Annotated in this window: 51 protein-coding genes and 3 pseudogenes (2 of these 54 only partly in view); 36 read left to right on the top strand and 18 right to left on the bottom strand. The window is 64.5% G+C overall.

Annotated elements, in window-relative coordinates:
• The 4 genes from ampC to P5W98_RS16600 form a co-directional block, all read left to right on the top strand.
• On the top strand, positions 1–452 hold the 3' end of the coding sequence (gene ampC, locus P5W98_RS16585) for a class C beta-lactamase (RefSeq protein ID WP_421026918.1). It extends 712 nt beyond the left edge of the window; the window shows 452 of its 1,164 coding nt (coding positions 713–1,164); its start codon lies off the left edge, out of view; the stop codon is at positions 450–452.
• 73 nt (positions 453–525) lie between these two features.
• Positions 526–855 carry a DUF2322 family protein gene (locus P5W98_RS16590; protein ID WP_421026917.1) on the top strand — a complete coding sequence of 110 codons (330 nt, stop codon included), beginning with the start codon at positions 526–528 and terminating at the stop codon, positions 853–855.
• 144 nt (positions 856–999) lie between these two features.
• On the top strand, positions 1,000–2,112 hold the full coding sequence (gene alr, locus P5W98_RS16595; protein ID WP_421026916.1) for an alanine racemase: 1,113 nt from the start codon (positions 1,000–1,002) through the stop codon (positions 2,110–2,112).
• A 206-nt stretch (positions 2,113–2,318) separates the two neighbouring features.
• Positions 2,319–4,286, top strand: coding sequence for a PhoX family protein (locus P5W98_RS16600; RefSeq protein ID WP_421026915.1), 1,968 nt, complete (start codon positions 2,319–2,321; stop codon positions 4,284–4,286).
• A 56-nt stretch (positions 4,287–4,342) separates the two neighbouring features.
• On the opposite strand, the pseudogene P5W98_RS16605 reads toward P5W98_RS16600, so the two are convergent.
• The 3 genes and pseudogenes from P5W98_RS16605 to hutH form a co-directional block, all read right to left on the bottom strand.
• A pseudogene (locus tag P5W98_RS16605) lies at positions 4,343–4,474 on the bottom strand (sulfate ABC transporter substrate-binding protein); the annotation flags it as partial.
• Between the two features lie 129 nt (positions 4,475–4,603).
• Positions 4,604–6,292: a urocanate hydratase gene (gene hutU, locus P5W98_RS16610; protein WP_421026914.1), complete on the bottom strand. Its 1,689-nt coding sequence runs from the start codon at positions 6,290–6,292 to the stop codon at positions 4,604–4,606.
• Between the two features lie 25 nt (positions 6,293–6,317).
• Positions 6,318–7,871: a histidine ammonia-lyase gene (gene hutH, locus P5W98_RS16615; RefSeq protein WP_421026913.1), complete on the bottom strand. Its 1,554-nt coding sequence runs from the start codon at positions 7,869–7,871 to the stop codon at positions 6,318–6,320.
• Positions 7,872–8,118: 247 nt separating this feature from the next.
• On the opposite strand from hutH, the gene P5W98_RS16620 reads away from it, so the two are divergent.
• From P5W98_RS16620 to P5W98_RS16635, 4 genes are all read left to right on the top strand, one after another.
• Positions 8,119–8,877, top strand: coding sequence for an ABC transporter substrate-binding protein (locus tag P5W98_RS16620; protein WP_421026912.1), 759 nt, complete (start codon positions 8,119–8,121; stop codon positions 8,875–8,877).
• Between the two features lie 95 nt (positions 8,878–8,972).
• On the top strand, positions 8,973–9,662 hold the full coding sequence (locus P5W98_RS16625) for an ABC transporter permease (protein WP_035534494.1): 690 nt from the start codon (positions 8,973–8,975) through the stop codon (positions 9,660–9,662).
• Positions 9,659–10,372: an ABC transporter permease gene (locus tag P5W98_RS16630; RefSeq protein ID WP_213303636.1), complete on the top strand. Its 714-nt coding sequence runs from the start codon at positions 9,659–9,661 to the stop codon at positions 10,370–10,372. Before P5W98_RS16625 ends, P5W98_RS16630 begins: the two co-directional genes overlap by 4 nt.
• Before the next feature lie 31 nt (positions 10,373–10,403).
• Positions 10,404–11,171, top strand: coding sequence for an ABC transporter ATP-binding protein (locus P5W98_RS16635; protein ID WP_421026911.1), 768 nt, complete (start codon positions 10,404–10,406; stop codon positions 11,169–11,171).
• 75 nt (positions 11,172–11,246) lie between these two features.
• Here P5W98_RS16635 and P5W98_RS16640 read toward each other — a convergent pair whose 3' ends face one another.
• Entirely contained in the window at positions 11,247–11,687 is a 441-nt protein-coding gene (locus tag P5W98_RS16640; protein WP_421026910.1) for a hypothetical protein, read from the bottom strand.
• Positions 11,688–12,050: 363 nt separating this feature from the next.
• Between P5W98_RS16640 and P5W98_RS16645 the strand changes: the two genes are divergently transcribed.
• From P5W98_RS16645 to pyk, 21 genes and pseudogenes are all read left to right on the top strand, one after another.
• Positions 12,051–12,347, top strand: coding sequence for a DUF4148 domain-containing protein (locus P5W98_RS16645; protein ID WP_421026909.1), 297 nt, complete (start codon positions 12,051–12,053; stop codon positions 12,345–12,347).
• 24 nt (positions 12,348–12,371) lie between these two features.
• Positions 12,372–13,034: a response regulator gene (locus tag P5W98_RS16650; protein WP_421026908.1), complete on the top strand. Its 663-nt coding sequence runs from the start codon at positions 12,372–12,374 to the stop codon at positions 13,032–13,034.
• The gene (locus P5W98_RS16655; RefSeq protein ID WP_421026907.1) at positions 13,031–14,356 is read left to right on the top strand and encodes a sensor histidine kinase; all 1,326 of its coding nucleotides are present in this window, start codon (positions 13,031–13,033) and stop codon (positions 14,354–14,356) included. The genes P5W98_RS16650 and P5W98_RS16655 overlap by 4 nt, the downstream gene beginning before the upstream one ends.
• A 248-nt stretch (positions 14,357–14,604) precedes the next feature.
• The gene (locus tag P5W98_RS16660; protein ID WP_421026906.1) at positions 14,605–14,925 is read left to right on the top strand and encodes a DUF4148 domain-containing protein; all 321 of its coding nucleotides are present in this window, start codon (positions 14,605–14,607) and stop codon (positions 14,923–14,925) included.
• Positions 14,926–15,221: 296 nt separating this feature from the next.
• The gene (locus tag P5W98_RS16665) at positions 15,222–15,911 is read left to right on the top strand and encodes a response regulator transcription factor (protein ID WP_421026905.1); all 690 of its coding nucleotides are present in this window, start codon (positions 15,222–15,224) and stop codon (positions 15,909–15,911) included.
• The gene (locus P5W98_RS16670) at positions 15,901–17,181 is read left to right on the top strand and encodes a sensor histidine kinase (RefSeq protein ID WP_421027098.1); all 1,281 of its coding nucleotides are present in this window, start codon (positions 15,901–15,903) and stop codon (positions 17,179–17,181) included. Before P5W98_RS16665 ends, P5W98_RS16670 begins: the two co-directional genes overlap by 11 nt.
• Before the next feature lie 104 nt (positions 17,182–17,285).
• A complete protein-coding gene (locus P5W98_RS16675; RefSeq protein ID WP_421026904.1) occupies positions 17,286–18,692 on the top strand; it encodes a TolC family protein in 1,407 nt (468 codons plus the stop codon).
• Positions 18,689–19,756, top strand: coding sequence for a metal transporter (locus tag P5W98_RS16680; RefSeq protein WP_421026903.1), 1,068 nt, complete (start codon positions 18,689–18,691; stop codon positions 19,754–19,756). The genes P5W98_RS16675 and P5W98_RS16680 overlap by 4 nt, the downstream gene beginning before the upstream one ends.
• Before the next feature lie 78 nt (positions 19,757–19,834).
• On the top strand, positions 19,835–22,948 hold the full coding sequence (locus P5W98_RS16685) for an efflux RND transporter permease subunit (protein WP_421026902.1): 3,114 nt from the start codon (positions 19,835–19,837) through the stop codon (positions 22,946–22,948).
• Between the two features lie 341 nt (positions 22,949–23,289).
• Positions 23,290–24,528: an ROK family transcriptional regulator gene (locus P5W98_RS16690; RefSeq protein ID WP_421026901.1), complete on the top strand. Its 1,239-nt coding sequence runs from the start codon at positions 23,290–23,292 to the stop codon at positions 24,526–24,528.
• A gap of 31 nt (positions 24,529–24,559) precedes the next feature.
• Positions 24,560–26,200, top strand: a complete 1,641-nt coding sequence (pgi, locus tag P5W98_RS16695; RefSeq protein ID WP_421026900.1) for a glucose-6-phosphate isomerase — start codon at positions 24,560–24,562, stop codon at positions 26,198–26,200.
• Between the two features lie 23 nt (positions 26,201–26,223).
• The gene (locus P5W98_RS16700) at positions 26,224–27,162 is read left to right on the top strand and encodes a carbohydrate kinase family protein (protein WP_421026899.1); all 939 of its coding nucleotides are present in this window, start codon (positions 26,224–26,226) and stop codon (positions 27,160–27,162) included.
• A gap of 14 nt (positions 27,163–27,176) precedes the next feature.
• Entirely contained in the window at positions 27,177–28,661 is a 1,485-nt protein-coding gene (zwf, locus tag P5W98_RS16705; protein WP_421026898.1) for a glucose-6-phosphate dehydrogenase, read from the top strand.
• Positions 28,662–28,931: 270 nt separating this feature from the next.
• A complete protein-coding gene (locus P5W98_RS16710; protein WP_421026897.1) occupies positions 28,932–29,732 on the top strand; it encodes a hypothetical protein in 801 nt (266 codons plus the stop codon).
• Positions 29,733–29,764: 32 nt separating this feature from the next.
• The gene (locus tag P5W98_RS16715) at positions 29,765–30,205 is read left to right on the top strand and encodes a hypothetical protein (protein ID WP_421026896.1); all 441 of its coding nucleotides are present in this window, start codon (positions 29,765–29,767) and stop codon (positions 30,203–30,205) included.
• Between the two features lie 229 nt (positions 30,206–30,434).
• A complete protein-coding gene (locus tag P5W98_RS16720) occupies positions 30,435–31,697 on the top strand; it encodes an ROK family transcriptional regulator (protein WP_421026895.1) in 1,263 nt (420 codons plus the stop codon).
• Positions 31,684–33,237, top strand: coding sequence for a sugar ABC transporter ATP-binding protein (locus P5W98_RS16725; protein ID WP_421026894.1), 1,554 nt, complete (start codon positions 31,684–31,686; stop codon positions 33,235–33,237). Before P5W98_RS16720 ends, P5W98_RS16725 begins: the two co-directional genes overlap by 14 nt.
• Positions 33,238–33,386: 149 nt before the next feature.
• Positions 33,387–34,343 (top strand): annotated as a pseudogene (locus tag P5W98_RS16730) (ABC transporter permease subunit); the annotation flags it as partial.
• A 115-nt stretch (positions 34,344–34,458) separates the two neighbouring features.
• On the top strand, positions 34,459–35,412 hold the full coding sequence (locus P5W98_RS16735; RefSeq protein WP_421026893.1) for an ABC transporter substrate-binding protein: 954 nt from the start codon (positions 34,459–34,461) through the stop codon (positions 35,410–35,412).
• A gap of 108 nt (positions 35,413–35,520) precedes the next feature.
• Entirely contained in the window at positions 35,521–37,158 is a 1,638-nt protein-coding gene (locus P5W98_RS16740) for an NADP-dependent glyceraldehyde-3-phosphate dehydrogenase (RefSeq protein ID WP_421026892.1), read from the top strand.
• An 11-nt stretch (positions 37,159–37,169) separates the two neighbouring features.
• A complete protein-coding gene (gene pyk, locus P5W98_RS16745) occupies positions 37,170–38,588 on the top strand; it encodes a pyruvate kinase (protein ID WP_421026891.1) in 1,419 nt (472 codons plus the stop codon).
• A gap of 48 nt (positions 38,589–38,636) precedes the next feature.
• Here the strand turns inward: pyk and P5W98_RS16750 are convergent.
• From P5W98_RS16750 to P5W98_RS16810, 13 genes and pseudogenes are all read right to left on the bottom strand, one after another.
• Positions 38,637–38,726 (bottom strand): annotated as a pseudogene (locus P5W98_RS16750) (IS6 family transposase); the annotation flags it as partial.
• Positions 38,708–39,181, bottom strand: a complete 474-nt coding sequence (locus P5W98_RS16755) for a PaaI family thioesterase (RefSeq protein ID WP_434718528.1) — start codon at positions 39,179–39,181, stop codon at positions 38,708–38,710. The gene P5W98_RS16755 and the pseudogene P5W98_RS16750, both read right to left, overlap by 19 nt.
• A gap of 63 nt (positions 39,182–39,244) precedes the next feature.
• The gene (locus P5W98_RS16760; protein ID WP_421026889.1) at positions 39,245–40,024 is read right to left on the bottom strand and encodes an enoyl-CoA hydratase/isomerase family protein; all 780 of its coding nucleotides are present in this window, start codon (positions 40,022–40,024) and stop codon (positions 39,245–39,247) included.
• A gap of 7 nt (positions 40,025–40,031) precedes the next feature.
• The gene (locus tag P5W98_RS16765) at positions 40,032–40,700 is read right to left on the bottom strand and encodes a 4-carboxy-4-hydroxy-2-oxoadipate aldolase/oxaloacetate decarboxylase (protein ID WP_421026888.1); all 669 of its coding nucleotides are present in this window, start codon (positions 40,698–40,700) and stop codon (positions 40,032–40,034) included.
• Entirely contained in the window at positions 40,697–41,356 is a 660-nt protein-coding gene (locus P5W98_RS16770) for an RraA family protein (protein WP_421026887.1), read from the bottom strand. Before P5W98_RS16770 ends, P5W98_RS16765 begins: the two co-directional genes overlap by 4 nt.
• A 46-nt stretch (positions 41,357–41,402) precedes the next feature.
• A complete protein-coding gene (locus P5W98_RS16775; RefSeq protein WP_421026886.1) occupies positions 41,403–42,056 on the bottom strand; it encodes an RraA family protein in 654 nt (217 codons plus the stop codon).
• Positions 42,057–42,132: 76 nt separating this feature from the next.
• Positions 42,133–43,131 (bottom strand): protocatechuate 3,4-dioxygenase, encoded by a 999-nt coding sequence (locus tag P5W98_RS16780; protein ID WP_421026885.1) that lies wholly within the window; start codon positions 43,129–43,131, stop codon positions 42,133–42,135.
• Between the two features lie 34 nt (positions 43,132–43,165).
• Entirely contained in the window at positions 43,166–44,395 is a 1,230-nt protein-coding gene (locus P5W98_RS16785; protein WP_421026884.1) for a CaiB/BaiF CoA transferase family protein, read from the bottom strand.
• Positions 44,396–44,407: 12 nt separating this feature from the next.
• Positions 44,408–44,857: a Zn-ribbon domain-containing OB-fold protein gene (locus tag P5W98_RS16790; RefSeq protein ID WP_421026883.1), complete on the bottom strand. Its 450-nt coding sequence runs from the start codon at positions 44,855–44,857 to the stop codon at positions 44,408–44,410.
• Between the two features lie 2 nt (positions 44,858–44,859).
• On the bottom strand, positions 44,860–46,023 hold the full coding sequence (locus P5W98_RS16795; protein ID WP_421026882.1) for a thiolase domain-containing protein: 1,164 nt from the start codon (positions 46,021–46,023) through the stop codon (positions 44,860–44,862).
• Positions 46,020–47,168 (bottom strand): acyl-CoA dehydrogenase family protein, encoded by a 1,149-nt coding sequence (locus tag P5W98_RS16800; protein WP_421026881.1) that lies wholly within the window; start codon positions 47,166–47,168, stop codon positions 46,020–46,022. Before P5W98_RS16800 ends, P5W98_RS16795 begins: the two co-directional genes overlap by 4 nt.
• Before the next feature lie 15 nt (positions 47,169–47,183).
• Complete coding sequence (locus P5W98_RS16805; RefSeq protein WP_421026880.1) at positions 47,184–48,377, bottom strand: acyl-CoA dehydrogenase family protein; 1,194 nt, start codon at positions 48,375–48,377, stop codon at positions 47,184–47,186.
• Between the two features lie 26 nt (positions 48,378–48,403).
• Positions 48,404–50,554 (bottom strand): acetate--CoA ligase family protein, encoded by a 2,151-nt coding sequence (locus tag P5W98_RS16810; protein ID WP_421026879.1) that lies wholly within the window; start codon positions 50,552–50,554, stop codon positions 48,404–48,406.
• A 312-nt stretch (positions 50,555–50,866) separates the two neighbouring features.
• Between P5W98_RS16810 and P5W98_RS16815 the strand changes: the two genes are divergently transcribed.
• The 7 genes from P5W98_RS16815 (at position 50,867) to P5W98_RS16845 (ending at position 57,519) form a co-directional block, all read left to right on the top strand.
• Positions 50,867–51,589: a GntR family transcriptional regulator gene (locus P5W98_RS16815; RefSeq protein WP_421026878.1), complete on the top strand. Its 723-nt coding sequence runs from the start codon at positions 50,867–50,869 to the stop codon at positions 51,587–51,589.
• A 36-nt stretch (positions 51,590–51,625) separates the two neighbouring features.
• On the top strand, positions 51,626–52,003 hold the full coding sequence (locus P5W98_RS16820; RefSeq protein ID WP_421026877.1) for a RidA family protein: 378 nt from the start codon (positions 51,626–51,628) through the stop codon (positions 52,001–52,003).
• A gap of 63 nt (positions 52,004–52,066) precedes the next feature.
• Positions 52,067–53,068, top strand: a complete 1,002-nt coding sequence (locus tag P5W98_RS16825) for an amidohydrolase family protein (protein ID WP_421026876.1) — start codon at positions 52,067–52,069, stop codon at positions 53,066–53,068.
• A 26-nt stretch (positions 53,069–53,094) separates the two neighbouring features.
• Positions 53,095–54,333 carry a Rieske 2Fe-2S domain-containing protein gene (locus P5W98_RS16830; RefSeq protein ID WP_421026875.1) on the top strand — a complete coding sequence of 413 codons (1,239 nt, stop codon included), beginning with the start codon at positions 53,095–53,097 and terminating at the stop codon, positions 54,331–54,333.
• Between the two features lie 11 nt (positions 54,334–54,344).
• On the top strand, positions 54,345–55,337 hold the full coding sequence (locus P5W98_RS16835; protein WP_421026874.1) for a PDR/VanB family oxidoreductase: 993 nt from the start codon (positions 54,345–54,347) through the stop codon (positions 55,335–55,337).
• 66 nt (positions 55,338–55,403) lie between these two features.
• The gene (locus tag P5W98_RS16840; protein WP_421026873.1) at positions 55,404–56,186 is read left to right on the top strand and encodes a crotonase/enoyl-CoA hydratase family protein; all 783 of its coding nucleotides are present in this window, start codon (positions 55,404–55,406) and stop codon (positions 56,184–56,186) included.
• A 7-nt stretch (positions 56,187–56,193) separates the two neighbouring features.
• Positions 56,194–57,519, top strand: coding sequence for a 3-hydroxyacyl-CoA dehydrogenase (locus P5W98_RS16845; protein ID WP_421026872.1), 1,326 nt, complete (start codon positions 56,194–56,196; stop codon positions 57,517–57,519).
• A gap of 93 nt (positions 57,520–57,612) precedes the next feature.
• Here P5W98_RS16845 and P5W98_RS16850 read toward each other — a convergent pair whose 3' ends face one another.
• A protein-coding gene (locus P5W98_RS16850) for a GntR family transcriptional regulator (protein ID WP_421026871.1) crosses the window boundary here: on the bottom strand, positions 57,613–57,671 show its end. 658 nt of this gene lie beyond the right edge of the window; the window shows 59 of its 717 coding nt (coding positions 659–717); the start codon falls outside the window, past its right edge — the gene reads right to left on this strand; its stop codon occupies positions 57,613–57,615.

Genomic DNA, 57,671 nt, shown 5'->3' on the forward strand with positions numbered 1-57,671 from the left:
TATTCGCCGACGAAGCCTATGGCCTGCGCTCGACCACGGGCGACCTCGTGCGCTATCTCGACGCCAACATGGGTCTCGCGCCGCTCGACGCGCCGTGGCAACGCGCGATCGCCTGTACGCACACGGGCTATTACACGGCGAGCGTGTTCACGCAGGACCTCGTGTGGGAGCAGTATCCGTGGCCGGTCCCCCTGCCGACGCTCCAGCGCGGCAACAGCCCCGATGCGCTCTACAAGGGCTTGCCTGCGCAAGCGCTCACGCCGCCGATGCCGCCGCAATCCCAGGCGCTCCTGAATAAAACCGGGTCGACCAACGGCTTTTCGACCTACGTGGCGTTCATACCGGCGCAGCAAATCGGTGTCGTGATCCTCGCCAACAAGTCGTATCCGAACGAGGCGCGCGTGAAGGCGGCCTACGCGATCCTCGGAGCGATTGCGAATGCGAAGCGCTGAACATCGATCGGCTAACGCATCGGCTAAGATACGGACCCCACGCAATCCATCGAACTCAAACGGAGTGTTTCCAGTGATCCAACCCGGCACCACATTCAAGGACAATCTCGCGCAACTGCCCGCCATCGAGGGCATCGAGCGCATCGATCTCGTGAACGGCCAGGGCGCGGTGGTGGCCAGCATCGAGAACAAGCCGGGCAAGCAAGGCTCGCTCGCGGTCTACCACTATCTGCAGCAGGCCTTCGGCACGCTCGACGCCAAGGCGGCCGAGCATGGCCTCGCCGTGTTCGCCGAGCACACGGCCGACGCGCGCAACCGTCCCGGTGCGCACCCGAACGTCGACCGCCTGCTCGAAATCGTGGCGGGCGGCGAGCCGCTGCGCATCGACGTGTTCGCCGCCTGATCCCGAGGGCCTGATGCGAGTGGCGCGTCAGCAGTGGATAAACCCAAATTCCCGGAAAAATACATTAAAAATAACTGGGTAAAAATCAATACGATTGCGGAAACCACTAGCTAACGCCACTCACCCTCGCCATCAGGATCGCTCATGCCGCGCCCGATTTCCGTTCGCATCCATCCCGAAGCCGTTCGTCACAATCTGCAGACCGCGCAGCAAAGCGCCTCCGGCGCGCGCGTCTGGGCCGTCGTCAAGGCCAACGCCTATGGTCATGGCATCGAGCGCATCTATCCGGCGCTGGCCGGCGCGGACGGCATCGCGCTGCTCGACCTCGACGAGGCCGTGCGCGTGCGCGAGCTCGGCTGGACCAAGCCCATCCTGCTGCTCGAAGGCATTTTCGATAGCGCCGATGTCGCCACCGCCGTCGCGCATCGCCTGACCGTAGCCGTGCATTGCGACGAGCAGCTCGCGCTGCTCGCGGCAGCGCGCACGCAGCAGCCGATCGACATCCAGTTGAAGATGAACTCGGGCATGAACCGCCTCGGCTACCGGCCCGACGTTTTCCGCGCGGCCTGGGAGCGCGCGCGCGCCACGCCCACCATCGGCAAGATCGCGCTCATGACGCACTTCGCGAACGCCGACGACAGCGCCATCGACTGGCAGCTCGACCGCTTCGATGCCGCCACCGAAGGCATTCCCGGCGAGCGCTCGCTGTCGAACTCGGCGGCGGTGCTCTGGCATCCGCGCGCGCATCGCGACTGGGTACGGCCCGGCACGATCCTCTACGGCGCGTCGCCCACGGGCGTGGCGCGGCATGTCGAGGGCGTCGGGCTGCGCGCGGCCATGACGCTCGCGAGCAAGATCATCGGCGTGCAAACGCTGGCGCCGCGCGAAACGGTCGGCTATGGCTGTGCTTACGAGGCCGAGCGGCCCATGCGCATCGGCGTGGTCGCGTGCGGCTATGCCGACGGCTATCCGCGCCACGCCCCTACTGGCACGCCCATCGTTGTCGATGGCGTGCGCACACACGTGGTCGGGCGCGTGTCGATGGACATGCTGACCGCCGACCTCACGCCTTGCCCGAACGCGGGCATCGGCTCGCAGGTGGAGCTGTGGGGCGAGAACGTGAAAGTCGATGAGGTGGCCGAAGCATCGGGCACGATCGGCTATGAACTGATGTGCGCCGTCGCGCGGCGCGTGCCGGTGCAGGTCGACACGCTCACATCCGCACAGCGCGAAGCTGCCGAGAGCGTGACGGCCTGAGGACGCAAACGGAAGGCAGCACGATCAGCAAGGGCGCCACAAGACCCGCGTCGTAATCGACGGCATGCAACGGCTCCCCAATTCCCCATTTCCCCATTTCCCCATTTCCTGGAGCATTCAAACGAATGCCCACAATTTCATTTCATTTAACTTTCATATTCAAACATTAGTCTTACGGGATTCAAACAACCCCAATTGAATCCCTCATGCCCGCGTTGCCCAACACTTCTCGCCGCCAGCTCCTGAAGTTTCTCGCCGGCGCCCCCATGCTTCCGCTTTCGGGCGCCGCTCTGCCCGCCTTGCTGACGGGGTGTGGCGGCGGCAACGACAGCCCGGCGGCAACGCCGACTGCCGCCGCCGCTACCTTCGCCTCCGCGATGTTTTCGGGAATGGCCGCGCCCACGCTCGACGATGCAGCCGCCATGGCCACCACGACGGTCGGCTCGACCCTCTCGGTGGCCTTCTCCGATGGCTCATCGAGCAATTTCAAACTCGCGTACAAGCCCTTCTTCGTGACCGGTGACCAGGTGCCGGACGGCAAAGGCGGCACGATCCTCGCAGGCGGCTACTACGACATCGACAATCAGCCGATCATCGATCGCTCAGTGGCGGGCAAGGAGCGCCAGTTCTATTCGGACTGCCCGGACGGCAGCTCGCTGCTCGCGCTGAAGAACGCCAGCGTGCCCGGCGTGAAAGGCAACGCCGTGTTCGCGGTCGTGCAATTCGAGTACACGACGCGCGACCAGGCGAGCGCATCGCAATACGGCCAGTTGCCCTCTCCGATCGCGGTGCTGACGTTAGACCAGGACCCGGCCACGGGCGCGCTGAAGCTCGTCAAGTACCACAACGTCGATACCTCGAAGGCGCATGGCCTCTGGATCACGTGCGGCGCGAGCCTCTCGCCGTGGAATACGCACCTCTCCAGCGAGGAATACGAGCCGGACGCGACGAAGGCAGCCACCGACGCGCAATTCATGGCGTTCAGCAAGAATACCTTCGGCGACGCAACGAAAGCGAACCCGTATCACTACGGCCACCTGCCCGAGATCACCGTCAACGCGGACGGCACGGGCACGGTGAAGAAGCATTACTGCCTCGGCCGCATCTCGCACGAACTGATTCAGGTGATGCCGGACCAGCGCACGGTGATGATGGGGGACGACGCAACCAACGGCGGCCTGTTCATGTTCGTGGCCGACAAAGCCGCCGATCTCTCGGCGGGGACTTTGTACGTCGCGAAGTGGACGCAGACCTCGTCGGCCGGCGCGGGGTCCGCGACGCTGACGTGGATCCGCATCGGCCACGCGACGAGCGACGAAATCGAAACGCTGGCGAACACGCTGAAGGCATCGGACATCATGGACGTCGCGGTTGCCGACCCCGCGGATGCGACCTTCACGAAGATTCATTTCGGCGGCAAGTTCAACTGGATCCGCGTGAAGCCGGGCATGGAGAAGGCCGCTGCGTTTCTCGAAACGCATCGCTATGCCGCGCTGCTCGGCGCCAGCATGGCATTCACGAAACTCGAAGGCACGACTGTCAACGCGAAAGACAAGATCGTCTACAGCGCGATGTCACGAATCGAAACGTCGATGGTCAAGGGCAACGCAGTCTCGCGCGACGTCGCGCTCGACAAGAAGATATCCGCGGGCGCGGTCTATGCGCTGAACCTGAGGGGCGGCCAGCGCGACACGGCGGGTTCCGCTATCGACAGCGAATGGGTGCCGGTCGACATGAGCGCGCCGGATGCGCTGGTTGGCGAGGACCTGGCAGCCGCCGACGCGCTCGGGAATCTCGCGAACGCCGACAAGATCGCAAATCCGGATAATCTCAAGTTCTCCGAAAAACTTCGCACGCTGTTTATCGGCGAAGACTCGGGAATGCACGTGAATAATTTTCTGTGGGCTTTCAACGTGGACACCAAGTCGCTGGCGCGCGTGCTGTCCTGCCCGGCTGGCGCTGAGTCCACGGGTTTGCATGCAGTCGACGAGATCAATGGCTGGACGTACATCATGAGCAACTTCCAGCATGCGGGCGACTGGGAATCGCCCTTGCACGACAAGGTAAAGGCAACGCTCGATCCGCTTGTGCGCGCGAATTACAAGGACCGGTTTGGTGCGAGTGTCGGGTATCTGACGGCTGAGCCTGCGGGTATTGCGCTTACGAAGCGATGAGTGGAAAGGCGCTTCGTAATCACGCGAAGCGCCATTTTGCATGACCGAAACCCGCGTTACCTCCGGTCAGCGACAATCTGATCGAAGGTCCCGCCGTCGGCGAAATGCGCGGCCTGTGCTTTCGGCCACGCGCCGAATACCTGGTCGACCGTGAAGGTCTTTATCGGCTTGAACTCGTTTGCTTGCTTCGTTTGCGATTCGAGGTAAGGCGGGGACTTGATCGTCAATGCAACAAAAAAAGCGCCGTGCGGCCAATCAGACGCACGGCGCTTTCCCATTCCGCACGCACCGCCCCGCCAGCGGTGCGTGCAAACTCCTTACTTGCCCAGCATCGGCAGCTTGAGCCCGGCTTCGCGCGCCGTCCGCTGCGCAAGCTCGTAGCCCGCATCCGCGTGACGCATCACGCCCGTCGCCGGATCGTTCAGCAGCACACGGCCCAGACGCTCGTGCGCCGCCTGCGTGCCGTCCGCCACGATCACCACGCCCGAGTGCTGCGAGAAGCCCATGCCCACTCCGCCGCCATGGTGCAGCGACACCCACGACGCGCCACCCGCCGTATTCAGCAACGCGTTCAGCAGCGGCCAGTCGCTCACCGCATCCGAGCCGTCCTTCATCGATTCCGTCTCGCGGTTCGGGCTTGCCACCGAACCCGTGTCCAGGTGGTCGCGGCCAATCACGATCGGCGCCTTCAGCTCGCCGTTCTTCACCATCTCGTTGAACGCCTGGCCCAGACGATAGCGGTCCTTCACGCCCACCCAGCAGATCCGCGCCGGCAGACCCTGGAACGCGATGCGCTCGCGCGCCATGTCCAGCCAGTTGTGCAGGTGCGGATCGTCCGGAATCAGCTCCTTGACCTTCGCGTCCGTCTTGTAGATGTCCTCAGGATCGCCCGAGAGCGCCACCCAGCGGAACGGGCCCTTGCCCTCGCAGAACAGCGGGCGGATGTACGCCGGCACGAAGCCCGGGAAGTCGAACGCGTTCTCCACGCCCATTTCCAGCGCCATCTGGCGGATGTTGTTGCCGTAGTCGAGCGTCGCCGCGCCGCGTTCCTGCAGCGTCAGCATCGCCTTCACCTGGTGCGCCATCGACTGCTTAGCCACCTTCACGATGCTTTCCGGCGCCACCTTCTGCGCCTCGCGCCACTGCTCGACCGTCCAGCCCTGCGGCAGGTAACCGTTGATCGGGTCGTGCGCGCTCGTCTGGTCCGTCACGCAGTCCGGCGTGATGCCGCGTGCCACGCACTCGGCGAACACGTCGGCGGCGTTGCCCAGCAGGCCCACCGACACCGGCTTGCCCGTCTTCTTCGCTTCCTCGACGATCGCCAGCGCCTCGTCGAGCGTCCTGGCCTTGCGGTCCACGTAGCGCGTCTTCAGGCGGAAGTCGATGCGCGTCTCGTCGCATTCCACCGCGATCATCGAGAAGCCCGCCATCGTCGCGGCCAGCGGCTGCGCGCCGCCCATGCCGCCCAGGCCGCCCGTGAGGATCCAGCGGCCCGACGGGTCGCCCTTGAAGTGCTGGTTCGCCACCGAGAAGAACGTCTCGTAGGTGCCCTGCACGATGCCCTGCGAGCCGATGTAGATCCAGCTGCCCGCCGTCATCTGGCCGTACATCATGAGGCCCTTGCGGTCGAGTTCGTGGAAGTGCTCCCACGTGGCCCAGTGCGGCACGAGGTTCGAGTTCGCGAGCAGCACGCGCGGCGCGTCGGCATGCGTGCGGAACACGCCCACCGGCTTGCCCGACTGGATCAGCAGCGTTTCGTCTTCGTTCAGGTCCTTCAGCGACGCCAGAATCTGGTCATAGCATTCCCAGTTGCGCGCGGCGCGGCCAATGCCGCCGTACACCACCAGCGCGTGCGGGTGCTCGGCCACTTCCGGGTCCAGATTATTCTGGATCATGCGGTACGCGGCTTCGGCCAGCCAGGTCTTGCACACCTTCTCGCTGCCGCGCGGTGCGCGGATCGTGCGGCTCGGGTCGAGGCGGGGATCGGTGAAGTTCGGATGGTTCATAAGGATCTCGAAATATTTGTCTACGTTATTCAGTCATTTCGGCTTCTTGCTCGGACTCGAACGCGAACGGGCTGTGCGCGGCGATGGCGCCGTTCTGCACGAGTTCCGCCATGGCCGCGATATCGGGTGCGAAGTAGCGGTCCAGGTCGTAGTGCGGCACTTCCTTGCGCACCGCAGCCATCACCTTCTGCAGCGCCGGGCTGGTCGCGTGCGGCGCGCGCAGGTCCACGCCCTGGGCCGCGGCCAGCAGCTCGATCGCGAGAATGTTGGCCGTGTTGCCGGCGATGTCGGCGAGCTTGCGCGCGGCGAAGGTCGCCATCGACACGTGGTCTTCCTGGTTCGCCGAAGTCGGCAGCGAATCCACCGAGGCCGGATGCGCGAGCGTCTTGTTCTCCGAAGCCAATGCCGCCGCCGTCACGTGCGCGATCATGAAGCCCGAGTTCACGCCGCCGTCCTTCACGAGGAACGGCGGCAGGCCCGAGAGCGTCGCGTCGATCAGCAGCGCGATGCGGCGCTCGGCGAGCGCGCCGATTTCGGCGGCGGCCAGCGCGAGATTGTCGGCTGCGAACGCCACCGGCTCCGCGTGGAAGTTGCCGCCCGAGATGACTTCCTTGGTGTCCGGGAAGATCAGCGGGTTGTCCGAGACCGCATTGGCTTCGATCAGCAGCACTTGCGCGGCGTGGCGCATCTGGTCGAGGCACGCGCCCATCACCTGCGGCTGGCAGCGCAGCGAGTACGGGTCCTGGACCTTGCTGCAATCGCGGTGCGAGAGATTGATCGCCGAGCCGTCGAGCAGCGCGCGATAGGCCGAGGCCGCTTCGATCTGGCCGCGATGGCCACGCAGTTCGTGAATGCGCGCGTCGAACGGCTTGACCGAGCCGGCGGCCGCGTCCACGCACAGCGCGCCCGAGACCAGCGCGGTGCGGTACAGGTCTTCGATGGCGAACAGGTTGTAGATCGCCAGCGCCGTGGAGGCTTGCGTGCCGTTCAGCAGCGCGAGGCCTTCCTTCGCTTGCAGCGCTATCGGCTTGAGGCCGGCGGCGGCCAGACCCTCTTGCGCGCTCATGCGCTCGCCCTTCGCGAACACGTCGCCCACGCCCAGCAGCACCGCCGACATATGCGAGAGCGGCGCGAGGTCGCCCGACGCGCCCACCGAGCCTTTCACCGGAATGAGCGGCAGCACGTCGGCGTTGAACAGCGTGATGAGCATTTCCATCACTTCGCGGCGGATGCCCGAGTGACCGCGACCCAGGCTCGACAGCTTCAGCGCAATCATGAGGCGCACGACCGGCGGCGACATCGGCTCGCCCACGCCCACCGCGTGCGAGAGCACCAGATTGCGCTGCAGCAGTTCGAGCTGATCGGTCGGAATATGCGTGCTGGCGAGGCGGCCGAAGCCCGTGTTGATGCCGTAGGCGGGATCGCCCTTGGCCGTGATCTCGGCAACGGTGCGCGCGCTCGCGTCGATCGCCGCGAAGCTTGCGGGGTCGAGCTGGAGCTGGACGCTGCTGCTGTCCGCTGCGCGCGCGATCTGGCGCAGTTGCGGGAGGGTCAGATGGCCAGGGGTCAGTGTAATCATCGCAGTCAACAAGTTGTATGGACAAGATGGCGCCAGATTACACAAAACGACTTGTCTATACAAGTTAAAAGCGATGCGTGTATACCCTCATCAACTGCTTCCTGACGCCCGAATTACGGGGCCTTTCGTTTACAGCACAAGCACTTGGGCCAGGTAATAACACCGATTGCCGTCCCCCCGCTGCAATCGGTAATTTGTATAGACAACTCACTGCATTGCTCTGCAGAAATTTCCGTCCGGAGACGTCATGAAGAAACTTGCCCTGTGTATCGCGCTCGCTCTAGCCGCTGGCGGCGCTTACGCGAAAGATTGGTCCACCATCCGCTTCGGCACCGACGCCAGCTACGCGCCGTTCGAATCGAAGGCACCCGATGGCAAGCTCGTCGGCTTCGACATCGACCTCGGCAACGAGATCTGCAAGCGCCTGAACGCGAAGTGCGTGTGGGTCGAGCAGGATTTCGACGGCATGATCCCGGGCCTGAAGGCCAAGAAGTTCGACGGTGCGCTTTCCGCACTCACGGTCACGCCGCAACGCGAGCAGCAGATCGCGTTCTCGGAGAAGCTCTACAACACGCCCACGCGCCTCGTCGCGAAGCAGGGTTCGACGCTGCAGCCGACCGTCGAGTCGCTCAAAGGCAAGACGGTGGGCGTCGAGCAGGGTTCGACCCAGGAAACCTACGCCAAGCAGAACTGGGCGACCAAGGGCGTGAATGTCATTACGTACCAGAACCAGGACCAGGTTTATCTGGACCTGAAGTCGGGCCGTCTGGACGCTGCGCTGCAGGATGAAGTGCAGGCCGATCTCGGCTTCCTGAAGACGCCGCGCGGCGCCGGCTTCGCATTCGCGGGGCCGGAGATCCCCACGGGCGCCGCCGCCATCGGCCTGCGCAAGGACGACGCCGACCTCAAGGCAAAGATCGACAAGACGATCGCCGACATGATCAAGGACGGCACCTACAAGAAGATCCAGTCGAAGTACTTCGACTTCGACGTGTACGGCGGCTAAGCCCAATCGCTTCATTTGCATCGACACGGGGCCGTGCCGCTGCCGCGCAGCGCGCGGCACGCGTCAAGCGCCCCGTCATTGAAGGACGTCCACTCATGCTCTTCCAAGGCTTCGGCCCTCTCCTCCTCGCCGGCACGTGGGAAACCATCAAGCTCTCGCTGCTGTCGCTCGCCGCGGCATTCGTGCTGGGCCTCATCGGCGCCGCCGCGAAGCTCTCGCCCAACCGCGTGCTCGCACGCATCGGCACGACGTATACGACGCTGATCCGCGCAGTGCCCGATCTCGTGCTCATGCTGCTGTTGTTCTACAGCATCCAGATCTGGCTGAACCACCTGACCGACGCGATGGGCATGGACCAGATCGACATCGACCCGTTCGTGGCCGGCGTCATCACGCTCGGCTTCATCTACGGCGCGTACTTCACCGAGACGTTCCGGGGCGCGTTTCTTGCCGTGCCGCGCGGCCAGATCGAAGCGGGCTTCGCATACGGCATGAGCTCCACGCGCGTATTCACGCGCATTCTGTTTCCGCAGATGATGCGTTTCGCGTTGCCGGGCATCGGCAATAACTGGCAGGTGCTCGTGAAGGCGACTGCGCTGGTCTCGATCATCGGTCTCGCCGATGTGGTGAAAGCCTCGCAGGACGCGGGCAAAGCCACCCAGGAATTCTTTTTCTTCACGCTGGCAACCGGCGCGATCTATCTCGCCATCACCACTGTTTCCAACCTGGCATTGCACCGCCTCGAAAAGCGTTACTCGACCGGTGTGCGGAGGGCCGCGCTGTGATCGAACTGCTTCAGCAATACTGGCCGAACTATCTGTATAGCGACGGCTTCAACTACAGCGGCCTCGTGATCACGCTCTGGCTGCTGGTCATCTCGATTGTGTTGGGCTTCGGATTGGCCGTGCCGCTCGCGATTGCACGCGCTTCGCGCAATCCGTGGATTTCGCGGCCGGTGTGGCTGTACACCTACGTGTTTCGCGGCACACCGCTCTATGTCCAGCTGCTGCTTTGCTACACCGGCATCTATAGCCTGAACTACGTGCATACGCATGCCCTCCTCGGCGAATTCTTCCGGAGCGCGATGAATTGCACGCTGCTTGCCTTCACGCTCAACGAATGCGCCTACGCCACCGAAATCTTTGCCGGCTCGATCCGCGAGACCCCGGCTGGCGAGATCGAAGCGGGCCTCGCCTACGGCATGTCGAAGTTCAAGCTCTACACGCGCATCATCCTGCCCTCGGCATTGCGCCGTGCGCTGCCCGCATACAGCAATGAAGTGATCCTGATGCTGCACGCCACGACGCTCGCGTTCACCGCAACCGTGCCCGACATCCTGAAAGTGGCGCGCGACGCGAACTCCGCCACCTACATGACTTTCGAGGCATACGGAATTGCCGCCGTGCTTTACGCAACGATCGTCTTCGCCCTGATCTGGGCCTTCCGCCGCATGGAAACCCGGATGCTGGCCTATCTGAAACCGCAAGGGCATTGAACGCGTTCCGCGCGTTGATGGAGAATTGAACATGTACAAGCTGATTGTCGACGACCTGCACAAGAAGTTCGGCGAAAACGAAGTTTTGAAAGGCGTATCGCTCAAGGCCAAACCCGGTGACGTGATCAGCCTGATCGGCTCGAGCGGCTCGGGCAAGAGCACCTTCCTGCGTTGCATTAACTTCCTCGAATCGCCGTGCTCCGGCCGCATTACGGTCAACGGCGAGGAAATTCGCACGAGCGCCGACCGCAGCGGTTCGCTGCGCGTGAGCGATCCGAAGCAGTTGCGGGCGATGCGCACGCGCCTTTCGATGGTGTTCCAGCATTTCAACCTGTGGGCGCATATGACCGTGCTCGAGAACATCATCGAGGCGCCCGTGAGCGTGCTGGGCCTGAGCCGCGCCGAAGCCGAGGAACGCGCGCGCAAGTATCTGGCCAAGGTGGGCCTTGCGAATGGCGTCGAGCACAAGTATCCGTCGCATCTCTCGGGCGGCCAGCAGCAGCGCGTGGCGATCGCCCGCGCGCTGGCGATGGAGCCCGAGGTGATGCTGTTCGACGAGCCCACCTCCGCGCTCGACCCCGAGCTCGTGGGCGAGGTGCTGCGCGTGATGCAGGCGCTCGCCGAGGAAGGCCGCACGATGATCGTCGTCACGCACGAAATGGGGTTCGCGCGCAACGTATCGAATCACGTGGTGTTCCTGCACAAGGGCAAGATCGAAGAGCAAGGCGACCCGAAGGAGGTGCTCAATGCGCCGCGTAGCGAACGGTTGCAGCAGTTCCTTGCGGGGCGGTTGAAATAAGCGTCGATATCGAGGGCAGCCTTCGCTGCCCCCCGGACGCACGCGAGCGTCGTCAGGTCACGGTCCTGGCCAACATCACTTCGCCTCGTTCACGACCAGCGTGGCCCGCATGGCATCCCGGTAGTGCCCGGGCTCGTTACAGAAGGCGATATAACGGCCGGGCTTGAGTACGAACCGTGCCGTGACAGTCTCCCGGGGATTGAGATCCTCCACGCCTTGCAGATTGCCCAGGCGCTCTTCCTTTACCTGCTGGGTTTTCTGATCATAAGGCAGCGCGGTGCCAGCGCCGGACCATGGCAAGACCATGAATTCGTGCTTTAACGTGGGGGACTCGTTCGTGATCGCAAACTCGACTGGGCCGGCCGGGATTGTCGATGGCGACAGGGTCAATGACATCCCTTTGCTGCCCCCATCGGAAAGATGTACCGTCACGGTGGACGGCTCAGCGGGCAAAGCGACCGTCGAGACCGCGAGAAAACCTGCGGCCACCGCCACCTGTAATGCGTTTCTCTTCATGACTCCCCTCCGTGCGATAGCAATCATTCATGTGACCGCCCGCTGATGGGGCATAAGCCCCTCGCTATGCGAACGGTGCATAGCCTCAACGGGTACTTGACTCCAATGTAGTATTCGCAGTCTTAGGTTTAACTTAAGACGGCATGCGCGATCGAACTGACCCTCTTCCGCATCCCGCACTCGTGCGTACCTATCGCCCGTTTCATGACGGGGCACGTTGACTGCAAAGCCCATCGGTATTCACGAACATGCTTTCACGACAAGCATCGTGTTAACCGTGTCTTAAGTCTGGCGTTTCAAACTGAAAGCGCTGGAACACAAAACGCCAGCAGATCCCGATAGGCTAATTACGGAGGTACCGTCATGAACACCCTCATCAAGGCGCTCGCCCTTTCGCTTGCCGTGGCCATGCCGGCAATATCGTTTGCACAGGCATCGAACGATCCAATGACCCGCGCGCAGGTCGAAGGACAACTCATCCAGCTCGAACATGCCGGCTACAAGCCGAGCAGAACGCAGTATCCTGCCGACATTCAGGCAGCCGAATCCCGCGTGGCAGCGCAATCGAATATGGGTTACGGCGGCACGGCAACCGGCACGTCGGAGTCGGGTCATACCATCTCGCATCACGCGTGGAATAGCGAGTACGACCACCACTAACGACAGGCGCAACGGAACGCGCGTATGCGAATACTTCTGGTAGAAGACGATGAACTGATCGGCAGCGGGTTGCAACAAGGGCTGCAGGGCGAGGGGTTCGCCGTGGACTGGGCCCGGGATGGCAACGCCGCCGCCCTCGCTTTGCGCACGACGTCGTATGGGCTCGTCCTGCTCGACCTCGGCCTGCCAAAGCAGGATGGGCTGACTTTGCTCGCCCGGCTGCGCGAGCGAGACGACGACACTTCCGTCATCATCGTCACGGCCCGCGATGCCGTTCCGGATCGGGTGGCGGGACTCGACGGCGGCGCCGACGACTATATCGTCAAGCCATTTGCCCTCGATGAGTTGCTCGCGCGCATGCGCGTCGTGCATCGCCGGCAGGCCGGTCACGCGCGCACAATGCTGCAGGCGGGTCCGCTACGGCTCGATCCGGTCCAGCATCGGGTCTGGCTGCATGACGAAGAAATACCGCTCACCACGCGCGAGTTCGCGCTGCTTCACGAACTGATGCACAAGCCGGACACGATCGTTTCCCGGGAACAGCTCGAAGAGCGTATCTACGGCTGGAATGAGGAAGTCGAGAGCAACACCATCCAGGTGCATATCCACAACTTGCGGCGCAAGCTGGGCACAAAGGCGATTCGCAATGTTCGTGGCGTGGGCTACCAGATCGGAGAGATTGTTTGAAATCGCTGCGCCGCCGTCTGCTGATCTGGTTACTGCCCGCCACGTTGCTCACCGGGCTGCTTGCCAGCGCCGCGACCTACTGGGGCGCGCTCTCGGAACTGAACGAGGTGCTCAACGACCAGCTCAAGGGCATCACACAGCACGTCGTGGTCGAACCCGATGGTCATCTGGCGCTCCGGGGCATGCAGGGCGCAAACGAAGACCGTCTCTCGGGCGAACAGTCACACGCCGTGCTGCTTCAGGTCTGGCGCGGCACGTTGCCCGTGTTCAGCACCGACCGCGACTCGTCATTGCCGCCGCCGCAGGCCGTCGGTTTCTCGGACATCGAAGTCAACGGACAGCTATGGCATACGTATGTCGAGCGCGACGGCGAACTGCTCATCCGTATCGCCCAGGCGCAACGCGCGCACTGGGAAGCGGTGGCGGAGATTGCCGCGGCCCTTTTCTGGCCCGTGCTATCGCTGGTGCCAGTGCTTGCCTTATTTGTCTGGTTCGGCATCGGCTACGGTTTGAGGCCGCTGCGGCAGGTTGCGGCCAAGCTGAAACGGCGCGGCGTGGACAACATGCAGGAGATCGACACGACGGCCATGCCTGCGGAAGTCAAGCCGCTAGTCGATGCGATCAACGATCTGCTGTCGCGACTGGATCATGCGTTCACCGCCCAGCGTCAGTTCATCGCCGACGCAGCGCACGAGCTGCGCACGCCGATCATGGGGCTCGGCCTTCAGGCTGAGCTGCTGCAAAAGGCGCCGGGCCCGCGTGAACGCGAAGCGATCACGGGGCAGATCCGCACCGGCACCGCACGCCTCGCTCATCTCGCCGAGCAGTTGCTGACACTCGCGAAACTTGGCCCCGAGTCGCCGGCCCCGGTCTTCGTCGATGTGAATCTGGGCGCGCTCGCACGGGCCGTGGTCGGCGACAGAATACGGCACGCAGAAGCCAATGAGATCGATTTGGGCCTGATTGCTGCGGATGTCGTCACCACAAGGGGCAATGCCGACGGCCTTCGCATCCTGCTCAACAACCTCGTCGACAATGCCATCCGCTACGCCGGAGCCCATGCGCGCGTTGACGTCATTGTCGGCCGCGAAAACGGCTGCGCCGTACTCGAAGTCCGCGATACCGGCCCAGGTATTCCCGAAGAAGACCGCACGCGCGTATGGGAGCGCTTTTACCGCGGCGAGGCACACAACGCGTCGGGCAGCGGGCTGGGGCTGTCGATCGTCAGGCGCATCGCCGAACAGCACCACGCCCGCATCTCGCTTGGCAGCGGCGAAGACAATCGCGGCTTGGTGGTAACCTTACGGTTTCCTCACGACTGATCCACGGCATGGGCGCCGGCTGCCAGCAGCAATGCAAGCATCACAACAGGAATAAATTTCAGTTTCACATATGTTCATTTTTGCAGAACTAAGAATGTGGAAACGGGCTGCGAAAATGATGCGCGAGTGCAGTCGAGTACCGTTTATCGATGCTCAGCCCCGCAATGGCCGTTAACGCTGGCATAAGTATCCTGTCCTAAGATGGAATTCATATTCTCTTGGTACGACCTGAAGGTCGGGAGGTTTATATGAACGCGACAATCTCTAGAATCGCCGTTATCGGCATTCTGCTCGTCCCTTTGGCTTCGTTTGCTCAAACGACTACTTCATTGACTCGTGCGCAGGTGCACGCCCAGCTGGTACAGGTCGAAAAGGCCGGATACAACCCGGCACGGCGCGACAATAACTACCCAGCGGATATACAAGCAGCCGGGGCCAGAGTCGCCACTCAAGAATCGGCAGGCACACTGTCTACATCGGGCATGGGCAGCAGCACCTCAGGCAGCTCGCAAGCCGGCGAATCCCAGAGTGCCCACCACGACAGAGCGAAGCTGTTCGAACACCACTAACGGCCGTGCGAACGCGTGCCGCCCGCGCGGTACACGAAACCGGAACGTCTGACTCGCCCCGTACGGGTCAGACGCGGCCGCCGTTGAATGGAACGCTCGCCTGTACCGGCGCCGTCCTGTAGCCGGTGGCTTCAGGATTTGCGAAGACTACACGCGGCGCCGATAACGGATGCTTGCGCAACTAATCCGGCATTAAGGTCATTGAGGCATTCCATAGTTATGGAAAAATCCAGCCTCGGTATTTTCTGCGGTAGCATCAGCTTTCCTGTCCAGCCCGAGCGTGACAACGGACGTCCATGAAAGTGCTCATTATCGAAGACGATTCCGCAATCGCCACGAACCTGTACGACTATCTGGAGGGGACCGGCTATGAGGTCGATGTAGCGTCCAATGGCAACGCGGGGCTGCAGATGGCGCTCGCCAACTCGTGGGACGCCATCCTGCTTGACCTGTCGCTGCCGGGCCTCGACGGACTCACGCTCTGTCGCAGGCTGCGCGAAGATGCGGGCCGCGATACACCGGTGCTGATGCTGACCGCAAGAGACGCGCTGGACGACAAGCTCGAGGGCTTCGTGCACGGCGCCGATGATTACCTCGTCAAGCCGTTTTCCCTGAAGGAAGTGGGTGCGCGTCTTGGCGCCCTGATCAAACGCTATCGCGGACAAGTGGCCACCATGGATCTGCGGTTCGCGGACGTGCGGCTGAATCTGTCTTCGATGGCCGTCGAGCGCGCCGGACGCCCGGTCAAGCTTCCCCCCAAATGTCTTCAGCTGCTGCGTATCCTGATGCAGTCGCCCCACCGCACGTTCACCCGTGCGGAACTCGAATCCGAAGTCTGGGGCGAGGCACTGCCCGATAGCGATACGCTGCGCACCCACGTTTACACGCTGCGCCGGGCACTCTGCGGCCCTGACGAAACGGACATTATCGAAACGCTCCATGGCGTCGGCTATCGGCTGGTGGCGACCGGTCATGATGCGAAATAGCCTGCGCTTCAAGGTTGCCCTTTTCTTTTCGGTGCTGACCATCGCGCTGCTGCTCGCCCAGGCGCTCGGCGTGAGAACACTGGCCGAAGCACAGGAAGAGAGACTGATCACCGCGCTGATTCGTGACGACATGGCGAGCGTGCTAAAGAGCTACGAAGCCAACCCCGCCTTGTTGCCACCATTCGATGTCCGAATGAACGGCTATGTTTCGCATGCGGACCACCGCGCAATTTCCCTGCCTGCAACAGTCAGGGACCTGCCGGCCGGCACGCATGAAATCATCATCGACGCACAGGAGATCCACGTCACGATCGTGCCGCTGGGTACTGCGCGCCTGTATCGGGTTTACGACTTCAGCCTCTACGAAAAACATTTCAAGGAGGCCATCAATGCCCTGATGGCGGGTACAGGGGTGTTCGCGCTCCTGACAATCTGGCTGTCGTTCGGACTGTCGGGCCTGCTGGTGCGGCAGGTGGCGGGTCTCGCACGGCAGGTAAAAAGCCTCCGCCTCGGCGAAGCCGCGCCGATCCAGCCCGGCAAATACGACGAGACCGAACTCGTCGGACTCGTGGAAGCCTTCAACGACTACCATCGCCGGATGGCCGACATGATCGAACGCGAGAAGGAGTTCACGGGCAATGTCAGCCACGAACTGCGCACGCCGCTCACGACGATCAAGACCAGTTGCGAACTGCTCGAACACGATGCAGCGATTAGCGGCAAGTCCCGCGCGCGGCTTCATCAAATCGAGCGCGCAGCCGACAACATGCGCGAACTCGTGAACGCACTGCTGATGCTCGCGAGAGAAGATTCTGCCCGCGACGTCGAACCAGTGGCGATCGCGAACATGATCGAAACCGCGCTGACGCCTTTCGCTGGCCCGCTCGCGCACAACGGACTCGATACGGCGATTGACGTGGACCGTGACCTTTGTGTAATGGCAAACCGCTCAGCGCTGGCCATCGTGCTGTCCAATCTCATCGACAATGCCGTCCGGCATACGGGGTGCGGACATCTCCGGTTTCGCTACGCAAACGACCGGCTGCATATCGAAGACACCGGGCCGGGCATTCCCGCGGAGGCGCTTCCCCATGTCTTTGACCGCTTCTACCAGGCAGGATCACCTCGAACCCCGACACCTGGCGTCGGCATCGGCCTCGCGATCGTCAAGAAGATCTCCGAACGCTACGGATGGTCCATCGAGATCGACAGCGAGCCCGGCAAGGGCACCTGCGTGTCGTTGTACCTGCCGGTAGCAAACCGGACCTGAGCCGGCCCATCAGCCCTTCTTGACGAAAACTTCACAACGGGTGGCGTAGCATCCGCCGCGAAAGCTGCCCGGGTGGGCAGCACCGTGTCCGATGGAATGCCCGCATGCGCCGCGCGTTATTGATTGCCTTCATGGCTTCCGCCGCGATGGCCGGTTGTACGACCTACCATCCCCAGCCGATCGCCCCGGAGCAACTGGCCCAACAGTTTGAACAACGCTCGCTGGTGAGCGAGGATCTGCATGCATACGTTGTGCGCGAAACTGGCCACGATGCCGCTCCGTGGCCACCCGCGGTCTGGAACTGCGAGATGCTCACCCTGGCGGCGTTCTACTACAGCCCCGCCCTCGACCTCGCCCGTGCGCAATGGAGCACGGCCAAAGCCGGCATCGATGTCGCCGGCTCGATTCCTAATCCGGTCCTGCAACTGCCGTTTCAGTACAACACGCCTAACCCGGGGCCAGGCGCGCCCTTCACCTGGGGACCTTCGCTCGACATTCCGATCGAGACCGCGCACAAGCGCGGCTATCGCGTCGATCAGGCGACCCACCTGTCCGAAGCCGCGCGGCTGAACATCGTCGACGCAGCGTGGAAGGTTCGCGCACAGGTCCGGGACGCCATGCTCGCCCTCTACGCGGCGCGCAGCCGCACGGCCTTCCTGTCCGCCAAGGCCGATGCCGAGCGACAAATCACGCAGATGAGCCGCCACCGCCTCGCCGCCGGACAGTACTCACGGCCGGACGTCGACTCCGCAGTGCTCGCCGACACCCAGGCGCTGAGCAACCTGGCCGCCGCGCGCAGCGCCGAACAGGACGCGCTCGCGCAACTGGCGGCTGCCATCGGCGTGCCGGCCAGCGCACTCGACGGCGTCACGCTCGACCTGTCGGCCTTCGAAACGGTGCCGCCCGCACCGCCGGCCGCCGATGCGCAGCGCGCGGCGATCTTCCACCGCGCCGATCTGCGCGCCTCGCTGGCCGACTACGCCGCGGCCGAATCGGCGCTTCAGCTCGAGGTCGCGAAACAGTATCCGGATATCCACCTCGGCTCCGGCTACACCTACGACACGGGCACGAACAAGATCGGCTTCGGGCTGGCCGGCATCACGTTGCCGATCTTCGACCAGAACCAGGGCGGCATCAAAGAAGCCGAGGCCAGGCGCAAGGAAGCGGCAATCCGTACGGGGGCGTTGCAGGACCTCATCCTCGGCGCTCTCGCACACGCACTGGCGCGCTACCGTTCAGGCCTCGAAGCACTGCACCTGTCCGACGCGCATCTGGCGACTGCGCGCCGGCAACTCGACAGCCAGGCAGCGGCTTTCGCCAGCGGCAATGCGGACCGGCTGACCTTCACACAAGCGAAAGCCGACTATCAGGCAAGCAAGACCGCCCGGCTAGATGCCGAAATCGCGGTCCAGCAGGCCGCTGGCGCACTCGAAGACGCGATGCAGCAGCCGCTCGCTCCCATCGGCCATGAAACCGTGAGCCATCCCCTCAGCGAAGAGACACCGCGATGAAACTCCGACTGTTCCTGCTGTGTGTGATTTCGCTGGCCCTCGCTGGCGGCGCAGGCTGGTACATCATCAACCAGTCGTTCGACGACTCCGGCACGTCGACGGCCGACGCCGCACAAACGGCTCCGCCGCCCGCCGTGCAAACGGTCAACGGCGAAACGGTCGTGCTCGTGAGCCCCGAGGCGCAACGCGCCAGTCACATCGAAGTCGCGCCACTGAGCACTGTCACGAGCCAGTCCACCATCGGCGTCGACGCGAGCGTGCTCGATCTCCAGCCGCTCTTCGATCTGCGCAACCGCCTCGCCAGCGCGCGCGCGGACGTGGACACGTTCACCGCGCAGGCGGCCAGCTCGCGTGCCCAGTACGATCGCAGCCGCGCCCTGTTCGCCGACGACCGCAATATTTCGCAGAAGAGCCTGCAGGACGCGCAATCGGCAATGCAGGCCGATGCAGCGAAACTGCAATCGGCCCAGGCGACGCTGGGCGGCCTTGGCGGCACGATGCGGCAGCAGTTCGGCAACGTGCTTGCGAACGCCGCAGCCGCACCGGCCTCGATGCTGTTTCATCGTCTCCAGTCGGGGCAGGCGGTCGTGCTGCGCGTCACCTTACCCGCGCGCTTTGGCGCGACGCCGCCCGAGCGTATCGCCGTCGATACGGGTGGCGGCCACGCGGTGCCGGCCCAAAAGCTTTCCGCTTCGCCGCTCGCCGATCCCGCCGTGCAGGGGAGCCCCTGGCTTTATATCGCCGATGCCGCGCTGCCAGCCAATCTGCGCACGAGCGCGCGCGTGCCGACCTCGAGCGAGGCCGTCTCCGGGCTGCTGATTCCGGAGCAGGCGGTGGTGTGGTACGGCGGGCAAACATGGGCATATGTGCGCACCGCGCCCGGGCGCTTTACGCGGCGCTACGTGAACGCCAGCAACGAGGGCGAGCACGGCTTCATGGTGACATCGGGCTTTCGCGCCGGCGACCAGATCGTGACTCAGGGTGCGCAACTGCTGCTCTCCGAAGAACTGAAGCCTCAGGGCATCGCCACCGCGTGCAAGGATCCACCCGAGTGCGACGACTGACCCTGCGATTGCGCCACGACTCAAGACTCACGACTCACGCGTGCATGCCTCGTACCGAACCCCATAACGCCACGCCCCATGCTTGACGCGATCATCCGCTTTTCGCTGCGCTTTCGCGGCGTCGTTTTCTCGCTGGCCGTCATGGCTGCCGGCTACGGGCTCTTTACGCTGACGCGCGCAAAGCTCGATGTCTTTCCCGAATTCGCGCCGCCAATGAGCATCGTGCAGACGGCCGCGCCCGGCATGACCAGCGAGCAGGTCGAGACCCTCGTCACCCAGCCGGTTGAAAATGCGCTCGGCGGCATGACCGGTCTCCAATCGATTCGCTCGCGGTCCATGCAGGGGCTTTCCTCGGTCACGCTCGTCTTCGAAGACCATGCGAATGTGATGCAGGTCCGCCAACTCGTCACCGAGCGCATCGGCGCGCTCGCGGGCGCGCTGCCGGCGGGTGTCGCGGCACCCCAGCTCCTGCCGCTCACCACCACGACGAGCGTCGTGCGCACCATCGGCCTCACGTCGAAGACACGCTCGCTGGCGGATCTCTACGACATCGCCCAGTGGACCGTCAAGCCGCAATTGCTCGGCACACGAGGTGTGGCCGACGTCATAGTGTTCGGCGGGAAGACGCGCCAGATGCAGATCCAGGTCGACCCCGCGAGGCTGATGCAGCATGGCCTGTCGACGCAGGACGTGATTGCCGCAGCGCGCCAGGCCACCGGCGTGCGCGGTGCGGGGTTCATCGAAAACAGCAACCAGCGCATCGCCATCAACGCCGATGGCCAGATCGCTACACCGCAAAAGCTCGCCGGCGTCGTGCTGCGGTCCAGCAACGGCGCGGCGGTTCGCCTCGGCGACGTCGCCAACGTGACCTGGGGAAACGCGCCTGCCGTTGGCGCTGCATCGATCATGGGCAAGCCCGGCGTCATGGTGGTGATGGAAAGCCAGTACGGCACCAACACGATGGCCGTGACGCGCGACATCGAAAAGACGCTCGCGGGACTCGAGCCCGCGCTCGCACGGCAAGGCGTGAACGTGAACATCAATGTGTTTCGGCCTGCCAACTTCATTGAGGCCGCGGTGGGACACCTGCGCACGGCGCTCATCATCGGCGCCATGCTGGTTATCGCCGTGCTGTTCCTGTTCCTGCTCAATGTGCGCACCGCGGTGATCTCCTCGGTCGCGATTCCGCTGGCGCTGCTGATCGCGATCATCGTGCTCACTGCGTTCGGCGTCAGCCTGAACACGATGACGCTGGGCGGGCTCGCGATCGCGCTGGGCGAAGTGGTGGACGACGCCATCATCGACGTGGAAAACATCTACCGGCGCCTGCGCGAGAACCGCACGCTGCGCGAGCCGCTTCCGGCGTTTCGCGTCGTGCTGCGCGCTTCGCTCGAAGTCCGCAGCGCCGTGGTCTTCGCCACCTTCATCGTGATGCTGATCTTCCTGCCCGTGCTCACGCTCACGGGTATAGGCGGGCGGCTGTTTGCGCCGCTCGGCATCGCCTACATTCTGGCCGTGCTCGCATCGCTCGGCGTCGCCCTGACGCTCACCCCGGCGATGGCGCTCGCGCTGCTGGCGACGGGTCCCTTGCCCGAGCGGGAGCCGCGCCTGATCGGCCGCCTCAAGACACGTTACGTCGCACTGCTGATGAAGGTCGAGCGCCACGTGAAAGGGATCATGGCGGTCGTCGCGGTGATGTGCGCGGCCGCGCTCGCATCGCTGCCCTTCTTGAGCGGGAGTTTTATTCCGCAACTGCGCGAAGGGCACTACACCGTTCACATGGGGCTCGCGCCCGGCACGTCGCTTGCCGAATCGATGCGCATCGGCACGCAGGTCTCGAAGGCGCTGATGCAGGTGCCGGGCGTGCGCCTCGTGGCGCAGCGCGCGGGGCGCGCGACCGGCGTGGTCGACCCGACCGGCGTGCAACTGTCCGAGTTCGAGGTGGACCTCGAGCCGATGAGTGCATCGGGCCAGAACTGGGCGCTCTACCGGATTCGCCAGGCGCTGGCGCGCTTTCCGGGGCTCTCCACCTCGATCAACACGTTCCTCGAGGAACGCATCGATGAAACCATTTCGGGCACGACGTCGCCCGTGGTCGTGAATGTGTTCGGCAACAACCTCGATGTCATCGACCGTACGGCGCAGCAGATCGCACAGTTGATCGGCACGATCCACGGCGTCGCCAGCGTGCGCGTGGACTCGCCGCCCGGCATTCCCGAACTGGACGTGAGACTGAACCCCGACGCCTTGAGCCGCTCGGGCTTGCGTCCTGTCGAGGTGCTCGATGCGATCCAGGCCGCATACGCCGGCGTGACTGCATCGCAGATCCACGAGGGCAACCGCACCTATGACGTTGCGGTCGTGCTGGACCCGGCGCAGCGCCGGACCGTCGGTGACATCGGCAAGCTCATGGTGCGCAATGCCGACGGCTTTGCGGTGCCGCTCGCCTCGCTCGCGACGATCCGCCAGGTCGCCGGCCGATATCAGATCACCCATGACGGTGGCGAGCGTGTGCAGGCGGTATCGGTCAATCTCGGCAACCGGCCGGTCACCGACTTCGTGAAGCAAGCGCAGGCGCGCGTGAACCGCGAGATCAGGATGCCGCCGGGCACCTATGCCGTTTTCAGCGGCGAGAGCGAAGCGCGCGCGCAATCGCAGCGCGACCTGCTCGCGTATGCCGCAATTGCGCTGGTGGGCATCGCACTGCTGCTGTTCCTGGCCATGAAGAACCGGCGCGCCGTGATGCTGGTTCTCGCCAACCTGCCTTTCGCGCTCGTGGGCGGTGTCCTGAGCGTGGTGCTGAGCGGCGCGAGTCTGTCGCTCGGCAGCATGGTGGGCTTCGTCACACTGCTCGGCATATCGCTGCGCAATTCGATCATGCTGATCAGCCACTACGAACACCTGGTGCATGTCGACCGCCTGGCCTGGAACATGGACACCGCCGTGCGCGGCGCAACAGAGCGGCTGGTGCCGATCCTCATGACCGCGCTGGTGACCGCGCTCGCGCTGCTGCCGCTCGCCGTGACGAGCGGTGCGCCGGGCAACGAAATCGAAGGGCCGATGGCGATCGTCATTCTGGGCGGCCTGATCACGTCGACTGCGTTGAACCTCATCGTGCTGCCGGCACTGGCATTACGTTACGGGCGCTTCGCGCGCGAGGAAAGCGCCGAAGCCGGGCCGGCGAGCGCGTGACCCGGCAACATCGATGGCACGTACCGGCCCCCCGCACGGTGCCGTAAATGCCCCCCCGTGATCATTGTCATCCGCTGACGCAAGAGAAGGCGCGCTCTTCTCCCGCAGATCGCCAAGCCATTCGAACGCCGTTCAACCTCGGCGCGAAAAGCCCCCGTCCCAATTGCTCGTTTTTGATTGCAGCGACAGCCGCCGGCACCGCTGCCACGCCTGAGCATCGTCAAGCCTGTGATTCCAGACCGGGATTTCCCTGGGCTGACAGACGCGCGATCGCGCGTTTAAATAAATCAACTTGAATTAATTAATCGCTGCACAGACGGCTCACCCGCTGGAGGAGATTCGTGAAAGGTCCGCATACTGGCCCAGGCAGCCACTCGGCAAAGGTGCGCCGGTGCAACGAGCGCCGGCTGCTTCACGCATTGCGTCGTACCGGACAAGCCTCGAAAGCGGATCTTGCGCGGCTCACAAACCTCACCACGACGGCCGTGGATAGCTATATCGCGCCGCTTGCCAGGGCTGGACTGATCGAGTTCCCCGACCGGCATGTCGACGGTCGGCGCGACCAGCCGGCGTTGCGCGTACGCCTCGCGTCCCGCGGCGCCTTCGGCATCGGTGCACGCCTGGATCGCACCCGCATTGAGACGGTGCTGGTGGATTTCGCCGGCCAGTTGCTGGGTCGTCGGGTTCACGACGCAGCGCTGCCGCATCCAGCCGATGTCCTCGAGATCGTCCAGGACGACATTCACCACCTGCTGCAAGTGCTTACCGCGGAAGAACGCACACGGCTCGCCGGCGTAGGTGTCGCGCAGCCGCATAACGCCGGAAGCCGGCAACGCGAGTCGTGCCTGCCGTCGGAAACGTTTCTCGTATGGGATGAAACCCGCTTTGCGGGTGAACTCGAGCGGGCGCTGTCGCTGCCCGTCTGTAGCGAATACGATGGAACGGCCGCCGCGATCGCCGAATTGTTTTACGGCTGCGGACGCCATCGTGACGATTTCCTCTATCTGTTTCTCGGGCCTGCGGTCGGAGGCGGCATCGCCGTCGACGGTGATTGCCTGCGCGGCGCAAGCGCTCACGCGGGCGATTCCCGTGCGATGCCCAGCTCGCCTGACCGGCTAGCATCGGCATCGCGGCCCATGGGCCGATGGGACGTCCTGCTTTCGCGCGCCTCGCTCGACGCGCTGTCGCGACACCTGCGTGCCAGCGGTGAAGCGGTCGAGCATCGCGCGGGCCTTGAAGATTGCATTGCGCGCTGCCAGCCGACGGTCGACGAATGGCTCGACGATTGCGTCGATGCACTCGCCCCTGCCCTGCGCGCGATGGTGTGCGTGCTCGACGTGCCGGCAATCGTGGTCGACGCCGATGTCGACGCCGGTCTCATCGACAAGCTGATACGGCGCTTGCGCGTCGCGCTGTCCGCCGACGCGCCCCAGGCGCGCGGTGCACCGAGACTCCTGCACGGCACATTTGGCGCGCATGCGGGCGCGCTCGGCGCAGCCACGTTGCCGATGTTGTTCAACTTTCTTCCGCGTGCCGAGATGCTTCCGGAGCCGACGGAATCGCTCGATTCAATGCATTAATTTTTTCATGACGCTCAGGATACCGTAAGAAATGTCCAACCTTTCCGAATCCAGACTGACCGTATCGAAACTCACCCAGTCACCTGCATGGCGTGCGCTTGCCGCACATCGTGCAAGCTTCGCGCACGGTTCGATCGGTGAACTATTCGCCAACGATCCGGATCGCGCCGTCCATTTCTCGCTGGAAGCGGCCGGCCTGTATGTCGATTACTCGAAGAATCTGGTCACCGCCGAGACGCTCGAACTCCTGTGTGCGCTCGCGCGCGAGACGGGTGTGGAAGAACGGCGTCGGGCGATGTTTGCGGGCGAGCGGATCAACGTCACCGAAAACCGGCCGGTCCTGCACGTTGCGCTACGCGAACGCAGCGCCATGCCAATCGTGGTCGACGGCAAGGACGTGGTCCCTCAAGTCTCGGCAGTACTGGACAAAATGCGCCGCTTCACCGATGCCGTCCGCGAGGGCATGTGGCGCGGCTATTCCGGCCGCGCGATTACCGATGTGGTGAACATTGGCATTGGCGGCTCGGACCTGGGACCGCGCATGGTCTGCGAAGCCCTCAAACCGTATGCGCACGAAGCGTTGACGATGCACTTCGTCTCCAACGTCGACGGCGCGGACATCGCCGAGGTATTGCGCAGCGCCGATCCGGAAACGACGCTCTTCATCGTGGCGTCGAAGACCTTTACCACTCGGGAGACACTCGTCAATGCCCGCACCGCGCGCGCATGGCTGCTCGCGAGCGGCGCGCCCGAAACGGCCGTCGCGCAGCACTTCGTGGCCGTTTCCACGCATACCGAAGCCGTCGCCGCGTTTGGCATCGATACGGACAACATGTTCGAGTTCTGGGACTGGGTGGGTGGCCGTTACTCGCTCTGGTCCGCGATCGGGCTACCCATTGCGCTCGCGATCGGCATGGAGGCCTTCGAGGCCATGCTCGGCGGCGCTCACGCGATGGACCGGCATTTCGTCGAGGCGCCGCTCGCGCAGAACTTGCCGGTCCTGCTTGCATTGATCGGCGTCTGGCACATCAACTTCTTCGGCGCCACAAGCCACCTGATTGCACCGTACGACCGCTACCTGCACCGTCTGCCGGCGTACCTGCAGCAGCTCGACATGGAGAGCAACGGCAAGTCGGTCACCCTGTCGGGCGAGCGCGTCGACTATGCGACCGGGCCCGTCATCTGGGGAGAGCCCGGCACCAACGGCCAGCACGCGTTCTTCCAGTTGCTGCACCAGGGGACCGCTTTGATTCCAGCGGACTTCATCGCCTGCATGCAGCCGCATCACGCGCTCGACGCCCACCACGAAATCCTGCTCGCCAATTGCTTCGCACAATCCGAAGCGCTGATGAACGGCGCGCCGGCAGCGAGCGAGCCGCATCGCAACTTCGATGGCAACCGCCCGACCAACACGATTTGCCTGGACAAGCTCGATCCGGCTTCGCTCGGCGCCCTGCTCGCGCTGTACGAGCACAAGGTGTTCGTACAAGGCGCCATCTGGAACATCAATTCATTCGATCAATGGGGCGTGGAGCTCGGCAAACGGCTGGCTGCGACGATCGAGGGCGAAGTCGCCCAGGCGGATGTCGCGCTGGCTCATGACAGTTCCACCAGCGCTCTGATCGACCGCTTCAGACAGCGGCGCAAGCCGCGCTCCGCATCGACACTTTAATTTGACTAACCGGGTCAATTCGAATGACGACGAATCTCCCCAAACTGGTCGTGTTCGGCGAAGCACTGACCGACTTTATCCGCGCAGACGACCAGCGCTGGAGCAGCGCGGCCGGTGGATCGTGCTGGAACGTTGCCCGTGTGGGCGCGCGCCTTGGCGTGTCCACGGGCTTCGCCGGCACCGTGAGCCGCGACACCTTCGGCGACGAGTTAATGCAGCAAAGCCAGCGGGCAGGACTCGACATGCGCTTCATCCGTCAGGTCGAGCGTGCGCCGTTTCTCGCCATGGTCGTTTCGAAGCATCCGCCGCAGTATTTCTTTGTCGGCGAGAACAGTGCCGATCTCGCGTTCGACGCGCAGTCGTTGCCCCCGGGTTGGCTCGACGCGGCCCAGATCGTTCACTTCGGCTCGCTCAGCCTGGTCCGGCAGCCGCTGGCCGCGCACCTTCTGGAGATTGCGCAGGCGGCGCATGCGGCCGGCAAGCAGATCTCATTCGATCCGAACTACCGCGATCTGATGGCCGGCCCCGCCTACCGGAGCACACTGCGCCGCATGGCCGGGCTCGCCAGCTACATCAAGGTTTCCGACGAGGATCTACGGGGCTTGTTCCCCGAACTGGACGAAGTCCGCGCGCTCGCCCAACTGCGCGCGTGGGCCCCGGCAGCGGCAATCCTCCTGACGCGCGGCGCCGAGGGCATGCAATTGTTCACGGCGCAGGAAGTGTTGTTTCAGCCGGCATTCGCGACCCAGGTGGTCGACACCGTCGGCTGCGGCGACGCCTGCTTTGGCGGATGGCTGGCGAGTCTGCTCACGCGGCCCGATGCGCCGCTGGCCGCTCATCTGGCGTTTTCCGCCGCGTGTGCCGCGGCCACGTGCGCCCGGCAAGGCGCCTACGCGCCGCAACTGTCCGACGTGGCTGCGCTAACCGATTGCGCGAGCCTTTGTCCCGACCTCCAACACTGAACGCACTGAACGCCATGACCAAACGCCCTAGCCGCGGCGGCCCGGATTATCCGCCATTCGCCTTCGTCCTGTTCGGTGGAACAGGCGATCTGGCGATGCGCAAGATCTTGCCGGCCCTCTTCGCAGCGCACCGCGACGGCTTGCTCGCGCCCGACGGCCGCATTGTCGCCGTCGCGCAAACAGCGCTCGATACGAGTGGCTATCTGCGCTGGGTTCGCGAGCATGTGAAGCCCCATATCGCGGGCGACGCCATCGAAGATTCAGTATGGCGAAGCTTTCTCGAGCGCATCGCCTACGTCATGCTCGACGCCGGCCAGCCAGATTCGTACGCCATGCTGCGCGAAACACTCGATACCGCACGCGGGCGGCGCATTTTCTATCTGGCGACCGGGCCTGCGCTGTTCGTGCCGATCTGCCGCGCACTGGCATCGGCCGGCCTCACCGAAGGCTCGCGCATCGTGCTGGAAAAGCCGCTCGGATACGATCTGGATTCGTCCAATTCGATCAATGATGCAGTCGGCGAAATTTTCGACGAAGACCAGATCTACCGGATCGACCACTATCTGGGCAAGGAAGCCGTCCAGAACCTGCTCGCACTGCGTTTTGGCAATTCGTTGTTCGAACCATTGTGGCGACGCGAATGGGTCGAGAGCATCCAGATCACGGTAGCCGAGCAACTGGGCGTCGAAAGTCGCGGCAATTTTTACGATCAAACCGGCGCGTTGCGCGACATGGTGCAGAACCACCTGCTGCAACTGCTTGCCATCATCGCGATGGAACCGCCGCGGTCCATGGATGCGGACGCGGTACGCGACGAAAAGCTGCGTGTGCTGCGCGCACTCAAACCGGTGCTCGGCGACGAGATCCGGCAGAACGTGGTCCGCGGGCAATATCACGCAGGCGCCATCAAGAACACGTCCGTCTGCGCTTATCACGCGGAGGCGGGTGTCAGCCAGGGCAGCACGACCGAGACGTTCGTCGCGTTGAAAGCCGAAGTGGAAAACTGGCGCTGGGCGGGTGTGCCGTTTTTTCTGCGCACCGGCAAACGACTTGCCGGCCGCATCGCTGAAATCGTCGTCAATTTCCGGCCGGTGCCACACTCGGCGCTGGGCCCGATGGCCTTGCGTCCGGGTTCGAACCGGCTGACGATCCGTTTGCAGCCTGACGAATCGATTCGCCTCAGCGCGCTCGCCAAGCAACCGGGCATGGGCATGACCTTGCAAGGCGTGCACCTCGATCTCGCCTTCGATCAATTCTTCCAGCAAGACCGGATGGAGGCTTATCAGCGCTTGCTGCTCGATGTGATCGGCGGACGGCTTGCCCTCTTCGTGCGGCGCGACGAACAGGAAGCCGCATGGCGCTGGGTCGCCCCGATCATCGAAGACTGGGCCGTTCAGGCAAGCCAGCCGAAACCCTATGCATCCGGCACCTGGGGACCGGCCGCGGCCAGCGCGCTGCTCGCGCGCCACAACACATGCTGGCCGGAAGAAGAAAACTGACCAGGCACGACCCTCTCCCCCCTTTCTCTCAAAATCACGAGCATGGATAACATCTGGCATCTCGAATGGCCTCACGGCTCCCTCAACGTTCACTCAAGAGGCGGCATGCTCGGCGGCGTTTCCCTACGCAATGGCAGCAGGCGCGTCGCACCGTTTTACGAAGCCCCGTGGCTCGACGATGAAACACACGGGCAGACGGGACTACTCGGTCAGCTCAGAAGCGAATTTCCCTGCGTTCCGTTTGGGGTGCCCTGGTCTGCCGAGACGGTGGTGGAAAACTGGCGAAAGAGCCTCGCCGCTTCAGTCGATGAACGCGATGGTCCGCTGGATGCGAGTGACGACCTGCTGCACGGTTATGCCTGCGTGGGTGAATGGACCCTCGTGCGCCAGACGAAGCACTCGATCGAGATTGCGCTCGAATATCCACCCGAATCGTCGATTGCCCGCGTCGTGCGCGTGGTCCGTGCCGACCCTGATAGCCCCGCAATCGACTTCTCCGTGAAGATCGAGGCGCGCCGCAGCACGCGACGCCCGCTTGGACTGCATCCCAACCTGGCTTTGCCGTCGATGGCCGGAGCCATGCAAATCCATACGGGTGCGTTTCGCTTTGGCGTTGTGCATCCGGGCGGCCCCGAGCCCGGCGTATCGCGTGCCGCCCCAGGCGCAGTTTTCGAGCGGCTCGATCATGTACCGCTACGCGCCGGCGGAGCGGCGGCATTCGACCGCCTCCCCTTTGCGCACGATACGGAAGAGATCATTCAGCTCTGCGGTGTCGATGGGTCAGTCACGCTGACGAATGAGGAATCCCAGGTGACTTGCCGGCTCACGTGGGACGCCTCCGTGCTGCCGTCGCTGCTGCTGTGGATCAGCAATCGCGGCCGCACCTACAGCCCCTGGAACGGCCGCAACCTGTGCCTCGGCGTCGAGCCCGTGGCGAGCGCATTCGAGCTTGGCTGCCGCCCTTCGCTGGCGCAAAACCCGATCAATGCCAGAGGGATTCCCACTGCGGTCGCGCTCGAGCCTGGCCGGCCGGTCGAAATGGCTTATCGATTCGAGATCGTGACGCCATAAATTGGCGTGCGACAAAAGCCGCTCAGGAAACGATGCAAAATCCAAAGTTATCTCAGAAGGCCATGCTGCTCCCCTTGCCCACGGCATACGTCAGGGACGCGTCGCTCGCAGCCCATCTGGCTTTCGCGCTGTGCCGCACGGGTCGGGGAAATCGGCATCAGCTTTTCCAACTGATCCGCATGACCTATCTTTCGTACCTGCTATGGCATGACGGATACGGGAATGCGGCATACGAATTGTATTGCGATGCCGAAGGTGCGTTAGAGGCTGCCGCCGAGCACGCCTATGCAACCGATGAGTGGAGTCTGGGCGAAGACGCAACGCGATTAACCCAGGACATCGTCCGAATTTACGATGAGCAAATAAATTCAGTTTCCCGTCGACAGTACCTGCAATGCACTTCGAAACTCGATCGCTTACTCCGCATCGAGATACCGGACAAGATACGCAAAAGTCAGGCTCACGCTGCGTAATGCATGTTTTGGCATAACTGCCGCATCGTCGCGCCGGATACGGTTTGACGGGGATCGGCGCGGGCCGTCGTCCGCGTTCAATTGGCACGCCCAGCCCGACGGGTGAGCACCCCATCACCGGGATTTCCCCAGGCTGACACAGGCCGCGTTCCGTCATTAAATAAATCAACTTGATTTATTTAGTCGCCAACCCTGTCACACCCTTTGCTGGCGCAACCGGAGAAAACACGTGAGAAGTCCGCATGTCGGCCAGGGCAGCAACTCGGCCAATGTCCGCCGCTTCAACGAGCGACTGCTGCTGCAGGCGCTGCGGCGCGCCGGCGAGGCCTCGAAGGCCGATCTCGCCCGCCTCGCCAATCTCACCAGCACCGCCGTGGGCAGCATCATCACCTCGCTTGCGGAAAACGGCCTCATCGAGATGAGCGGACGGCGCCTCGACGGCGGACGCGGCCAGCCCGCCTCGCTCCTGCGGCTCGCGCCGCGCGGCGCGTTCGCCATCGGCGTGCGGCTCGACCGGACCAATATCGAAACCGTGCTGGTCGACTTCGCGGGCCAGATGATCGGCCGGCGCTCGCACGACATGCTGCTCCCCCAACCTTCGGTGGCGCAGGACATCGTCCAGCAGGACATCCGCGAACTATCCGCCCTGCTGGATAAATCCGAGCGCAGCCGGCTCGCGGGCATTGGCGTCGCGCAGCCGTACAACCTTGGCAGCTGGCTGAGCGAGCTGGGTCTGCCCGCCGAGGCGTTCCGCGTGTGGAGCGACGTCGATTTCGCGGGCGAGCTGGGCCGCGCGCTCGGGCTGCCCGTGTTCAGCGAAAACGACGGCAACGCCGCCGCCATCGCCGAAATCTTCTACGGCTGCGGCCGTCAGCGCGACGACTTCCTTTATCTGTTCCTCGGCCCGGCCATTGGCGGCGGCATCGCCATCAACGGCGACTGCGTGCGCGGCCTCTCCGGCAACGCGGGCGACTTCGCCGTGATGCCCGTGCCGCCGGGCGCCCTGCCCTCGGCGCACAAGCCCGCCGGCAAGTGGGACATCCTGCTCTCGCGCGCCTCGCTCATCGCGCTGCGCCGCCATCTGCAATATCACGGCGAGACGGTGGACAACCGCGCCGATATCGAGGCGTGCATCGCACGCGGCCATCCGGCCGTCGGGGAATGGCTCGACGACTGCATCGACGCGCTCGCGCCCGCGCTGCGCGCCGCGCTGTGCGTGCTCGACGTGCCGGCCGTGGTGCTCGACGCCGACGTGGACGCGGGCCTCATCGATACGCTCATGCAGCGCCTGCGCGTGGCCGTGGCGGCCACCGCGCCCGAGGCGCGCGGCACGCCCGCGCTGGTGCGCGGCACCTTCGGCCCCGACGCCGGCGCGCTGGGCGCCGCCACGCTGCCCATGTTCTTCAACTTTTCGCCGCGTGCGGGCATCCTGATGGGCGCCGGCGCACAAGCCAACGTACAAGCGCAGGAGGAGAGCCATGTCGCGCTCTGAACAGACGCCCCCGCTGCTGGAAATGCGGGGTATCAGCAAGACGTTTCCCGGCGTGCGCGCGCTCGACAACGTGCGCCTCTCGGTGTGGCCCGGCGAGGTGCATTCGCTGATGGGCGAGAACGGCGCGGGCAAATCCACGCTCATGAAGATTCTCTCGGGCGCGTATCAGGCCGACGCCGGCGGCGAGATCGTGCTCGACGGCAAGACGGTCGTGATCGACGGGCCGCTCGCCGCGCGCGAGCTGGGCGTGGCCGTGATCTACCAGGAGCTGAGCCTCGCGCCGAACCTTTCGGTTGCCGAAAACATTCACGCGGGCCGCGAGCTGCGCCGCGGCGGCCGCCGCTTCGGCATGGTCGATCGGGCCGCCATGGAGCGCGGCTGCGAAGACGTGCTCAAGCGTCTCGGCGCCAGCTTCGGCCCCGCGACGCTGGTGGGCTCGCTCTCCATCGCCGAACGCCAGCTGGTGGAAATCGCGCGCGCCGTGCATGGCGACGCGCGCATCATCGTGATGGACGAGCCCACCACGCCGCTCTCCTCGCGCGAAACCGAGCGTCTGTTCAAGCTGATCCGCCAGTTGCGCGAGGAAGGGCTCGCGATCATCTACATCAGCCACCGCATGGCCGAGATCTATGAGCTCTCCGACCGCGTGTCGGTGCTGCGCGACGGCAGCTACGTGGGCACGCTGATGCGCGACGCGCTCAACGCGGAAAGCCTGGTGGGCATGATGGTGGGCCGCGATATTTCGGGGTTCTACAAAAAGGAGCACGCGCCCTACGATCCCGGCAAGGCAGTGCTCACGGTGCGCGACGTGGCCGACCACAACCGCGTGCGCGGCTGCAGTCTCGACCTGCATGCGGGCGAAGTGCTCGGCATTGCCGGCCTCGTGGGCGCGGGCCGCACCGAGCTCGCACGCCTGATCTTCGGCGCGGAGCCGCGCGTGCGCGGCGAGATCGCCATCGACGGGCGCACGCTCCACGTGCATGGCCCGCGCGATGCGATTGAGGCGGGCCTCGTCTATCTGACCGAGGACCGCAAGCATCAGGGCCTCTTTCTCGACATGAGCGTGCGCGACAACATCAACGTGGCCGTGGCCGGGCGCGATGCGCGCTTCGGCGTGCTCGACCTCGCGCGCGGCGCGTCGCGCGCGAAGGACTCGATCCGCTCGCTCTCGATCCGCGTGCCCAGCCCGCGCGTGAACGTGGGCGCGCTCTCGGGCGGCAACCAGCAGAAGGTGCTGCTCTCGCGCCTGCTGGAAACCAGACCACGCGTGCTGATCCTCGACGAGCCGACACGCGGCGTGGACATCGGCGCGAAGTCGGAGATCTACCGCATCATCAACGACCTCGCCAAAACCGGCGTGGGCATCATCGTGATTTCGAGCGAACTGCCCGAGATCATCGGCGTGGCCGACCGCGTGCTCGTCATGCGCGAAGGCGTCTTCGCCGGAGAGCTGGGCGGCTACACCGGCAAGCCCATCAACCAGGAAGCCATCATCGAACTCGCCACCGGCTCGCAGGACGCGCTGGACGAGGCCGCCTGATTCAGACGCACCCGTCCGACGCACCAGTCCGACGCACCAGTCGAAGAGATATTGAGGAGCACGACATCATGAAGAACATCCTTCCCCGCCACGGCGTTGCAGCGTCGCCCGCCCAACCGGCCCAGGCCGCGCGCGGGGGCGCTGCGCCCGACGGCCATCGCGCCCGCATGAAATCCCTCATGCGCACGGCAGGCATGCTGCCCGTGCTCGTGCTGCTATGCATCGGCTTCGGCTTCCTGACCGATGGCTTCGTCACGTTCCAGAATCTCTCGATCGTCGCGCAGCAGGCGTCGATCAACATCGTGCTCGCCGCCGGCATGACCTTCGTGATTCTCACGGGCGGCATCGACCTCTCGGTGGGCTCGATACTGGCCGCCTCGGCGGTCACGGCCATGCTGTGCTCGACCGTGCCGGGCTGGGGCTGGCTGGGCATTCCCGCCGCGCTCGGCGTGGGGCTTGGCTTTGGCATCGTCAACGGCGCGCTGATCTCGCTGCTGCGCCTGCCGCCGTTCATCGTCACGCTCGGCTCGCTCACGGCCGTGCGCGGCATCGCCCGCCTCATCGGCCACGACACCACCGTCTTCAATCCGCAACTCTCGTTCGCCTTCATCGGCAACGGCACGGTGTTCGGCGTGCCCTGGCTCGTGATCATCGCGCTGGTGGTGGTGGCCGTGTCGTGGTTCGTGCTGCGCCGCACGGTGCTTGGCCTGCACATCTACTCGGTGGGCGGCAACCCCGAAGCGGCGCGCCTCTCGGGCATCAAGGTGTGGGGCATCGAGATGTTCGTCTATGCGGTCTCGGGCCTGCTCGCGGGCCTGGGCGCGGTGATGTCGGCCGCGCGCCTCTATGCCGCGAACGGCCTGCAGCTCGGCCAGTCGTACGAACTCGACGCCATCGCGGCGGTGATCCTGGGCGGCACGAGCTTCGTGGGCGGCGTGGGCTCGATCGTCGGCACGCTGATCGGCGCGCTCATCATCGCGGTGCTCTCGAACGGCCTCGTGCTGCTGGGCGTCTCGGACATCTGGCAATACATCATCAAGGGCCTCGTGATCGTCGGTGCCGTGGCGCTCGACCGTTACCGCCAGCGCGGCTCGGCGCGCACCTGAACCGCTTGACCGGCCTTGAACCGGCCTTGAACCGGCTTTGAAAGCGGGGGCAGGCGGTCCTCCTGCCCCCGCCCTGCATGACACACACCAACCGGACCCCTCTGGAGACAACGTTATGTTCAAGAAAAAGGCTGCTTTCGCTGTTCGCGCCGCTGCCGCACTCGCGCTCGGTTTCGCGCTGCAGGGCGCGCATGCCGCCGACAAGCAACTGAAGTCGATCGGCATCACCGTGGGCTCGCTTGGCAATCCTTACTTCGTCACGATCGTGCAGGGTGCCGAAGCCAAGGCCAGGCAGCTCAATCCGAATGCGAAAGTCACCGCCGTGTCCGCCGACTATGACCTGAACAAGCAGTTCACGCAGATCGACAACTTCATCTCGGCGCACGTCGACATGATCCTGCTGAACGCCTCCGATCCGAAGGCAATCGAGCCGGCCGTGAAGAAGGCGCGCGCCGCGGGCATCGTGGTGGTGGCGGTGGACGTGGCTGCCGCGGGCGCCGACGCCACCGTGCAGACCGACAACGTGAAGGCTGGCCAGATCTCGTGTGAATATCTGGCGAAGAAGATCAACGGCAAGGGCAACGTGATCATCGAGAACGGCCCGCAGGTCTCGGCCGTGATCGACCGCGTGAACGGCTGCAAGCAGGTGCTCGCGAAGTCGCCGGGCATCAAGATCCTCTCCGACGACCAGGACGGCAAGGGTTCGCGCGAAGGCGGCATGAACACCATGCAGGGCTATCTCACGCGCTTCCCGCAAGTGGCCGGCGTGTTCACCATCAACGATCCGCAGGCCGTGGGCAGCGATCTGGCCGCCAAGCAACTCAATCGCAGCAACATCGTGATCACCTCGGTGGACGGCGCGCCCGATATCGAAACGGCGCTCAAGACCAGCACGCTGGTGCAGGCCTCGGCAAGCCAGGATCCGTGGAAGATGGCGCAGACGGCCGTGCAGGTGGGCTACGACATCATGAACGGCAAGAAGCCCGCCAATCCGCTGATCCAGATGACGCCGCAGCTCATCACGCGCGACAACATCGGCAGCTACAAGGGCTGGTCGTCGCCGCATTGAGTGGCTTTATTCGGTGTTGCCCCTGTCATGATTCAGGGGCAAGCTCGATTGTCATGTGAAGTACTACTTAATTTGTCAGCCAATGTCCCCACTGCCTTCGGAGCGCCCATGACGACCGATCACCATCCGCGACTCGCCCGGTATTTCCCCACCGTCGACGAAATTCCATCAGAACATCGGCTTGCCGCTCCCGTTCATCAGCGCGGCTTCCTGATTGGCGGGCAGATCCTGACATGGGATGGCCCCTGTAAAACTGTACGCTCGCCGGTTTGCATACGCGATGCGGCGACCCGCGATGTCAGCCAGGTCGAGATCGGTAGTTACCCGTTGATGGGCGAGGCACAGAGCGACGCCGCCCTGGATGCCGCTGTCGCCGCGTACGACAATGGCCGGGGTCAATGGCCGACGATGACGGTCGCCGGCCGCATCGCCTGCATGCAGGCGTTCGTGAAAGGCATGGTCGAGCGCCGCCAGCAGATCGTCAACCTGCTCATGTGGGAGATCGGCAAGAGCCTGATCGACTCGCGCAAGGAGTTCGATCGCACCATCGAATACATCCAGGCCACGATCGAGACGCTGAAGGGCGTGGAAAATGACCATTCGCGATTCATGGTCGTCGAGGGAACCATTGGCCAGGTTCGGCGCACGCCGCTAGGTGTCGTTCTGTGCATGGGGCCGTACAACTATCCGCTCAACGAGACGTTCTGCACCCTGATCCCCGCGTTGCTCATGGGCAATACCGTGGTTCTAAAGCCGCCGCAATACGGCACGCTGCTGTTCGAGCCGCTGCTCGAAGTCTTTCGCGACGCGTTTCCGCCCGGTGTGGTCAACACCATCTACGCACCGGGCCAGTTGGTGGTGCCGCGCATGCTGGCCTCGGGCAAGATCAACGTTCTGGCATTGATTGGCTCGAGCCGCGTGGCGGACCATTTGAAGAAGCAGCACCCCAAGTCGCACCGTCTGCGCGCAGTGCTGGGCCTCGACGCGAAAAACGCGGCCATCGTGCTGCCCGACGCCGACCTCGATCTCGCCGTCAAGGAATGTCTGCTCGGCGCCCTGTCGTTCAACGGACAGCGCTGCACAGCCCTCAAAATGCTGATCGTGCACAGCAGCGTCGTCGATGCGTTTCTCGGGCGCTTCACCGCCGAACTCGCGCGGCTCAAGATGGGCATGCCCTGGGAAGCCGGCGTGCATATCACGCCCTTGCCGGGGCCGCACCGCACGGCCTACATGACGGAGGCGATCGAAGACGCCGTGGCAAAAGGCGCGCGCGTCGTCAACGAGGGCGGCGGTGAATTCTGCAGCACGCTGTTCGACCCCGCTGTCGTCTACCCCGTGCGCGAAGGCATGAAGCTGTACCGGGAGGAACAGTTCGGTCCTGTCGTGCCGGTGATGAGCTTCGACTCGGTGGACCAGGCCCTCGACTACGTGATCACCTCGGATCACGGTCAGCAGGTGAGCATTTTCGGCACCGACACCGCGCAGATCGGTGCGCTGGTGGATCCGCTCGTCAACCAGGTCTGCCGCGTGAATATCAACTGCCAGTGCCAGCGCGGGCCGGACGTGTTCCCGTTCGCCGGGCGCAAGGATTCGGCCGAAGGCACGCTTTCGGTCAGCGACGCGCTGCGTGCGTTCTCAATCCGCTCGATGATCGCGGCCAAACTGACCGAGTCGAACAAGACACTCCTCAACACCATTGTTCGTGAGCATCAATCGAAGTTCATCAACACCGACTTCATCTTTTAAGCGGAGCGAACATGACGCGTCGAAAACGTAATGCCAAGATCGTCGCCACACTGGGACCATCGAGTTCCGACCTGAGCACCGTGCGCGCCCTGTTCGATGCCGGCGCCGACGTGTTCCGGCTCAACTTCAGCCATGGCACGCATGCGCAACATCAGGAGCGCATGGAGATCATCCGCCGTGTCGAGCGCGATACGGGGCGGCCCATCGCTGTGCTGCTCGATCTGCAGGGCCCGAAGCTGCGCATCGGCACGCTCGCCGATGGTCCGGTCACGCTGCAAGCCGGAGCGGCGTTTCGCGTCGATTTGGACCCCACCCCGGGCGACGCCACGCGTGCGCCGCTGCTCCATCCGGAAATCTTCGCGGCACTCGAAACCGGCACGGAATTGCTGGTCGACGACGGCAAGGTGCGCCTGAAGGTACTGCGCTTCGGACCGGACTTCGCCGACACGCAGGTCATCACCGGCGGCACGATATCGGATCGCAAGGGTGTGAACGTGCCCTCGGTGCTGCTGCCCATTCCGGCCATGACACCCAAGGATCGCGCCGACCTCGAGTTCGGCCTGACACTGGGCGTCGATTGGGTCGCGCTGTCGTTTGTGCAAAGAGCCGAGGACGTGCACGAGGTCAAGGCGATCGTCCAGGGGCGCGCAGCCGTGCTGGCCAAACTGGAGAAGCCGGCCGCGATCGACTCGCTCGATGCGATCGTCGATGCGGCGGATGCGATCATGGTCGCGCGCGGCGACCTGGGGGTCGAACTGCCGGCCGAACAAGTGCCGCGGATCCAGAAGCAGATCGTCAGAGCCTGCCGGGCCGCCGGCAAGCCGGTCGTCGTTGCGACCCAGATGCTCGAATCGATGATCGCCGCGCCGGTTCCGACTCGGGCCGAAGCCTCGGACGTGGCCAACGCCGTGTACGACGGCGCGGACGCCGTGATGCTGTCGGCCGAGTCCGCCTCCGGCAAATACCCGCGCGAGGCGGTGGCGATGATGGACCGCATCATCGCCGAGGTGGAATCCGATCCGGACTATCGCAGCGCGATCGACGCATCTCACACCGCGCCGCAGGCCGCTGTCGCTGACGCGATCTGCCTGGCCCTCCAGCAGACCGCGAAGCTGCTGCCGGTGGCGGCGATAGCCACCTACACGCGATCGGGTTACACCAGCCTGCGCGCAGCCCGGGAGCGGCCGGCGGTGCCGGTGCTGAGCATCACTCCGGAACTCGCCACCGCGCGCCGTATGGCGCTCGTCTGGGGCGTGCATCCCGTGAACGCCGACGAAAGCATCAGCGACGTGCCTGACATGGTGGACAAAGCCTGCGCGATCGCTCGACGCGAAGCCTTCGCGCAGGCGGGCAGTTTCGTCGTCATCGCCTCCGGGATGCCTTTTGGTGTGGTCGGCACGACCAACTTCCTCCATATAGCCAAGGTCTGAGCGCCATGCCCGGGATGTCAACGCAATCCATGCATCGACATCCCGGGCAAATTCGCGCCACGCGACGAACCGGGCCGCGAGGTGTTGGCGATAAAGGCAAGCGAGAAGCCAATGTCGTTTCAGTGCGAAGTGCTGCCCGGCTTGCGGCGCGCAGTTACCTTGATTCGTCGTGCTGCACGATCGCGCACACCGCCGATGCCGTCGCCACGAGCTTGTCGTCCTGCCACAGCTCGCCGGACACGTTGCACACGCCGCGCCCCCGGCGAACGAGCGTCGAGCGTCGAGCGTCCAAGCAGCTTGCCCACCTTGGCCGGCCGCAAGAACGACGTATTCAGACTCAGGGTGGCGCACTGCTCACCCTCACTGAGGGTGGACACAACGAGCAACGCAGTCACGTCGTCAAGCATCGCGGACAGAATGCCACCCTGTATGTGACCGGCCGGATTCAGGAACGCCGGCGCGCCGACATACTCGGACTCGAGCGCCCTATCGCTCAGCGAGGCAACCCTGCCGCCAAGCGCTTGCGTCACCGGTGGCGGCGCCCCCTCCGGGCCGAAGAGCCGTTCGTGAACCCGGTTGTGATCGATTTCCATTGATTGCCTCTCTCCATCTCGAAGCGCCTGTGCAGCCGCTGTCGCGCTTCATCGAATCCGGCTCTATGCGCCGCGGAACGCGGGCTTGCGCTTTTCTTTCCACGCGAGCGCACCTTCGCGCAAGTCATGCGACGCATCCGACTGGGAAACGTCGCGCCGAAACTCGCTTTCGTCGAACGTACCGCTGGCGATGCGGTTCAGATGTTTCTTCATGCCGAGCAGCGCAAGCGGCGCCATGCCGGCCAGCTCGCCGCTCAGGCGCTCCACTTCCTGATGCAGCGCCTCCGGCGCCACGACCGTGTCGAGGAAGCCACACGCCAGCATCTGCGCCGCGTCGAACGTAGCGGCCGTGAGCAGCAGCTTCTTCGCCACATTCAACCCGAGCCGCGACACATATCGCTGCAAGCCGCCGCGATAGAACAGCAAGCCAAGCCGCGCGGCCGGCACGAACATCTGGGTCGGCTCCACGCCGATGCGAAAATCGCAGGCAAGCGCGAGATCAGTCGCGCCACCGTAGACGCCCCCGTTGATCGCCGCGATCGTCACCGGACGTGCACGCTCCAGCTCGTTTGCGAGTTCCTCGAAGCTCGCGCCCGCATTGCCGTCGGCCACGCTGCCGATGTTGAAGCCTGCGCAAAAGTGCCGCCCTTGCGCGCACAGTCGCAGCACGAGCACCTCGCGTCGCGCGTTGACGTCGCGAATGAAGCCCCCCAAGGTCTCCAGATCTTCCAGTTCGAGCCGGTTCGCCATATCCGGACGGCGCAGCGTGATGGTCGCGATCGCGCCGGCGACGTCGAGTGACGGCGCCAGGCCGGGCGAATGTGCGGCAGGTTTCGAGGTCATCGTCGGCTCAGTGAAAGTCGTAGATCTGCATGGTGGTCTCGCCCGCTTCGATGCGCTTGCAGATGGCAGCCTCGTCCGCTTCGCGCTTTACAGCCTTCTCCACCACGTCCGAGGCGCGCGCGCGCGGAATCGCAACCACGCCATCGCGGTCGCCGACGATCAGATCGCCCGCGCTGATCGTGACGTTGCCGATCATCACCGGTTCGTTGATCCAGCCGATCGCGCCATAGTCCTTGCCCGTGCCCCGGATCGACAGGCCCCGTGCGAACACCGGAAAGCCGATCTCCTCGAGCAGGTCGGCATCGCGCACGCCGCCGTCGATCACAAGGCCGGCCAGTCCACGCTCCCTGGCGGCCGTCGTCATGACCTCGCCCCAATAGCCGTGCTCGTAGACGCCATTGGTGTACACCACGAGCACGTCGCCGGGCTGCGCGAGCACGAGCGCACGATGCAGCCAGAGGTTGTCGCCGCCCGGCGAATGCACCGTGATGGCGGTGCCGCAAATCCTGAACCGGGGCGCGATGGGCTTGATGGACCAGGGCAACGCGCCGATCTTGCCGCCCGCCTCGTGCAGCGTTGCCGCGGGCAGCCTGCGCGCGGCTTCGACGACGCTCGTCTCCACGCGCTCGAACGTCGTGCGTACCGTAGTGGCCGGATTGTGTTCTTTCATCGTCATTGCTCCCGCGTCTGCAACTGGTGGTACTTGAACTGCTTGCGCGCTTCATCCAGACGCATCCCGCCGCGGCACGCTTCGCGAATCGCTTCCTCGGCACGATGAATGGTTTCGGCCACGTCGAGCACCGCGTCTTCGTGCTCTTTCGGGATCGCGATGACACCGTCGGCATCGCCGCGCAGAATATCGCCGGGTTGCACGCGCGCGTCGCCGATATTGACGGGCACGTTCGTCGCCTCCACCTGCACGCGATCCTTGCCGGTGCGCATCCAGTGATCGCGGCTGAAGACCGGATAGCCAAGCTTCAGGCACAGCGCAACGTCGCGGCACACGCCGTTGATCACGGTGCCGGCGATGCCGCGGCGGTGCGCGATCTCTGTCATGATGTCGCCCCACACCGTGGCATCCTCACGGCCGTTGTTGTCGAGCACGATCATGCTGCCGACCGGCACGTCGTCGATGAAGTCGCCGACGGTGCCCGGCGGGTTCGCGGCCGGGCCGTACTTGATCGTGAACGCACGGCCCGCGGTGCGGAACCCGGTGCTTCTGGGCTTGATCTTGTAACACTGGCCGGCGATACCGAGCTTGTCGAGGGCGTCGGAGAGCGTCGCGGTATCGAGCTTCGCTGCACGCTCGACATTCTTGTCATGGTTCGTCATGGTTCGGATTCCTGCGTGTTTGCTGAATATGTCCGGAGGCTAGCGCTTACTTGAGCATGTGCTCGTAGCTGCCGCCCATCACCTGGCCGACCGGCATGCCGGCCAGAATCGCCTTGGCCATTGCGGCTTCCTTGTTGACGATCATTTCGGCGGTCTCGAGCACGGCTTCGATGTCGGCGGCGCGAATGAAGATCACCGCGCTGTTGTCGGCCACCACGTAGTCGCCCGCGTTCACCGTCACATCGCCGATCTGCACCGGCACATTGGTGCCCTTCTCGACCACGCGCGCACGCGCGGTCCGGGCCGTGGTCGCGCGGCTGAACACCGGCAGCTCGTAGCCAATGGCCTCATCGATATCGCGCACCGGGCCGTCGGCCACCACGCCCGCCACGCCGCGCACCCTGGCGGCGAGCGACAGCAAGCCGCCCCAGCAACCCGCTTCCACGCCGCTCTTCTGCTCGACGACGATCACGCTCTCGGCATCGGCCTGCTCCACCGCGGTGCAGCCGAGGTGCACGGGCGGTCCCGGGGGCGCTTCGCCCGTGCCGAGCTTGACCGTGATCGCGCGGCCCGCGATGCGGCCCGAGCCGGCGCGTTGCGGCAGACCGCTCACCACGCCGTTCAGCTTGAGTTTGTCGAGTGCGTCCGACACGGCGCAGCAATCGAGCCGGCGCAGGCGCTGTACGTTTTGGTCAGCCATGATGTGTTGTGCTTTCCTGATAGAAACGTGAAGTGTCATGCATGCGTCCCGCCCCACGCGGAAGGGACTACCGCATTCAGTCGAGTGTGCGCCAGGCCGCGAACGCGAGGCCCGTGCCGGTCAGGGCCGCCGTGCGGTAGCCGGGCACATAGCGGACCCATTCGAGATCGAGCGCCTTGAGCGCCTCGACGCCGATGATCCAGTTGCGGATTTCCGAGCTGCCGGCCTGCAGCTGCTTCGGATCGAGCCCGGCCAGCCAGTCGCTGTCCTTGCGGCGGATCGCGTCGATGATGTCGTTGTCGAGCTCCTCGTCCACCACGAAGTGCGAGAGGCCTCCCGACGCGAGCACGCCCACGCGCAGATCTTCCGGATAGGACTCGATGAGCTCGCGCAGCGCGCGGCCGAGCTGGATGCAACGGCGCGGCGTGGGCTGGTTCGGCGGATCAAAGGTGTTGACGATGACCGGAATCACCGGCAGGTCGATATCCTGCAGGTAGCGCCGATGAATGAACGAGAACGCGTGGCCCTCGTACTGGTCGCGCTCGAGACCGTCCATTGCCGCAATGTCGAAATCGCGGTTGCACAGTTCGCGGATCAGCCACCGGGCCATGTCGGCCTTGACCGGATAGTGCACGTCGGCATCCGGCTCCTGGCGCATCGTGCGTGCCTTCGCGTACCAGCTTTCGTTCGGGCTCGACACGCGCTTTGCGTTGCGGATCGTCTCGCCGTAGTAGATCGCGAAGGCCGGATTGTTGGTGGTGCGAAAGAGCTCCGTCTGGTCATCGCCGACCACGAGCAGCACGTCGAGCTTCGCCGCGCGGATACGCTCGCGCAATTCGTCCATGGCCGCTTCGGCCTGATCGTAACGCTCGCCCATCTTCCCGGACGTCACCATCGCCTCGGCATCCGGCGGCGCGATCTTGAGCAGCGCTTCATAGGTCGTGGGGTTGCCGAGTCGATCGAAGTAATGCGGATTCTTCGGATCGACCTGCTTGAAACCGTGCTGCCAGTCCTCGCGCTGGCAAACCAGCATGATGCTGTGCGATGAACCGAATCCGGCGACCAGTCGTGCCATTTCGTCTCTCTCCCATGCCTTCCATTAAGGTGCGTCAGACCACGAAGGCCGAGCGCCACTGCTCAATCTGCTGATTCGTATAACCCAGTTCGTTCAGAATCGCCTGCGTATGCTCGCCTTGCTCAGGGGCCAGGCGCGGTGTCTCGGCGCGCGGGTATCGTGAAAGACGGAACGGCGTGCCAACGAACGAAACTTCGCCCCTGCCCGGCACGTTGGCGGGCCAGGCGATGCCAAGATGCTTGACCTGAGGATCGTCGAATACTTCGTTGACCTGGTAGATCGGGCCGCACGGCACGCCGACCTTGATCAGCAACTCGGTCCACTCGCGCGTGGTGCGCGTGAGGAACACCTCGCCCACCGTCTTGTTGACCGCATCGCGGTTTTCTACGCGCGCCGGGTCCGATTCGTAGCCGGGCTGGCCAATGAGGTGCTGCAGGCCGAGCGCCTCGCACAGGCGCGCAAACATCGAATTGCCGATTGCGGCCAGGTTCAGGTAGCCATCCTTCGTCGGGAACACGCCGGTCGGCACCGTGAGCGGATGCTCGTTGCCGACCTGCTCCGGCACCTTCCGGTCCACCAGCCATTGCGCGGCCTGGAAGTCGAGCATCGCGATCTGTGCCTCGAGCAGCGAGGTCTGCACCCATTGGCCTTCGCCCGACACTTCGCGCTCCAGCAGCGCGACCAGGATCGCCTGGGCGCAGAAGTGCCCCGCGCACAGGTCGGCAAGCGGAATGCCAACGCGCATCGGGCCTTCGCCCGGCTTGCCGGTCAGGCTCATGAGGCCGCCCATGCCCTGCGCGATCGAGTCGAAACCCGGCCACTTCGCATACGGGCCATCCTGGCCGAAGCCCGAGATGCTCGCGTACACGATACGCGGATTGACGGCGCGCAGCGCTTCATAGCCAATGCCGAGGCGCTCCTTGACGTCCGGGCGGAAGTTCTCGATAAACACGTCGGCACGCTTGACGAGTTCTTGCAGGATCGCGAGACCGGCTGGGTCCTTCATGTTCAGCGTCAGGCTTTCCTTGTTGCGATGCAGGTTCTCGTAGTCGGCGCGATTGTGGTCACGCCCGCCGATCATGTCGTCACCGCCTGGCGCCCCAGGCGGGATCTCCAGCTTGATCACGCGCGCGCCCATATCCGCGAACACGCGCATGGCCGCAGGGCCCGCGCGCACGCGCGAGGCATCGAGGATCGTGAAGCGCGACAGCGGCCCCTTCTTCGCATCGTGCCAGCCATGCTGTTGCTTGAAATCCGCAGACATGCTCAATCTCCTTCAAATCGGCGCGAACATCGGCACCGGATAAGCGCCCTCGCTGGGCTTGAACACCACCTTGACGCGCTGGCCGATCGACACCGCGGCCGGGTCGCAATCGACGAGGTTGGTCAACATCGTCACGCCCTCGTCGAGGCTCACGAAGGCCAGCGTGTAACGCGCCTCGTCCTTGCCCATCGTGCTGAACGAATAGACCGTGCCCAGGCCCTTCGTATCGAGCCACTCCGTATTCGCGCTCATACAGTGCGGGCAGATGTCGCGCGGGTAGTAGTGCGTCTCGCCGCAGTCCTCGCAGCGCTTCACGAGCAGACGCCCGTCTTTGGCCGCCTCCCAGAACGGCATTGCCTCGGGCAGCACGCGCGGCGCGGGAATGCGGCGCGGGCCGATTGGCTTCGTAGCCGGTTTGGCGTCCGGAGCGCTTGCACCAGCCATCGCTTGATTCGTGCTCATGGTTACTCCCGTTCCAGGATCAGCGTGCCCGCGGTATGACGCGACGCGAGCGCGCCGCCGATCCCATTCGCAAGCGCGATATCGCAGTTCTTCACCTGCACGGCGGGATGCGCCTCGCCGCGCAGCTGGCGCACGGCTTCGATCACCTTGGTGACGCCGCCGCGGTTGGCCGGATGGTTGTTGCACAATCCACCGCCATCGGTGTTGAACGGCAGCTTGCCAACGCCGGAGATCAGGTTGCCATCCATCACGAACCTGCCGCCCTCGCCCTTTTTGCAGAAACCGAGATCTTCGAGCTGCATCAGCACCGTGATCGTGAAGCTGTCGTACAACGACGCATACCGGATGTCCTGGGGCGTGAGGTCAGCCTCGGCGAACGCAGCCGCACCCGACCATTCCGCCGCCGACCATGTGAGATCGATCTTGCCGCCTGCCGCATGCTTGGGTGCTTCACCCGTACCACGCACCTTGACGAGCGGGCGCTTGAGCTGCTTCGCGATTTCCGGGCGCGCGACGATCAGCGCGCCGCCGCCATCGCTCATCACGCAGCAGTCGAGGCGGTGCAGCGGATCGGCGACCATCGGCGAATTGACGACATCCTCGACAGTCACGACATTGCGCAGCATCGCGTTCGGGTTGTGCTGCGCGTGGTGCGACGCCGCCACCTTGATCCACGCGAGCTGCTCGCTCGTGGTGCCGAACTCGTACATGTGCCGTTTCGCAACCATGCCGTACAGGTTCTGCGTGGCAGGGCCGAAGGGCAGCTCGAACTGCACTTCGGGCGCGTCGGGATCCGGCGCCTTCAGCGACAGCGCGGCGCCCGCGGCACGCGGACGGCCCGCGAGCGTGATCAGCGCCACGTTGCAGCGGCCGGCCTTGATCGCTTCAGCGGCGTGCGCGACGTGCAGGATCGGCGCGGACCCGCCGCACTCGGTCGAATCGACATGGCGCAGCTCGAGGCCCAGATATTCGGCGACCGTCGTGGTGCCGAGGCCGGGTGCGTCACCGGCGCAGAAGTAGCCGTCGATGTCGTCCTTCGTCAGGCCCGCATCCTCGAGCGCGCCCTTCGCGACGTCGGCGTGCAGACGCAGCACCGAAAGATCGTTGGCCTTGCGCGTCGGATGCTCGTAGGCGCCGACGATATAGGCTGCTCCGTTCAAGCTCATTCAGCTTTCTCCTGTGCGAGACGCTGCGCCGTGAAGCGCTGCAGATGCCATGTCGCGTCGCCGTAGGTCATGTTGATCGCGAACATGCGTTTCGCGTAGTGGCCGACGCGGCACTCTTCGGTCATGCCCATGCCGCCGTGCAGCTGGATGCCCCATTCGCCAGCCGTGCGGCACGCATCGCCGACGTACGCCTTCGCAGCCGACACGAAGCGGCGGCGGCGTTCGGGATCGTTCTCGTCCACGGCCATCGCGGCGGCGCAGGCCATCGACTTGCTCTGTTCGAGCGAGATCAGCATGTCGGCCACGCGGTGCTGCAGCGACTGGAATTTCGCGAGCGGCGCGCCGAACTGCGTACGGGTCGTCAGGTGTTCGGCCGTGTGTTCGAGCAATGCCTCGAGCGCGCCGACCGATTCCGCCACCAGCGCAGCGTTCGCGCGGTCGAGTGCGGCGTCGATAAGGTCGTGGGCCGCACCGGCGGCGCCGATCAGATCGGCCTTGCTCACGACCACGTTGTCGAATGTGACGTGAGCGGCTTCGCGCGCATCGATCGTCTCGAAGTTGCGCAGGCTGACGCCCGCGGCTTTCGCATCCACGAGGAAGAGCGACAGGCCTTGCCTGTCGCCACGCTGGCCCGAGGTACGCGCCGCCACCACGAAGGCATCGGCGGTCGCGGCGTCGAACACGATGATCTTGGTGCCCGTGATTTTCCAGCCGTCACCGGTTTCGGCGGCAGGCACGGCCAGCCGCGTGATGTCGTAACGCGCGTCGGCTTCGCTGACGGCGAGCGCCAGCACCTTCTCGCCGGTTGCCGCGGCTTCGAGCCACCTCGCCTTCTGCTCCTCGCTGCCGGCCGAGCCGATCAGCGCCGCGGCCGGCAGGCCGCTCGCGAGCCAGCCCGCACCGCCCAGCGCACGGCCGAGCTGCTGCGCGACCAGCATGGTTTCCACCGCGCCATAGCCGCCGCCGCCATGACCGGAATCGATCACGAGGCCGGTAATGCCCATTTCGGCAAGACCCTGGCGGCGCTTTGCGGCGAGCTCCTTGTCCTCGGCGTTGCCACGCTGGTGTGCGGGATATTCGCCTTCGCAGAAGCGGCGCACGGCATCCTGCAGCGTGACGTGATCTTCAGTCAGAGAAAAATCCATGTTCTTTTTTCCGCCTCAAGCATTGAAGAACGCGCGGCTGATCAGATTGCGCTGCACTTCGTTTGTGCCGCCGTAGATCGACACCTTGCGCGCGTCGAAATAGTTCGCCGCTACCGCGATCAGTTCGTCCGGGCTCGGACCTTCGTAGCCGGCCACATCGAGCATGGCCTGCTCGTCGAACGGCACGCTGAACGGGCCGGCGATTTCAGTCAGGAGTGCATAGATGCCCTGGCGCAACTCGGTCCCGCGTACCTTGAGCATCGGTGCCTCGACCGACGGCACGCGGCTCGCCTGATTCGCGCTCAGCATGCGCAGGCCAGTGAATTCGAGGGCCATCAGTTCGATCTCGAAGCGGCTGATCCGCGCCTGCAGGAGCGGATCGTTTTCGAGGCCCTGCTGCTTTGCGAGGTGCCGGGCGCGCGCGAGTTGCTGCTTGCACGAACCGATACCGGCGATGCCGGTACGCTCATGGCCGAGCAGGTACTTCCCGTAGGTCCAGCCCTTGTTCAGTTCACCGACGAGGTTTTCCTTCGGCACGCGCACGTTGTCGAGGTAGACCTCGTTGAGGTCGGCGCCGCCTTCGAGCATCCTGATCGGGCGGACTTCCACCCCCGGCGCATGCATGTCGATCAGCAGGAACGAAATGCCTTCCTGAGGCTTTGCTGCCGGATCGGTGCGCACGAGTGCGAACATCATGTCGCACCAGTGAGCATAGGAGGTCCAGACCTTGTGGCCGTTCACGACGAAATGCTCGCCTTCATCGTCCGTGGCAAGCACTGCCGTCGTGCGCACTGCGGCGAGGTCCGAGCCCGCGCCCGGCTCCGAGAATCCTTGCGCCCACCAGGTTTCGCTGCGCAGGATCTTCGGGATGTACCTCGCTTTTTGCTCAGGTGTGCCAAAGGTATTCAGCACGGGGCCAAGCATGTTGATGCCGCTCGCCACGATGCGCGGCGCACCGCCGAGCAACGTTTCCTCATCGAAGATGTAGCGCTGCACGTGCGTCCAGCCCGGACCGCCATCTTCCTTCTTCCATGACGGCGCGATCCAGCCCTTCTCGTAGAGTTTTGTGTACCACTCGACGTAATCTTCACGCTCGATACGCAGGCCGAGTTCGGCCTTGCGCTTCAGGCGCGGCGACAGGTTCTGCTTCACGAATTCGCGCACTTCGGCGCGAAATGCCTGGTCCTCGGCAGAGAATTCCAGTTTCATTCGATATGTCTCCTCTGACCCGGGGCTCAGTGATGGGCTGGGCCCTGGGCGCCGCAGATCACAAGGGCGTCGAGCGCCAGAACGCGGTCCGGATAGGCGACCAGCGGGTTGACGTCGATTTCCGTGATTTCGGGGTTGGCACGCATCTGGTCGGCGATCGCCGCCACGGCCTTCGCCACCGCCTTCGTGTCCACGCCTGCCGCGCCGCGCACGCCGTCGAGCATCGCCGCGGCCTTGAGTCGACCCAGTTCGACGACGATGTCCTGTTCTGCCATGTCGGCGGGCACGAGGCGCACGTCCTTCAGGACTTCGATGAAGATGCCGCCAAGACCGACCAGCACGACCGGCCCCCAGTCGGCGTCACGCCTGGCACCTACCACGAGTTCCAGTCCGCGCGGGCCCATCGCCTCGACCAGCGTGCCGTCGAGCACCAGTTCAGGACGGTGCGACTTCACGCTCGCGTGCAGTTTGTCCCAGCCGGTGCGCAACGCCGTTGCGTCGGCGAGGCCGACCACCACGCCACCCACGTCGCTCTTGTGCGGCAGTTCGCTCGACTGGGCCTTGAGCACCACCGGGTAGCCGATTTCGTCAGCGATCCTGAGTGCTTCGTCGAACGACCTCGCGAGGCCGCCCTTCGGCACCGGCAGGCCTGCCGAAGCGAGCCAGCCCTTGCCCTGGTATTCAGCGAAGATGCCGTTCGGCGGCACGGCGCCCGGCAGCGGGATGGCCTTCGGCGCATCGGTGCGGGCACGTGCGGCGCGCGCCAGCGATTCGCCGTACGCGGCCACGCGGGCGCAGGCACGCAGGGCGCGGTCCGGCGAACGGAACAACGGCACGCCGCTCGCGGCAATCGCTTCCGTGAAGAAGTCTTCGAGCTTGTTGTTGTCGCCCATCACCGTGAGCACCGCGGGCTTGGTTGCGCGCGCAAGCGCTGGCACGAGGTGGTCGGCCTTGTCGCGCTGTGCGATCGACGGGCCGCCCATGATCGAGAGCACCAGCGAGCCGATGTTCGGATCGGCCAGCACCGCGTCGATCAGCTCGCCGATCAGTCCCGGGTTGCGCACGCCGATCGTCGTGTAGTCGAGCGGATTGTCGGCCACGGCGTAGTCGGGCAGCAGCCCGGTCAGTTTCTGGAGGGTCGGGTCGGTCAGGCGCGGCAGCGTCAGGCCGATGTCCTCGGCGAAATCGAGCGTGATGTTCTTGACCGCGCCGGAAGCCGTCATGACGGCCGTGCCGGCCGCCGGCGGCACCGGGAAGCGCGCGAGGATCGTCGTGGTGTCGAATAGCTCGTCCAGCGAATCGACCACCACCACGCCTTCACGCGCCAGCAGCACGCTCGCGCTCGCATGGTCGCCGGCCAGTGCGCCGGTGTGCGACTGCGCGGCCTCACGGGCACGCGCGCTCTTGCCCGGCATCAGCATCACGATCGGCTTGCCGGCGGCGCGCGCTTCGCGTGCCAGTTGCAGGAACGTCTGCGGACGGCGGATCTGTTCAGCGTAGACCGCTATTGCACTCGTTTGCGGATCGGCGATGAACCATGCCAAATAGTCTTCGATACCGAGGCTTGCCTCGTTACCGGTGGAGACCGTTGCCGTCATCGGCTGGCCACGGCCCATAAAGGCGTCGCGCAGGTTCGCGGCCATCGCACCGCTTTGCGCCACCACACCCACGCCGCGGCGGCCGCCGCCCGGGTACGGTGCCACGGCTTCGAAGGTCACTGGCACACCGGCCTCGAAGTTCGTGAAACCCATGCAATTCGGGCCGATCAACGCGACGCCGCCTTCCGCGGCGACGCGTGCGAGCGCCTCCTGCTTCGCGCGACCTTCGTCGCCGGCCTCGGCATAGCCCGAAGCGAAGATCACGGCGGCGCCGGCCTTCAGCCTGCCGAGCGTGCGCACCGTATCGAGCACGCCGGACTCCGGAATGCACAGGACCGCCAGATCGATGCCTTGAGGCAGCGCCTCGACGCTGTCCACGCAGGCACGGCCGTTGATTTCCTGGCTGCTGCGCGACACGAGGTGGATATCGCCCGCGTAACCGAAACGCTCGAGGTTCTGCAGCACGAAGTTACCGAAAGCACGCGGGTCGGCGGATGCCCCGACGATCGCAATCGACTTCGGCTTGAGCACACGCTCGACAGGCTGCACGCCGGCTACATCTAAAAGGCTTTTGCTCATCTGATCTGACCTGTGATGTTGACTGAACCCGGCTCTGGCATACCAGAACCGCTGTAGTTGTACGGATTCTGGCATACACTGACGCCTGTTTCAACACACCAGACATACAAAACTACCCCTGGTATTTCCCCTATAAGCCGCCTCAAAAGCCCTGATAAACTCTCACATCACATTGAATAATAATAGTTTTTCAGTCTTTTCCCAGCGTGCGGAGCGGCACGGCTCGAGCGTCAATGCAAACCCTTAATTGAATGCCATGAAACGCTTGTGGTATATTTTTATCACCCGAAACACCTGTGCAGCCACGCCTCAATGAAACTTGCAGCCGACCCCACTCTTAAGCGCAGCGAAACTCCCGCGCGCAGTAGTGCCAGTCGCGCGAGCGATATTCGCGCCACCCTGGAGGCCGCTATCGAGCTGGGTGAACTCGCCCCGGGCGCACCGATCGACGAGCGTGCGCTGGCCGCCCGCTTCAATGTGTCTCGCACGCCGGTACGCGAGGCGCTTCAGCATCTGGTCGCGCGCGAGCTGGTGGTGGTTTCGCCGCGTCAGGGCATCACGGTGGCGCGACTGTCGATTGCCAAGGTGCGCGCCATGCTGGAATACATCGGCGAACTCGAGGCACTGTGTGCCCGTTTCGCAGCGCGCCGCGCCAGCGACGAGCTGCGCGAACAGCTGGACCAGATGCTGGTGGTTTGCCAGCAGGCCGCCGTGGCGGGGGATGCGTCCCAGTATGCGCTAGCCAATACGCAGTTTCACGAGCTGATTTACGAAGGCAGTCGCAACCAGTACCTGGCCGCTCAGATCCGCACCGCTCGCCGCCGTTCGGCACGTTATCGCGTGGCAGACCTGCGCAACCGCAGCCAGATCACGCGTTCGCTGCAGGAGCACTTCGAAATCGCGCGCGCCATCCAGGACGGCCACGAAGCCCAGGCAGCCGAAGCCATGATGAAGCACGTCCCGGCCGGCACCACCGGTTTCTCCGAATTCCTCGCGGCCGTGCCGCGCCACTTCTTCGATCCCGGCGAAGACTGACACGCCGTGCCATCTCAACGAATCCACGGAGGAGACATGCCCCAATCCATCGACGTTCCAGGCCTCGCGCACAAGGTACCGATTCCGGTCGGTTCGCGAATCGGCAACGTGCTGTGCTCGTCGGCGATCGCCGGCAAGGATCCCGCCACCGGCAAGCTCGCCGAGACCCCGGCAGAACAGGTGCGTCTCGCGTTCGAGAACGTCAGGCGCTTCCTCGCGGCAGGCGGGGCCGCGCTGGACCACGTGGTGAAACTCGCTGTCTACGTCAAGGACGACTCGGTGCGCGAATACATCGACGCGCAGTGGCTTGCCTTGTGGCCCGATGCCGCGCATCGCCCGGCACGCCATGTGACCGTGTACGACCTGCAGCACGGCATGGTCATCCAGCTCGAAACCCTTGCGGTGATCGCGTAAGCGCCGCAAGCCCTTTTGGCTCACCGCCGAACTTAACACTCCGAACCGAACTGAGGCTCAACCATGATCATCGATTCCCACGCCCACGTCGTCATGCCACCGCAAAGCTTCCGCTACATGGCGGAGCTGGTCGGCGGCCGCGCGAACCCGTCGGCCAACCCGAACATCCCGGACGAGTCGGTGCGCCAGCAGGCCGAGGAACTCGTGCGCAGCATGGATGCAGTCGGCACCGACGTGCAGTTCATCTCGCCGCGCCCGTACCTGCAGATGCACTCCATCAAGCCGTCGCGCGTGACTCAACTTTGGACGCGTCACTGCAACGACCTGATCAAGCGCTTCGTCGACATGTTCCCGGACCGCTTCCGTGGCGTGGCCGGCCTGCCGCAATTCATGAACGAGTCGCCGGCCGAGCACTGCGTCGCCGAACTCAAGCGCTGCGTCAACGAACTCGGCTTCGTGGGCACCCTGCTGAACCCGGACCCGACCGAAGGCGAAGGCCCGGCCCCGGCTGGCCTTGGCGACCCGTTCTGGTACCCGCTGTATGACGCGATGACCGAACTCGACGTGCCCGCGCTGATCCACTCGGCCGGCAGTTGCAACCCGCGCGAGTCGTACACGCTGAAGTTCATCAACGAAGAGAACATCGCCGTCATTTCGCTGCTCGAATCGAAAGTATTCGAGAAGTATCCGAGCCTGAAGATCGTGGTCGCGCACGGCGGCGGCGCCATCCCCTACCAGATGGGCCGTTTCCGTGCGTGGGCGGCACGCCGCAACAGCCCCGTGTCGTTCGACGATCAGTTGAAGAAGCTCTACTTCGACACCTGCAACTACTCGAAGGATTCGATCGAACTGCTGCTCAAGGTCGCCGGCACGGACAACGTCATGTTCGGCACCGAGAAGCCTGGCACCGGCAGCGCGCGAGATCCGGTCCTGGGCCGAGACTACGACGATATGAAACCGGTGATCGAGAGCATCGAATGGCTGACCGAAGCGCAGCGCAAGAACATCTTCGAATGCAACTGCACGCGCGTGTACACACGTGCGTTCCGTAACTACAAGTCCTGACGCGCGCAACGCGAGGAGTACTCATCATGGCAATGAGCCGCGAAGACAACGAACTGCTCACGCGCGTCGAGAACGGCGCGCCGATGGGCGAGATGATCCGCCAGCATTACTGGATGCCCGCCGTGCCCTCGGCCACGCTGGAAGCGGACGGCGCGCCGGTGCTGGTGCGCCTGCTCGGCAGCAGCTACGTGGCGTTCCGCGCCACCGACGGCCATGTCGGCGTCGTCGACGAACTGTGCCCGCACCGCCGCACTTCGCTGATGATGGCGCGCAACGAAAACAACGGCCTGCGCTGCATCTTCCACGGCTGGAAAGTCGATGCATCGGGGGCCGTGGTCGAGGCGCCGAACCAGGTCGGCGACCAGGAGCAGTTCTGCAAACGCGTGAAGACGAGCCAGTATCGCGTCATGGAACGCGGCGGCGTGGTCTGGGTGTGGCTCGGCAAGGGCGAAACCCTGCCGCCGTTTCCGGAACTGCCGTTCATGGACCTCGCGCCCGAACACCGCTCGGTGACGAGCGTCGAAGTGCCGACGAACTGGGTGCAGGCGGTCGAGGCCTCGATGGATTCGTCGCACGTCGGCGTGCTGCACGAGTCGACCACGCAGATTACCGCGGGCGGCGGCAACGAACGCATGATCATGACGAAAGCGCTCGCGCCGCGCTTCGAATTCGAGGATCGCCCGTACGGCTATCGCTACGCGGCCCTGCGCGACATGCCGGACGAGAAGGTCTATGCGCGCGTGAACAACTTCGTGATGCCCTGGTACGGCATCATCTGCCCGCCCGACGCGAAGGGCCCGACGACGGTGTTCTTCTCGACACCGGTCGATGACCTCACGCACCGCGCGTGGTTCATCCAGTACAACCCGCACCGTCCGCTCGGCATGACCATCATGTCGGCCACACCGGACGTCTGGAACTTCCCGCCGCTGCCGCCGGGCCCGCGCGAGCAAGCGTTCGGCCAGAACCGCGACCTGATGAAACGCGGTCACGCGACCGGCTTTTATCAGCACCTCGGCACGGAAGACTTCGCGATGTTCCTCGGCCAAGGCCCGATCTACGACCGCACCCAGGAGCAACTTTGCTCGGCCGACGGTGCCGTGCTGCGCGTGCGTGCGCTGCTGCTGAAGGCCGTGCGCGAGTTCATGGCCGGCAAGACGCCGACGCTAGCCGACAGCCCGCAACTCGATTACTCGAAGGCCGTCTCGTTCGGCGGCGTGCTGCAGGCAGGCGACGACTGGCGCACCCTGACCGATACACAGTAAGAGCCATTGCCATGACCACCATGCTCGCACCTACTCTCAAGCTGCGTATCGCGTCGGTTGACGCGCCCACCTCGCTGATCAAGTCCTTCACGCTCGAGGCCGAGGACGGCGCGTTGCTGCCGGGCTTCGAGCCGGGCGCGCATATCCAGGTTGAGATTCCGGCCGCTGACAGCGGCGTCGCGCAGTGGCGTTCGTATTCGCTGATCAACACGGATCCGCAGCAAGATACGCGCTCTGGCGTGCACGCCTACCGTCTCGGCATCCGGCGCGAGGACGAGGGTCGCGGCGGTTCGCGCTTCATGCACACGCTGCGGACCGGCACCACGCTCACGGTGCGCTCACCCGTCAACCACTTCCCGCTCGCCGCGCCGCCTTCAGTCATCCTGATTGCCGGCGGCATCGGCATCACGCCGATGGCGGCCATGGCAGCGGAACTGAGCGCGCAGAACCGCGACTACACGCTGCATTTTTCGGGGCGCACGCGCGACGCGCTGCCGTTCGTCGAAGAACTGCGCGCCTTCGCGGGCAAGCGCCTCGTAGTGCATGCCGATGACGAGGGCACCACGCGCCTGTCGATCGACACGCTACTCGATGACGCGCAAGTCAATCAGCCGATCTACGTGTGCGGGCCGGCCGGCATGATCGACGCGGTACTCGCCGCTGCACGCCATCGCGGCTGGCACGAGTGCGACCTCCATTACGAACTTTTTAGCGAAGCCGCACCGCAGGAGGGCGACACCGCCTTCGAGGTCGAGCTGAAGTCCTCCGGCAAGGTACTGAGCGTGCCGGCCGACAAATCGGTACTCGACACATTGCTCGATAACGGCGTCGATGTCATGTACGACTGCCGCGCCGGTTATTGCGGCCTGTGCTCCACCCAGGTCTGCAGCGGCGAGGTCGACCATCGCGACACCTACCTGTCGGACACCGACAAGCGCGCCGGCAAGGTCATGCAGGTCTGCGTTTCGCGCTGCAACAGCAAACGCCTCGTGCTCGACCTGTGACTGCATTTTCAGCCCATCAATCAGCATGACTGACCATTATCGGACTTATATCCAACGGAGCGCCGTATGAGCGAAACTCTGGTTACCTATGAACTCGACGGCGCAGTGGCGTTGATCGGCCTGAATCGTCCCGACAAGCGCAATGCGATCAACGAAGACGTGATTGCGCAGTTGCGCGACGCTGTCAACCGCGCCGGCGACGAAGCCATGTGCGGTGTCATCTACGGCCATGGCGGAAACTTCTCGGCCGGACTCGACCTGCGCGAGGCCCTGTCGCGAGCCACCGGGCAGGCCGCGCCACCGAAAAAGCGCCGCCGTCACTCGTGGCACGAAGTGTTCGATCTCATCGCACGCGGCCCGATTCCATTCGTTGCAGCGCTGCACGGGGCCGTCGTCGGCGGCGGTCTTGAGCTGGCGACCGCCGCTCATGTACGCGTCGGCGACAAGACCTGCTTCTTCGGCCTGCCCGAGGGCCAGCGCGGCATCTTCGTGGGCGGCGGCGGCACGGTTCGCATCCAGCGCGTTGTCGGCTACACCCTGATGGCCGACATGATGCTCACGGGCCGCCTGCTGAACGCCGAGGAAGGCCAGCGCGAGCACATCATCACCTACCTGACACCGGAAGGCGGCGCACTCGAGAAGGCAAAGGAACTCGCGGCGAAGATCGCGCAGAACGTGCCGGATACCAACTGGCGCATCACGAACCTGCTGCCGCGTGTCAACGATCTCTCGCACGAGGACGGCCTGTTCCTCGAGTACATGAGTTCGAACATGATGCGTTCGCCCGAAACCGCCGCCCGTCTGCAGAATTTCGTGGACGGTAACGCCAAACTCGTCAAACCGGAGTAAAGCCTGCATGAGTATCCCCGCAGAACTCACGCCGCAGGAAGCCGCGGCACTGGCCCATGTGAAAGCCGCCGAACAAGCCGCTGCGCAGATCCCCGTTCCCGCCGGCGTCAAGCCGCGCGACATCAGCCGCACCGCCGTGATCGGCGCCGGCACGATGGGCGGCGGCATCGCCATGGCACTCGTCGCCGCCGGCATTCCGGTCACGCTGATCGACGCCAACGACGATGGCCTCACGCGCGGTCTTGCGCGCATTCGCGACAACTACGACGGCAGCATCAAGCGCGGCAAGCTGGACGTTGCCACGCGCGACGAGCGCCTCGGGCTCATCACGGGCTCGACCTCGATTGCCGACGTCAAGGGCGCCGACATCATCATCGAAGCCGTGTTCGAGGATCTCGGCCTCAAGCAAGGCATCTTCCGCGAGCTCGACCTGCACGCGAGGCCCGGCGCAATCCTTGCAACCAATACGTCGGGCCTCGACATCAACGATATCGCGGCTGTCACGAAGCGCCCGCAAGACGTGGTCGGCGCGCACTTCTTCAGCCCTGCGCACGTGATGCGCCTGCTCGAAGTCGTGCGTGCGGACCAGACCTCCGACGACGCCGTGGCCACGCTCATGGAACTGGGCCGCCGCATGGGCAAGGTGTCAGTCTATGCGCGCGTCTATCCGGGCTTCATCGGCAACGCGCTGTTCCGCAATTACAACCGCGAAGCGCATTTTCTCGTCGAAGACGGCGCACTGCCGCACGAGGTCGATGCCGCGCTCAAGGATTTCGGCTACGCAATGGGCGTCTTCGCGGTGCACGACATGGCCGGTAACGACGTCGGTTATCAGACGCGCAAGGCGCAGATGGCCACGCGTGCAAACGACCGCCGCTGGAACGATCTCATCATGAAGCTCGTCGAGAGGGGGCGCCTCGGGCAGAAGAGCGGCAAGGGCTGGTATCGCTATGAAGCGGGCGAGCGCACGCCGCATCGCGATCCGGAAGTCGAGCAATATATCGTCGAGGAATCGGCGCGCATGGGGATCGCGCGTCGCCCGATCTCACCGGACGAGATCATCAAGCGCTGCATGTACGGCATGATCAACGAAGGCGCAAAGCTGCTCGAGCAAGGCATCGCGCTGCGCGCGAGCGATATCGACATCGTGTACGTGACCGGCTACGGGTTCCCCGCCAAGCGCGGCGGACCGATGTACTACGCCGACCAGATCGGCCTCGCCAATATCTATCAGGACGTTTTGCGTCTGTACGAAGAGTACGGTTACTGGTGGAAGCCGGCGCCGCTGCTCGAGAAGCTCGCGTCCAGCAACGGCAGATTTGCCGATCTTTGACCCCGCGGTAAAGGGTGCGCCGGGCAGCCGGCGTCACCCATCTGCTAAAGCCCTCCCCGTTTGCGGGGGCTTTGTCGTCCTGGGGCCTGCCGCTCACTCGTCTTCGAAGACAGGTTCCGTCGATGAAACCGCGTCATCGCGGCCCGAAGCGG

This window comes from Paraburkholderia sp. A1BS-2L, from assembly GCF_051125205.1.
In the GTDB taxonomy this organism is placed as follows: domain Bacteria; phylum Pseudomonadota; class Gammaproteobacteria; order Burkholderiales; family Burkholderiaceae; genus Paraburkholderia.

Bases quoted from the DNA above. Each gene is read 5' to 3' on its own strand.
- alr (WP_421026916.1), top strand. From the start codon at position 1,000: ATGCCGCGCCCGATTTCCGTTCGCATCCATCCCGAAGCCGTTCGTCAC.
- P5W98_RS16600 (WP_421026915.1), top strand. From the start codon at position 2,319: ATGCCCGCGTTGCCCAACACTTCTCGCCGCCAGCTCCTGAAGTTTCTC.
- hutU (WP_421026914.1), bottom strand. From the start codon at position 6,292: ATGAACCATCCGAACTTCACCGATCCCCGCCTCGACCCGAGCCGCACG.
- hutH (WP_421026913.1), bottom strand. From the start codon at position 7,871: ATGATTACACTGACCCCTGGCCATCTGACCCTCCCGCAACTGCGCCAG.
- P5W98_RS16620 (WP_421026912.1), top strand. From the start codon at position 8,119: ATGAAGAAACTTGCCCTGTGTATCGCGCTCGCTCTAGCCGCTGGCGGC.
- P5W98_RS16625 (WP_035534494.1), top strand. From the start codon at position 8,973: ATGCTCTTCCAAGGCTTCGGCCCTCTCCTCCTCGCCGGCACGTGGGAA.
- P5W98_RS16635 (WP_421026911.1), top strand. From the start codon at position 10,404: ATGTACAAGCTGATTGTCGACGACCTGCACAAGAAGTTCGGCGAAAAC.
- P5W98_RS16640 (WP_421026910.1), bottom strand. From the start codon at position 11,687: ATGAAGAGAAACGCATTACAGGTGGCGGTGGCCGCAGGTTTTCTCGCG.
- P5W98_RS16645 (WP_421026909.1), top strand. From the start codon at position 12,051: ATGAACACCCTCATCAAGGCGCTCGCCCTTTCGCTTGCCGTGGCCATG.
- P5W98_RS16650 (WP_421026908.1), top strand. From the start codon at position 12,372: ATGCGAATACTTCTGGTAGAAGACGATGAACTGATCGGCAGCGGGTTG.
- P5W98_RS16660 (WP_421026906.1), top strand. From the start codon at position 14,605: ATGAACGCGACAATCTCTAGAATCGCCGTTATCGGCATTCTGCTCGTC.
- P5W98_RS16665 (WP_421026905.1), top strand. From the start codon at position 15,222: ATGAAAGTGCTCATTATCGAAGACGATTCCGCAATCGCCACGAACCTG.
- P5W98_RS16670 (WP_421027098.1), top strand. From the start codon at position 15,901: ATGCGAAATAGCCTGCGCTTCAAGGTTGCCCTTTTCTTTTCGGTGCTG.
- P5W98_RS16675 (WP_421026904.1), top strand. From the start codon at position 17,286: ATGCGCCGCGCGTTATTGATTGCCTTCATGGCTTCCGCCGCGATGGCC.
- P5W98_RS16680 (WP_421026903.1), top strand. From the start codon at position 18,689: ATGAAACTCCGACTGTTCCTGCTGTGTGTGATTTCGCTGGCCCTCGCT.
- P5W98_RS16685 (WP_421026902.1), top strand. From the start codon at position 19,835: ATGCTTGACGCGATCATCCGCTTTTCGCTGCGCTTTCGCGGCGTCGTT.
- pgi (WP_421026900.1), top strand. From the start codon at position 24,560: ATGTCCAACCTTTCCGAATCCAGACTGACCGTATCGAAACTCACCCAG.
- P5W98_RS16700 (WP_421026899.1), top strand. From the start codon at position 26,224: ATGACGACGAATCTCCCCAAACTGGTCGTGTTCGGCGAAGCACTGACC.
- zwf (WP_421026898.1), top strand. From the start codon at position 27,177: ATGACCAAACGCCCTAGCCGCGGCGGCCCGGATTATCCGCCATTCGCC.
- P5W98_RS16715 (WP_421026896.1), top strand. From the start codon at position 29,765: ATGCAAAATCCAAAGTTATCTCAGAAGGCCATGCTGCTCCCCTTGCCC.
- P5W98_RS16725 (WP_421026894.1), top strand. From the start codon at position 31,684: ATGTCGCGCTCTGAACAGACGCCCCCGCTGCTGGAAATGCGGGGTATC.
- P5W98_RS16735 (WP_421026893.1), top strand. From the start codon at position 34,459: ATGTTCAAGAAAAAGGCTGCTTTCGCTGTTCGCGCCGCTGCCGCACTC.
- P5W98_RS16740 (WP_421026892.1), top strand. From the start codon at position 35,521: ATGACGACCGATCACCATCCGCGACTCGCCCGGTATTTCCCCACCGTC.
- pyk (WP_421026891.1), top strand. From the start codon at position 37,170: ATGACGCGTCGAAAACGTAATGCCAAGATCGTCGCCACACTGGGACCA.
- P5W98_RS16755 (WP_434718528.1), bottom strand. From the start codon at position 39,181: ATGGAAATCGATCACAACCGGGTTCACGAACGGCTCTTCGGCCCGGAG.
- P5W98_RS16760 (WP_421026889.1), bottom strand. From the start codon at position 40,024: ATGACCTCGAAACCTGCCGCACATTCGCCCGGCCTGGCGCCGTCACTC.
- P5W98_RS16765 (WP_421026888.1), bottom strand. From the start codon at position 40,700: ATGACGATGAAAGAACACAATCCGGCCACTACGGTACGCACGACGTTC.
- P5W98_RS16770 (WP_421026887.1), bottom strand. From the start codon at position 41,356: ATGACGAACCATGACAAGAATGTCGAGCGTGCAGCGAAGCTCGATACC.
- P5W98_RS16775 (WP_421026886.1), bottom strand. From the start codon at position 42,056: ATGGCTGACCAAAACGTACAGCGCCTGCGCCGGCTCGATTGCTGCGCC.
- P5W98_RS16780 (WP_421026885.1), bottom strand. From the start codon at position 43,131: ATGGCACGACTGGTCGCCGGATTCGGTTCATCGCACAGCATCATGCTG.
- P5W98_RS16785 (WP_421026884.1), bottom strand. From the start codon at position 44,395: ATGTCTGCGGATTTCAAGCAACAGCATGGCTGGCACGATGCGAAGAAG.
- P5W98_RS16790 (WP_421026883.1), bottom strand. From the start codon at position 44,857: ATGAGCACGAATCAAGCGATGGCTGGTGCAAGCGCTCCGGACGCCAAA.
- P5W98_RS16795 (WP_421026882.1), bottom strand. From the start codon at position 46,023: ATGAGCTTGAACGGAGCAGCCTATATCGTCGGCGCCTACGAGCATCCG.
- P5W98_RS16800 (WP_421026881.1), bottom strand. From the start codon at position 47,168: ATGGATTTTTCTCTGACTGAAGATCACGTCACGCTGCAGGATGCCGTG.
- P5W98_RS16805 (WP_421026880.1), bottom strand. From the start codon at position 48,377: ATGAAACTGGAATTCTCTGCCGAGGACCAGGCATTTCGCGCCGAAGTG.
- P5W98_RS16810 (WP_421026879.1), bottom strand. From the start codon at position 50,554: ATGAGCAAAAGCCTTTTAGATGTAGCCGGCGTGCAGCCTGTCGAGCGT.
- P5W98_RS16815 (WP_421026878.1), top strand. From the start codon at position 50,867: ATGAAACTTGCAGCCGACCCCACTCTTAAGCGCAGCGAAACTCCCGCG.
- P5W98_RS16820 (WP_421026877.1), top strand. From the start codon at position 51,626: ATGCCCCAATCCATCGACGTTCCAGGCCTCGCGCACAAGGTACCGATT.
- P5W98_RS16825 (WP_421026876.1), top strand. From the start codon at position 52,067: ATGATCATCGATTCCCACGCCCACGTCGTCATGCCACCGCAAAGCTTC.
- P5W98_RS16830 (WP_421026875.1), top strand. From the start codon at position 53,095: ATGGCAATGAGCCGCGAAGACAACGAACTGCTCACGCGCGTCGAGAAC.
- P5W98_RS16835 (WP_421026874.1), top strand. From the start codon at position 54,345: ATGACCACCATGCTCGCACCTACTCTCAAGCTGCGTATCGCGTCGGTT.
- P5W98_RS16840 (WP_421026873.1), top strand. From the start codon at position 55,404: ATGAGCGAAACTCTGGTTACCTATGAACTCGACGGCGCAGTGGCGTTG.
- P5W98_RS16845 (WP_421026872.1), top strand. From the start codon at position 56,194: ATGAGTATCCCCGCAGAACTCACGCCGCAGGAAGCCGCGGCACTGGCC.